We start from the raw sequence: 53,651 nt of genomic DNA on the forward strand, positions 1-53,651 counted from the left end.
GGTATGGGACCAGCCAAGCGCCCTCGGCTCATAGCAGGACGCGAGACTTCGGCCAAATTTTGTTTGAAGGGACCAAACATGAAAAAGGCGGCCTTTCAGCCGCCTTTCGCAAACCTGTGTTGCATTTTTGTCGTCGTGTTTTTCGCGCGTCGCTCGACGCGCGAAAAATGTCAGGAACCGGCGCCGCTGAGCGTGGTGACCGCGCGGCGGTTCTGCGACCAGCAGGAGATGTCGTCGCAAACCGCGACCGGCCGTTCCTTGCCGTAGGAAATGGTCTTCAGGCGGTTGGCGGAGACGCCCTTGGAGACCAGGAAGTCGCGCGTGGCGGCGGCGCGGCGGGCACCGAGCGCCAAATTGTATTCGCGCGTGCCGCGTTCGTCGGCATGGCCTTCAACGACGATCGCATACTGCTTGTACTGGTTCAGCCACTGCGCCTGGCGCGACAGCGTCGTCTGGGCGTCGGCGCGGATCGAGGAGGAGTCCGTGTCGAAGAAGATGCGGTCGCCGATATTGACGGTGAAGTCCTGCGCCGATCCGGGCGTTGCGGCACCGGCGCCGTTGAGGCCGAGATCGGCGGCGCTGTTGGGCGTCTTCTTCGAAGCGCAACCGGCAATGGCGAGCATCGCCACCAGCGCGATCATGACGGGATTTCTGGTAAGTGCTGCGATACGGCTCATGCCGCCTCTCCTTCGCATTCGAGTGATTTCGTTGATCACCCAGTAACCACGTTTGGGTTAACCGGCATTCAAGAAACACGGTTAAAATTTGGTTTAGGCCGCCCGTCCGCAGCCCTTTGATCCGGGCCACAGTTGGCGCGGACCCTAGGCGGAAATGCGGCCAAAACGCGACAAAGAGGTGGAAATGGAGAATTGAGGAATTGAAGAAATGAGGAAAAGGGTCATTTCAACTTCTTCCTGAGATTCACCAGCATTCCATAGATATGGACATAGGATTGCAGCCATTCATCGCGCTGCGCGTGGGTGATGTAGCCAAGGTCGAACGCATACGAAATCCACGTCTCTACTTCGCTGCATGATCCCATGGCCATCGAAATGAAACGCGCAAATCGGGCCTGGAATGGGTCTGTTTGGCAAATCCTTCAGCCAGATTGGCACAGATCGCCTTGCTGGATCGCCGCATTTGGTCAGCCAACGCGTATTGTTTTTCGGAAAAACAAGCGTGGCCTTGTGGACGTCGAGGGAAACCCCATAAGCGTGCCTATAGACATCCAAATCCTTCGCGCGCTTGATGTAGCCCGCTTCTCTCTCCATCCCTCAATTCTTCATTTCTTCATTTCTCCAATTCCTCTCACTCCAGCAGCGGCGACCAGGCCGGATCGGAGGCAAAGTTCGCGGTCGGGATCGACTGCTCGTTGCGGCCGGTGAGATCGACAGAAACCAGTTTCGGGCCGCCGGCGGAATCGCGGAAGAACATCAGCACGCGGCCGTTCGGCGCCCAGGTCGGTCCTTCCTGCTGGAAGCCGGATGACAGGATGCGCTCGCCCGAACCGTCGGTCTTCATAACGCCGATCTGGAATTCGCCGCCGGTCTGCTTGGTGAAGGCGATGAGATCGCCGCGCGGCGACCACACCGGCGTCGAATAGACCCCGTCGCCGAAGGAGATGCGGGTCTGGCCCGAACCGTCGGCGCCCATCACATAGATCTGCGCGCGTCCGCCGCGGTCGGAGGTGAACACCACCTTGCTGCCGTCGGGCGAATAGGAAGGCGAAGTGTCGATGGCGGTCGAGTTGGTGAGCCGGGTCGTCGAGCGGCTCCTGAGGTCCATGGCGAAGATGTTGGAATTGCCGTCGTCGCGCAGCAGGCTCATGATCACCTTCTGGCCATCCGGCGAAAAGCGCGGCGCAAACGTCATGCCCGGAAAATTGCCGACCAGTTCGCGCTGGCCGGTCTCGATCTGCAGGAGATACACCCGCGGCTGGCCGCTCTCATAGGACATGTAGGTGATTTCCTGCCGGTTCGGCGAGAAGCGCGGCGTCAAGACGATCGCCCTGCCGTCCGAGAGATAGCGCACATTGGCGCCGTCCTGGTCCATGATGGCGAGGCGCTTCTTGCGCGCATTCTTGGCGCCGGACTCGTCGATGAAAACGACGCGCGTGTCGAAATAGCCCTTCTCGCCGGTCAGCCGCTCGTAGATGGCGTCGGCGATGATGTGAGCGACGCGTCGTTGATTGGCGTCGTTGGCGAAGAATTGTTCGCCCGACATCTGCTGTCCAGCGAACGTGTCCCACAGCCGATACTGCGCGCGGATGCGCCCGTCGGCCTCCTTGCTGACGCTGCCGGTGACCAGAGCCTGGGCATTGATCACCTTCCAGTCGTCGAAGCGAGGCGCTGCGTCAGGATTGGCGATCTTCTCGATGAAGGCGCTTTTGTCGATCGGTGCGAACAGGCCCGAGCGCTTCAGGTCGGCGGTGACGATGCCGGAAATCTGCGCGCCAAGCCCATCGCCCGACTGGAAATCGGTGATAGCGATCGGCAGCGGCTCGACATTGCCCTTGTTGACGTTGATCTCGACGAGCGCCCACGCAGGCATGACGGCGCCGGCCATCGAGCCCAGCGCCATTGTCGCGACCATCAGGAGCGGCTTGAGGATGAATTTCATGTCTTCTCGCTTCTCTTCACTGATTCTGCGGAGGGCAGGCCTCAAAGGCCAAGCATTTCCCTCGGATCGAAAGTGACACGGACCTGGGCCCAGATGTCCTGTTTGCCCGCCGGAACCTGAAGGCCGGCCATGTTGCATTTCTGAACCGCACGCACGGCGCTTTCATCGAATTGGCGATTCCCGCTCGATTTCTCGACGGTGGGCCGGCCATCCAGCTTGCCCGAGGGGTCGAGGTTGAACATGACCACGGCGACGAAATTCTCCGAGCCCTCCAGCCCCGCCGGCAATGTCCAGCAACCGCCAAGTTGGTCCGACAGGGCGCCCAGTTCTGATCTCGACAGCTTCTGGCCCTGGTCCTTCTCGCCGCCGAGCGAAGCCTGCTGTGTCGAACGCTTGGCGCCGCCGCCGGAGGGCTTCTGCTTGTCCAGCAGGGCCGAGATCTCGTCGGAATTGAACTGCTTGTCCTCCGATTTCGGCTTGGATGAAGCCTCCTTGACCGGTTTGTCGGCGTCCTTGCGCTCCGGCGCCTTGGCGCTTTCGGCCTGTGCCGGCTGCGGCTTCGGCCGCGCCTGAGGCGCGGGCGCGGAGTCCGGCAGTTGGGCATCGTCAGGCTGGTCCTTGGCGATCGCCTGGGCGACCGCGTCCGGCTTCACCTCGGGTGTCGGCTCGATGGCCGCGGTCTTGTCCTGTGGCGGTGCGGGCGTCGGCTCCTTGGCCGGCGCCGGCTTCGGCTCGGTCTGCTTGACCGGCTCGGGCTTGACCTCTTCCTTGGGCTGCGGCGCGGGAGCCACTTCCGTGGCCGGCGTCGGCTTGGGCTTTTCCTGCGGCTTCGGCACGTCCTCGGTCTTCGGCTTTTCGATCGGCGTTGGCGCCGGCGGCGGGGCCGACGTCATGTCGACCGGCTTCGGCTTGGCCTCGGGCGTTATCGGCTTGTCGGTATCGACGCTGTTCTCGCCGACCTTCTGCGCATCCGGCACCACATCGGGACGCTGCGTGGGCAAGGGCGCCGGCTTTTCATGCACCACCGATTTCTTGTCGCCCTGCAGCACCTGGGCAGTGGCTTCGATCGGCACGATGTCGACAGCGACCGACTCGACGTCGGCCGACGGAAGCGCGGCCGGTGCCGACAGCGTGAACAGGCCGAAGCCAATCAGCGCCGCATGCATGATCACCGATGTGGTGAGGCCGGTCCTCATAGTGGGTCTATTGATCCTGTTCCTGCAGTGAAACCAGGCCGATATTCTTGTAGCCGGCGGCCGAAATGCGGGCCATCACCTTCATCGCCGTGCCATAGTCGGTGGACTTGTCGCCGCGGATGAAGATGCGCTCGTCATAGCCGGTCTTCGAGATCGCCTGCAGCTTCGCCACCAGTTCCTCGATCGGGATTTCGGTCTCCTGGAGATAGATCTGGCCGGCGGCATTGATCGAAACGGTGATCGGCTGCGTGTCGGCATTCATCGCCTTGGCCTGCGTATCCGGCAGATCGATCGGCACGCCGACCGTCAAAAGCGGCGCCGCGACCATGAAGATGATCAACAGCACCAGCATCACGTCGACCATCGGCGTGACGTTGATTTCGGCGATGAGGCCATGATGGCGGCCCCGCCGCCTGTGGCCGCGTCCGCCGCGTCCAGCCATGCCTACGGACATTCCCATCGGCTTACTCCTCAGGCCTTCGGCGCTACTTTTTCATCGATTTGGCGCGAGAGTATGGCGGAGAACTCGTCGGAGAACCCTTCCATGCGCACCGCGATCTTGCTCGCATCCGATGACAGCTTGTTGTAGGCGATGACGGCCGGAATGGCGGCGAGCAGGCCGATGGCGGTCGCCAGCAGCGCCTCGGCGATGCCGGGCGCGACCACCGACAGGCTGGTGTTCTTGGAGCCGGCGATCGCCTGGAACGACGTCATGATGCCAATGACGGTGCCGAACAGGCCGATGAACGGGGCCGCCGAGCCCGTGGTTGCGAGGAAGCCGAGGCGGCCTTCGAGCTTCTCCATCTCGCGGGTCAGCGCCAGGTCCATCGCCTTGTCGATGCGGGTTTGCAAGCCGAGCGGCGTCTTGGCGCCTTTTTCGAAACTCTTCTTCCACTCGCGCATGGCAGCAACGAAGATGGCGCCCATGCCCGATGTCTTGCGGTCGGCCAACGTGCGGTAAAGCTCCTCCAGCGACTGCCCCGACCAGAACACCTGCTCGAACCGGTTCAGCGCCAGCCGCATGCGGGCATAGGATACGAGCTTGTCGACGATGATCGCCCAGGTCCAGACCGAGGCGCAGAGCAGCCCGATCATGACCAGCTTGACCACCCAGCTGGCCTGCATGAACAGCGCCCAAATCGACAATTGCGCGCCCGGTTCGGCGAGTGCGATATTTTCCATCGTAACGTCCTTAAGATTTCCGGGCGAAGCTGGCGGCTGGCCCCTGGCATCCCTTGTGGTCGGTTCGCGCGAAGCTACCGGAACAACCCCAAAACGTGCCTTTCGCGGCCTTTTCGGGGCAAATGTTGGTGAAAGGAAGGCGCTGGATAGCGCCAATCTTCACCAATCTCTTCATGAACCGTTATGGTTAAGGATGGGTTAGTCGATCAGGCGCGGCGCATTGCCGCGCTTCAAGCCGGCACCGGCGATACCTACGAGGCCGACCTTTTAGCCTGCCTTGGGTATGAACGCTGCTATCCACTCCCTGGGGAAGCGGCGTGGCCGGCCATTCTCGCCGATGATCGCCGCCTCCACCCTGGCCTCGACCAGCATCTCGTCGCCGCGCCTGAGCTGCTGGGCCATGAAGATGCGCGCGCCGGAGATTTCCTCGGTCCGGGTGTCGATCGTCAGGATGTCGTCCATGCGGGCCGGCATGCGGAAGTCGATCTCCATGCGACGCACCACCCAGACTATTCTTTCGCCATGCTTGCCATCGGCAAGTTCGGTGTGGTGGACGCCGCTCAGCCTCAGATAGTCGGAGCGGCCGCGCTCGAGGAATTCGAGATAGCGGGCGTGGTAGACGACGCCGGAGAAATCGGTGTCGGCATAATAGACCCGCGCCATCAGCCGATGGCCGAACGCCGTCAGCGCACCGGAAATCCCCGCCAGCAAGGTCGCGGATTCACCATGATCGTCCATTGCGCTTCCTTTTTCAGTCGCGGCAAGGCACCTGTGCCGCGCGTGACATGGCATCGGATGGCACTGTTGACGGCGATGATCAAGACCTTGGCGACGGCGCTGTTCGTGGTGATGGCTCTGTTCGTCGTGATGGCTCTGGCCCGGCCGGGCCAAGCCGCGACCTTCTCCATGAAGCGCGGGCTCAATCTCGACCAGTGGGTGACCTGGCCGGGCGAAGACCAATGGGGCAACGCCAAGGCCATCCTGCCCTACCCGGAATGGCGCAAATTTCTCAAGGACGACGATCTCGAGGCTCTGAAGCATGCAGGCTTCGATTTCCTGCGCATGCCGGTCGATCCTTCGCCCTTCCTTTCCGAAAATACGATGGCCTTGCGCGAGGATCTCTATGCCAGCGTGCTGGACTCTGTCCGCATGATCAACCGCGCCGGCCTGAAGGTTGTCGTCGACATGCATCTGATCCCCGCCGGCAGTGGGCGTAAGATCGGCATGGCCGAGGTGATGAACAACCCGGTGACATTCGATGCCTATGTCGAGGTGGTGCGCAAGATGGCGCACACGCTCGCCGGGGAAGATCCGGGGCAAGTGGCCTTCGAACCGATGAACGAACCGATCGTCGACTGCGACGCCGACGGCACCAGCCTGTGGCCGCAACGCCAGCAGAGGTTGTTCGCCGCGGCGCGTTCTTCGGCGACGAGATTGACGCTTGTGCTGACCGGGGCCTGCTATTCCGCGGCGTCGTCGCTGGAAAAAATCGATCCGATGGCGATCCCGGACGACAACGTCATCTGGACCTTCCATTCCTACGATCCGTTCCTGCTTACCCATCAGGGCGCGACCTGGGCCGGCGATTTCATTCCCTATGTGACCGGCCTGCCCTACCCGCTGACCGCGGTGCCGCCGGCTGAGCTCGACGTCACGCTCGACGCCATCCGCGCCAGGATCAAGACCGAGGCACCTTGGGCGCGGCAGGGCGGGCTGCTTGCCTATCTCGACGAGCAGGTAGCCAGCATGGACACCGACGCCAAGCTGCTTGGTCTCATGGACGCCCCGTTCAAGGCCGTCGATGCCTGGGCGAAGGCCAACCGCATCCGGCCGGAAAAAGTCACGCTGGGCGAGTTCGGCATGATCCGCCAGGAACACGACAATCCCTATGTGATGCCGGCCGGCTATCGTGCCGCCTATGTCCGGGACATGATCGCGCGCGCCGAGGCGCATGGCTTCTCCTGGTCGGTGTGGAGTTACGGCGGCGCTTTCGGCATTGTCGATGCTTTCAACGGCGAAAAGGCCGAACCCGATGTGCTGGACGTGATCCGGTCGCTTCACTGAGCGCCGTTGCTCCACGCCGCCGCCGGGATCGATCAGCGAGATCTCCGGTCGCACGCCGCAAAGCGGTTACGGACGCTTGATCGCCGGCCCGAACGCCGCCGCCGGGGCCGCTATTCTTCCTGAAACAAATTGATCTGCTGTTGCGCCAGGTCCTTCGGCGCGTCGAGGCCGAGATGGCGCCAGGCATTGGCCGTCAGCACGCGGCCGCGCGGCGTGCGCTGGATGAAGCCCTGCTGGATCAGGTAGGGCTCGATAATGTCCTCTATGGCGTCGCGCGGCTCGGACAGGCCGGCGGCGATCGTCTCGATGCCGACCGGCCCGCCGCCGAAATTGCGCGCGATCATCGAAAGATATCGGCGGTCGAGCGCATCGAGGCCGAGCGCGTCGACCTCCAGCCGGGTCAAGGCCTCGTCCGCGATCAAGCTGTCCACATGACCATCGCCGGCGACCGAAGCGAAATCGCGCACGCGGCGCAACAGCCGGCCGGCGATGCGCGGCGTGCCTCGCGCGCGCCGCGCAATCTCCAGCGCGCCGTCGTCGCCGAGCGGCATTTGCAGGATGCGTGCGCCGCGCCGCACGATCTGCTCCAGTTCCTCGACCGTGTAGAAGTTGAGCCGCACCGGGATGCCGAAGCGGTCGCGCAGCGGATTGGTGAGCAGGCCGAGCCGCGTGGTGGCGGCGACCAGGGTGAAACGGGCAAGGTCGATCTTGACCGAGCGCGCCGCCGGCCCCTCGCCGATGATCAGGTCGAGCTGGAAATCCTCCATCGCCGGATAGAGGATCTCTTCCACCGCAGGATTCAGCCTGTGGATCTCGTCGATGAACAGGACGTCGCCTTCTTCGAGATTGGTCAAGAGTGCAGCGAGATCGCCGGCCTTTGCGATGACCGGTCCGGAGGTTGAGCGGAAGTTGACGCCGAGCTCGCGCGCCATGATTTGCGCCAGCGTCGTCTTGCCTAGACCTGGCGGCCCGACGAACAGCACATGATCGAGCGCTTCCTTGCGCCCCTTGGCGGCCTCGATGAACACTTTGAGGTTGGCCCGCACCGCCGCCTGGCCGACGAAATCGTCGAGCGTCTGCGGCCGCAAACTCTGATCGGCATCCTCGCCGCGTTTTTCCGGAGCGATCAGACGGGGGGAAAGGCTCATGCCGCCTTCCTTGCATATGGCCGGGAACCGGACAAGCGTGCGCTCACCGCGCCAGTTCCTTGAGCCCGAAGCGAATCAGCTTCGACGCGTCCGCCTCCTCGCCAGCCGTCTTCAGTGCCGCCGCCACTGCATTGGCGGCGGTGTCGCGGGAATAACCGAGATTGACTAGGGCCGAGACCGCGTCTGTGATCGGCGCGGCTGCCACGCCTTCGCCGAGCTCCTGCTTCAAGCCGATCGTGCCCGAGGCGGCACCGGCATAGGCCGGCGCCTTGTTCTTCAACTCGGTGACGATGCGCTCGGCCACCTTCTTGCCGACGCCCGGCGCCCGGGAAACCATGGCGATGTCGCGCAGCGCGATCGCGTTGGCAAGGTCGGCCGGCGCCAGTGTCGACAGGATGGCCAGTGCCACCTTGGCGCCGACGCCCTGCACATTGGTCATCAGGAGCCGGAACCATTCGCGCTCCAGCACCGATTGGAAGCCGTAGAGCCGGATCATGTCCTCGCGCACATAGGTCTCGATGAACAGCACCACCGCTTCGCCGGGCGAAGGCAGCGCGGCAAGCGTCCGCGCCGAGCAGTAGGCGACATAGCCGACGCCATGCACGTCGACGAGGCAGTGGTCCTCCTCGATCTCGTCGAGCATACCCTTGAGCTTGCCTATCATGCCAAATCTTTCATGGAAGATAGGCCCTCATGCGTGCGTTTCAGGAGAAATGATGTCAAGGTCCGGGAAATAACTGCGATAACGCGCGGCGTCGCGCGTCAAAAGACGATGTCCGGCAACGGTCGCATGAGCGCCAATAAAGAAGTCCGGCAAGGTTCGTTCGCGGATTCCACCAGCACGGCGATAACGGGAATGCGTCACACCTGCAAGGAAGGCCGCATCCCAGGGCAGAAACTCGCGATCGATCTCGAGCATGTCGACCGCTTTTCGAAGCGCTGCCTCCGAGGCGATCAGCGGCGCCAGTTCAGACCAGATGATCGTATTGACCACCAAGTCGCCGTCGCGGCGGCATGAGGCGATTGCAGACGCCGACCATTTTGTCAGCGGTCCGGCCGGCCCCCAAACGTCGATCAGGACATTTGTGTCAATCAACGTCGAGATCTTCACGCGGCCCCCTCAGCCACTCCATATACTCGTCGGTCGTCATGCCACCCAGATCCAACGTCCCCTCCATCCGGTCAAGGACATTACTGAACCTGCGCAATTTCTCCTCCTCGGGGAGATTCTCGTTGACGGCCACAAGCCGAGCACCCTCATCGGTGGCCACGAATTCCACCTCGGAGCCCGGGCGGATACCCAGGTGATCCCTTATCTGTTTGGGGATCGTGACTTGGCCTTTGGTGGTGACGCGCATGGTAATACCTCAAAGTATTACCTACGACAGACAAGGGAACAAGTCAAGAACATCGTCAACCGGCAAGTGCCATCCGATAGGCGACGCTTTGCCGGTGATGCGCGTGGCAAATGGCTATGGCGAGCGCGTCGGCGGCATGTTCGGTGTCGAAGGTCGCTTTCGGCAGCAGCACCTTCACCATCATGTGGATCTGCTTCTTGTCGCCATGGCCGACGCCGATCACCGCCTTCTTGACGGCATTGGGTGCATATTCGGCAACGACCAGGCCGGCGCGTGCCGGCACCAGCATGGCGATGCCGCGCGCCTGGCCAAGCTTCAGCGTCGCCACCGCATCCTTGTTGACGAAGGTCTGTTCGACGGCCGCCTCATGCGGCATGGCCGTATGCAGGATTTCAGCCAACCCGTCATGCAGCTGGCACAGCCGCGTCGCCAGCGCCGCCTTGTCTTCGGAACGCACCGTGCCGGACGCGACGAAGCGCAGCGAATTGCCGAGGCTTTCGACAATGCCCCAGCCGGTGCGCCTGAGCCCCGGATCGATACCGATGATGCGAATCGTGTCCCCCATCCGGTTACTCTACCTCCCGGAGACAGCGATGCCAGCGAAATGTGAACAAACCGGAAACAGCAGCCTGCCGGGGCCAGAAATGCTCCGAACCCCTTAGTTGCGGGCGAAAGCCGTGTTGAGCAGGCTGATCTGGTCCGAGACCGGATTGGGCCGGCGGCTCATGGGCTGCATGTCGACCACCGCGCCGGCGCCGTAGATCTCCTCGTCCATGCGGCGCACCAGTGCCTGCAGGCGCAGCGACCGGTTGACGAGGTCGAGGAAATCCTTGGGCAGTTCGGCCCAGCCGGCCGCCTCGTCATGGGCGGAGGCGGTGTCGAGGCGCACCTTGGACTTTTCCGATGCGACCTGGTCGCGGGTCATCTCGCCGGAATTCGCGGCGCGCTGCAGAAGCAGCCACGAGGCGACCTGCATCAGCCTGGTGGTCAGCCGCATCGATTCGGCCGCATAGAGCGTGGCCGCCAGCCGCGACAGCTTCTTGGCCTCGGCCCGGCCCTTGCCGTCGAGATACTCCGCCGCCTGTTCGACTAGCCCCATGCCTTCCTGGTAGAGCGGTTTGAAGGAGTGCGAAAAGACCCGACGTTCCGCCAGCTTGACGGTTTTCGCGCTGCCCTTCGAAGGCTCGTTCATCGATACGCCCCTGCACTTGCAACCGGCCGATTCGGCTTACTGCCGATACACCCGGAACCCTACATAACTGAAGCTTGAAAATGCGCCTCGTCCGGGGTGAAGGCAAGCACATGTTTAACAGAAGGTTAACGTGATCCGGTGCGGACCGTGTCGCTGGAAAGCGGACAAAAAAAGAGCCGCGGATAAGGCGGCTCTCAGGAGTTTAACAGGGAGGCGTCAAACAAAGTGGCTCCAACCACTCGGTAAGAATCCAGATCACTGGATGCGCATAGTAAACGCCTGTAAAGCTTAATGAACCCTTAACGGCGCCGATGTTTTTTGAGCGAACCCCGCGCCACTGTGCCGTAACAGCACAGTTCCTGAAGGATGTGCCGAGCCTCGGCTCAGGCCGTTTTCCAAACCGCCGGCAAGGCGATGAAGGCAAACAGCAGCAAGGCCGCGTAGAAACCCATCGAAGACGCCGCCACCAGCGGTTCGATCGCGGCATCGCCGCCAAGCAGGAAGTAGAGCCCGATCAAAAGGCCGATGCCGCTGATTGCGGTCAGCCAGAAGTGAACGACGGCAACCGTCTTCTGTCCGACCGCCGGAAACAGGTGATAGAAGAAGGCGAAGACCGCCGACATCAGCCAGCCAGCGACCATCGTATGGGCGTGGGTCGGCATCTGGCCATGGTCCTGGCTGATCGCCATGTACAGGCCGAGCGCCATGCCGCACAGCGCATAGATAACGGCCAGCGTGAAGAAATTCCGTGCTACCCCTTGCATATCTTTCCCCCGAGTTGCCTTTCCCGTGTTCGGGAAAGGGTTGATCGTCAGGCGATTGCTCTCGCCACCGGGCTCCCGGCGCGGGCGCACTAGCATCGGCACTGTTTCTGGACGATGTCGCGCCCCCGGACGCCCCTCATAATAGCAGAAAACCGGATGGCGCGCTCGCAATATCAGTGGCTCCTTACGTTAGCCGGCACTTGAAACAGAACTGGTTTTTTCACGACATCGTTCCGAAACAGGCGCGGCGATAAACGCTTGGCCATCGAAGCGGCAGGCGAGGATTCGCTCCTTCCGCTACATCAGGCGCCGAGGAGAAGCATGGACTGGTATTCGATCGTTAAATTGCTGCACATTCTTTCGGCGACCCTATGGGTCGGCGGCGGTTTCGCGCTGATGGTGCTGGCGACGCTCGCCGATCGGTCGGGAAACATCCAGGGAACGCTGCAGGCAATGCGGGCTACGGGCGAATTGGGAAACCGCTTCTTCGCGCCGATGTCGATGCTGACATTGGCCTTCGGGCTAATCATGTGCTGGTTCTGGGTCGGCTTCTCGCAACTGTGGATCCTGATCGGCCTTGCCGGCTACGCGACCACCTTTTCAATCGGCATGTTCGTCTTCAAGCCGAGCGCCGATCGCATGGGCGCGATGATCGCCAGGGATGGCGTGACGCCGGCCGCCCTAGCCTATGGCCAGCGCATCCTGCGGGCGGCGCGCTTCGACTATGCGGTGATGCTGGTCATCATCGCCGACATGGTGCTGAAGCCGACCATCGACGACTTCACGGTCCTTGCCGCCATGGGGCTTGTGTTGGCGGCTGGCGCCACCCTGGCGCTCGGCCGACCAAGGCGCATGGTGCCGAGCGTCGCCTGAGGCAGGCGAAAACGGTCCCGGCTACATCAGGCCGGCGATCCCGTCCCACAGAAGCTTCACCGCGACGACGGCCACCGTCGCATAGGTGAAGGGATAGAAGATCTCCGGACGCATGCGGCGCACCAGCCGGGCGCCGGCGATGGTGGATAGCGGCGCCAGCGGCATCAGCACCGCCGACGCGGTCAGATTGGTGCTGTCGAACTGGCCGAGCGCGAAATAGGGAACGAGCTTCAGCGCGTTGGTGGCGGCAAAGAAGATCGCCGCCGTGCCGGACAACACCTTCGGGTCGAGCCGGATCGGCAGCGCGTAGACCTGAAAGGGCGGGCCGCCGACATGGGCGACGAAGCTGGTGAAGCCGGCGACCGTGCCCCAGAGGGCCGCGGCGACGCGGTTGGGCTGCGCCGCATGGTCGGCGCCGTGGCGGTACTTCAGATAGAGCCAGCGCAGCACGAAAATGATGGCGACGGCGCCGACGATCAGCCGCACGGCCTCCTCGGTGACCAGTGCGGCCGTCAGCCAACCGAGACCGATACCGATCACCGCGCCGGGCATCATGTCGACCAGCATCTTCCTGTTATAGACGCCCCACCATGTCCATACCGAAACGATGTCCATCAGGCATAGGATGGGCAGCAGGATGGCCGCCGCTTGCACCGGCGGCATGGTCAGCGCCATCAGCGGCACGCCGACGAAACCGACCGCGCCGCCAAATCCGCCCTTGGACAGGCCGACCAGAATGACCGCCGGGACGGCGGCCGCATAGAACCACGGATCGGAAAGCAGGCCTGACATGGAGGAGGGACTGGTCTGGAGGGAAAGCGAGTCAACGCCTGAATAGCCCAGATTCCCGAGCGGAGCGACAGCAAATGTGGGCGTCGCCACAGCAAGGCCGGCCCATTCTGCTCTGCCTATCGCCGGGCCGAGACCAGCAGGAACATCGGCCGCTCGAGCTCTTCCGCCAGTTCGGGCTTGGCCGCGATCTGCGCGTCCGTCGGACGGAATTCCTCGACATGCTCGATGGTGAAGCCGCACCGGATCAGCGTGTTGAGCGTGGTGCCGATGGTGCGGTGATGTTTCACAACTCCCTTGGCCAGCCAGTCCGTCTTGCGCGGTCCCTCCACCAGATACCGGTCGACGGGCCATGTCTTGCGGCCTTCGGCATCGACAGACCAGCCGGGATGCGTCGGAGCCATATAGATCGGATGCTCCGTCGAAAAGACGAAATGCCCGCCGGGGACCAGGCACCGGTGCACGGTCTGGAACAGCCGCGCGGCATCGCTGACATAGTGCAGGGCAAGCGAGCTGTAGGCGAGATCGAAAGCCGTCGGCGGCAGGCTGAGTTCATCGAGATCGGCGCGTTCGTAGACGATGCCGGCGTCCGGGCCGGCGGCACGCGCCCGGGCGAGCATCTTTTCCGACAGGTCGAGACCCAGAACCTCCTTGGCCCCGTGTTCAAGAGCCCAGCGGCAGAACCAGCCGAAGCCGCAACCGAGATCGACGATTCGCAAGCCGCTGACGTCGGGAAGCATCGCGCGCAACGCCGGCCATTCGGCGGCGCCCTCCAGCCCTTCGACGGACCGGCCGAGTTGGCTGTAGCCTGCGAAGAAGTCCGGCTGATCATAGACATTCTGCGCCATGTTCTTTCCTCGTTGTTCATATGCCTGACTGGCGGAGCCGCCACGCATTTCCACCACCGCCAAGCAGAGTCAAGAAACGCGGACCGGTCATGCGCCGAGCGGTGGCGGCCGCCGCCGGATCGGCTGCGCCTTGATGATGGCGGTGCTGGTCTCGGCCTTGTCGGCGATCCGATCGAGGATGCCGTCGAGGTCGCCGATCGAACGCACGAACAGCCTGGCGACGAAGCAGTCGTCCCCCGTCACCTTGTCGCATTCGCCGAATTCGGCGATCTCCTCGATCAGCTTCTGGACGATGTGCAGCTTGCCCGGCAGCGGCTTGATGCGCACGATCGCCTGCAATGTATAGCCGAGCGCCAGCGGGTCTATCTCGACGGTGAAAGCCCTGATCACGCCGCGCTCCTCGAGCCGCCGCAGCCGCTCCGAAACGCTCGGCGATGACAGCCCGACCTGGCCGGCCAGCTCCTTCAGTGAAGTCCGCGCATCCTTCACCAGGATTTCGAGGAGACGTCGGTCGAGATCGTCAAGCATTTCACATTCTCAGGATTTCCGGGTATTTACCTATTTTTAATAGGCAAAACCAGCATGTCACCTTTCTCGCTGGATGGAAAGCCCAGGATCAGCATGAGATTATGCACGCTCAATGATCTGGAGATTTGCCGTGAGCGATACAGCACGTGGGACGATCGAAATGTCCACCGCAATGGCGATCCTGGGAACGATCGGATGGTTCGTCGTCCTGTCCGGCCAGCCTATCATGGATGTGGTGTTCTGGCGCTGCGCTTTCGGCGCGGTGACGCTGCTCTTCATCTGCGTCGGCCTCGGCCTGTTGCGCAACAGGCTGTCGCTTCGCGTTTTCGCCATCGCGGCCCTCGGTGGCGCCGCTATCGTCGTCAACTGGCTGCTGCTGTTTAGTGCATTCTCGCGCGCGTCGATCTCGATCGCCACCGCTGTCTACAATACCCAGCCTTTCATGCTGGTCGGCTTCGGCGCGCTCTTCTTCGGCGAGCGGCTGACCCTGACGAAATTGACTTGGCTGGCAATCGCCTTCGCCGGCATGGTGCTGATCGTCGAGGCCGCCCCTGACGCCGGCGATATCGGCACCAACTATTTCGCCGGCATCGTCATGGCGCTGGCCGCTGCCTTCTTCTGGGCCGTCGCCTCCATCGTCACCAAGAAGCTCAAGGGCACGCCGCCACATCTCATCGCGCTCGTCCAGGTCTGCGTCGGCGTGTTGATGCTGGCGCCCTTCGCCAATCTCTCGCATCTTCCGACCGACGCAAGGAGCTGGGCCATGCTGGCGACGCTCGGCATCGTCCACACCGGTCTGATGTACATCCTGATGTACGGCGCCATCCAGAAGCTGCCGACGCACCTGCAGGGGTCGCTGTCCTTCATCTACCCGATCGTTGCGATCCTGGTCGACGTCACGGCATTCGGCCATCGCCTGCATCTCAGCCAACTCGTCGGCGCCGCCGCCATCCTGATCGCGGCCGCCGGCATGAATCTCGGCTGGACATTGTGGAAGCCAAGGCCTGCCGCGGCAGGTGCGCAACCGATCGAGTAACGCCAATCGCCGGCGCTTCGGCGGTCAAAAATAGCGATCCCGCCTGCCCGCCTGTTCAAAGCGGGCACTTTGCTCTATGCCGCAATCCAACCATCTTCGCCCGGCATAGGCGAAACCCGGGATCGAAGACCATGAACGACGCAACGCCCCCCAATCGCTGCCGCATCGTGCTGATCGCGCCATCTGGCGTGCCGGCCGCCCGTATCGTCTCGGCCTTCGAGGGCGGCGACGTCGCCTCGCTCATCCTGCCGCAGAACGACATGGACGAAGCTTCCTTCCAGGCCTTCGCCGCCGAAATCGTACCGGCGGCACAGGCGGCCGGCATCGCGGTCGTCATTGCCGGCGATACGCGCATCGCCGGGCGTGTCCAGGCCGACGGCATTCATGTCGAGGTCTCCAAGGCCGAGCTCGCCGAGACGGTCGAGCATTTCCAGGCAAAAATGATGGTCGGCGCCGGCGGCGCCAAGACACGTGATGACGCGCTCGAACTCGGCGAAGTCAGGCCCGACTATATTTTCTTCGGCCGCTTCGGCTACGACAACAAGCCCGATCCGCATCCGCGCAACCTGGCGCTGGGACAATGGTGGGCGCAGATGATTCAGATCCCCTGCATTGTCATGGCCGGATCGGAGCTCGCTTCGATCGAAACCGTCGCAGATACGGGCGCCGAGTTCGTCGCCCTGTCGAGTGCGGTGTTCGCCGACGGCGTCGATCCCAAGGCGGCGATCGCGCGGGCCAATGCGCTGCTCGACGAAACCGCACCGCGTTTCGAGGACTGACGTGTCTTCGGCAAGGCTTCCCCTTCAGGCCCTGCTTGCTGCGGTCATGATCCAGGCCGCTGCCGCCGAAACGATTCCTTCGCCGCACCCTAAGCCGGATGCCGGCGTGCATACCGACAAGCCGATCGAAAAGCAGTTGCCGCAGCCCGCCACCACCGCCGAGCCAGCGCCATTGCCTTCGGCCGACGCGATCAATCCCGACCGCTTCGGCGCCAAGCCGGCGGATGCGGCCTACGGGGCTTTCCAGCGCGGACTCTACAAGACCGCCTACAACCTCGCGCTGGTGCGGGCGCAAAACGGCGACCCGGCGGCGCAGACGCTGGTGGCCGAGATCCTGTCGCGCGGACTGGGCGTGCCCCTCAATGCGGCCGAAGCGGCGAAATGGTACGCAGCCGCCGCCGAGCAAGGGGTGCCGGAATCGCAGTTCCAATATGCGCTGATGCTGCTCGACGGCCGCTACGTCAAAAAGGACGAAAAGGAAGCCTATGCGCTGATGCAGGCCGCCGCCGAAGCGGGCAACCGGCTGGCACAATTCAATTTCGCGCAGATGCTGGTCCAGCAGGACCCCGGCGACGCCGGCATCGCCAAGGCCGTGACCTATTACGAGCGCGCCGCGGCGACCGGCCTCGCCGACGCCCAGTATGCGATGTCACAGATCTATGCCAACGGCGTCGGCGGCAAATCGCGCGACGACGCCCAGGCCCGGCGCCTGCTGGCTCAGGCCGCGCGGCAAAACTATGACACCGCGCAACTCGACCTCGCCACCTGGATGATCGAGGGCCGCGGCGGCGGGCGTGATTTGAAATCCGCCTTCGGCTGGATGAAGCAGGCCGCCGAAGGCGGCAATGTCGCCGCCCAGAACCGCCTGGCGAAACTCTATATGCAAGGCATCGGCACCGAGCCGGACCTCGTGCTTGCCGGCGCCTGGTACATCGTCGCCCGCCGCGCCGGCCTCATCGACCCCGAGATGGACGATTTCCTGCAAGGATTGAGCGACGACCAGACCAAGCAGGCACTGCAGAAGGCAAACCGCCTGCCCTGACGCGATCAGCGGAAATCCAGCGGAAGTCATCGCGCGATGCTCGTCGAGGCAAGTGACCTCGATCTTTCCATGCAGATGGCTATCATGCGGTCGTCGCAGATCCGTCGGCTGGCAAAAGTCTTCGATATCATTACCGAAGCGGTCGCCGCGGTTTCGATGAGAGCGGTTGAGGGTTTATATCGCGGCATCGCTTCTCCAAGGAGGCAATGAAATGGCTTCGCCCGACAAACGATGCACGCATGGCAGCTTCATCCTCGAGGTAACGCCAAGCGCCGAAGGTTGCGAGGAGTGCCTGAAGACGGGTTCCTGGTGGGTGCATCTGCGGCTGTGCCGCACCTGTGGCCATGTCGGCTGCTGCGACGGTTCTCCGAACCGTCACGCCACCGGCCACTACCGGGCGACCGGCCATCCGGTCATCGAGGCCTACGACCCGCCCGAGACGTGGGGCTGGTGCTATGTCGACGAGGTCATGCTCGATTTCTCGCAGGACAAGACGCCGCAACGCGGCACCATCGTGCGCTTCGATTGAGCCGCCGCCACGGGACACCCGATCAGCGCCAGCTTGCCTCTTCGGGCGATTTGTGGTCTTGGAGGCCCGAAATCGCTGTCTTGCGAACATCTCATTCCCGGATCACATCATCATGGCCAAGATCAACGGCAACGAAATCCGTCCCGGCTACGTCATCGAGCACGATGGCGGCCTGTGGGTGGCCGTCAAGACCAACACGGTCAAGCCGGGCAAGGGCGGCGCCTATAACCAGGTCGAACTGAAGAACCTCATCAACGGCACAAAGCTGAACGAGCGCTTCCGTTCGGCAGAGACGGTCGAGCAGATCCGGCTCGATCTCAAGGATTTTTCCTTCCTCTACGAGCAGGGCGATGCCCTGGTGTTCATGGACACCGAGAGCTACGAGCAGCTCGAGCTGGCGAAGGATTTCGTCGGCGACCGCGCCGCTTTCCTGCAGGACGGCATGATGGTGACGGTCCAGCTCTACGAGGAAAGGCCGATCGGCATTTCGCTCCCCGACCAGGTGACGCTGACCATCACCGAGGCGGACCCGGTGGTAAGGGGCCAGACGGCGGCCTCTTCCTATAAGCCCGCTGTGCTGGAAAACGGCATCCGCGTGCTGGTGCCGCCCTTCATCGGCGCGGGGGAACGCATCGTCGTCGACACCAATGAAATCACTTATATGCGCCGCGCCGACTGATGCAGGTCGCCCAAAGGTGGCCCAGGTTTCGGGTCACCGACAGGCGTCCGGACAAAGGTTAAAGCGCGGGCAGCAGGAAGAGTTACGATGGCACGCTCAGCCCTTCTCAACGTCATGGTCCAGGCCGCAATGAAGGCCGGCCGCTCGCTGTCGCGCGATTTCGGCGAGGTCCAGAACCTGCAGGTCTCGATGAAGGGACCGGGCGACTATGTCAGCCAGGCAGACCGCAAGGCCGAGGATATTGTCTTTGCCGAACTGTCGAAGGCGCGGCCCGGTTACGGCTTCCTGATGGAAGAGCGCGGCACGATCGCCGGCGATGACAGCCAGCACCGCTGGATCGTCGATCCGCTCGACGGCACCACCAATTTCCTGCACGGCATTCCGCTTTTCGCTGTCTCGATCGCGCTCGAGCGCCAGGGCCAGATCGTGGCCGGCGTGATCTACAATCCGGCCATGGACGAGCTCTATACGACCGAGCGCGGCGGCGGCGCCTTCATGAACGACCGCCGCCTGCGTGTCGCCGGCCGCACCAAGCTCATCGACACCGTCATAGGCTGCGGGGTGCCGCATCTGGGGCGTGGCCAGCATGGCAATTTCCTGATCGAGTTACGCAATGTCATGGCCGAGGTTTCCGGCATCCGGCGCCTGGGTTCGGCCTCGCTCGATCTCGCTTACGTCGCCGCCGGCCGCATGGACGGATTCTGGGAGGTCGGCCTGTCGCCCTGGGACATCGCAGCCGGCCTGTTGCTGATCCGTGAAGCAGGAGGGTTCGCCTCCGACATGGACGGCGGCCAGGACATGCTCGACAACGGTTCGGTCGTCGCCGGCAACGAGATCATCCAGCGCGCCCTCCTGAAGGCCGTGAAAAAGCCGCTCGCTGCCCGCTGAAGCAATTCCGGGAGAAGTGCGGAGCGGCTTTCCGGGAACGCGCGCAGCTTTTCCCGGAGAATTGGGCAAGGACAAATCCCCGCCGCGCTGAAGCGCCGCAGTCGCAAAACCGCAAACAAAGCTTGAAATACTGTCCGGCGCTTGCCCAGATAGGGTTGACGCAGGACGATGATGATCAAGACGCCGCCGCAGATCGAGATCCCCTTTGTCGGACGATGGCACTATTCGCGTGCCGAGATGATCGCCGACGGCATCGTCCATGCCGTCGGCATCGTGCTGGCGATCGCGGCCGGTTCGGCGTTGCTGGCGCTGGCCGCCTTCCGGGTCGGACCGGGTGAATACATCGCCGCCGCTTTCTATGTCGTGTCGCTGCTCACCGTGCTCTCGATGTCGCTGACCTACAATCTATGGCCGGTGACTTCGCCGGTGAAATGGATTTTGCGGCGTTTCGACCACGCTGCGATCTATCTGCTCATCGCCGCCACCTACACGCCCTTTCTCGCGCAGCTCGACGGCTCGGCGCTGGCCGGCTGGATGATCGTCCTGGTCTGGACCGCGGCCATTATCGGCATCGCCATAAAGGTGTTTTTCCCCGGCCGCTTCGACCGGCTGGCGATCGTCTTCTATCTCGCCATCGGCTGGAGCGGCATCGTCCTGGTCGAGCCGCTCGTCGCTACCTTGCCGACGACGGCGATCGTGCTCATCGTCGCCGGCGGCGTCGTCTATTCCTGCGGCGTGATCTTCTTCGCCTGGAAGGGGCTGCGCTTCCACAACGCGCTGTGGCATGGTTTCGTGGTCACCGGCGCAGGCCTGCATCTGGCGGCGATGGTCGATTGCCTGGTCATCAACCGTCTCTGAAACTGCTGGCGGCAATATTGCCAAGCACCATTCAATTTGGTCACAATTCCGTTTAGAGTCGCCGACGACGTGATCGGCGGCAGCGGCATCGGAAACGGGGCACGGATGGCTTTTCTCAGATCCTTCGGCATGGGCAGGCGCTCCGACGTGCTGATCTACGACCCACACAAATTGTCGAGCCCGCAGGTCTTTCTCCTGACCATGGTCATCTTCCTGGCCATCGTCGCCTTCATCGCAGCGATCCTGACACGGCAGATCTCGACCGCCTTCGTCACCAATCCGGGGCTCAACGGCCTGATCATCGGCGTGCTTGCCGTCGGCATCCTTTTGGCCTTCGTCCAGGTCGGGCGGCTGTTTCGCGAAGTGCGCTGGGTCAACTCCTTCCGCGCCGGTTCCGAGATCACCGAACCGGTGCTGCTGGCGCCGATGAAGGCGATGATCGGCCGCTCGTCGAGCATGGCGTTTTCGACCAGCTCGATGCGCACCATGCTCGACTCCATCGCCACGCGGCTCGATGAAAGCCGCGACACCTCGCGCTACCTCGTCGGCCTCCTGGTGTTCCTTGGCCTGCTCGGCACCTTCTGGGGCCTGCTGAACACGATCGGCTCCATCCGCGAGACCATCGAGTCGCTCGATCCCGGCACGGGCGATGCCGCCGCTGTGCTGGATTCGCTGAAGCAAGGGCTGTCGGCGCCGCTCGCCGGCATGGGCACGGCCTTCTCGTCCTCGCTGTTCGGCCTGTCCGGCTCGCTCGTTCTCGGTTTCCTCGACCTGCAGGCCGGCCGCGCGCAGACGCGCTTCTACACCGAACTGGAGAACTGGCTGTCCTCGGTCACCGACCTGTCGTCCGACATCGTCGTCTCCGACGCGGTCCGGACCGAGCCTTCCGATGAAATCCGCCTGCTGTCGGAGCGGCTGCGCAGCATGCAGGAGAATGGCGGCGGCTCCAATCCGCGCGTCGCCACCGCCATGGCCAATCTCGCCGACGGCATTTCCGGCCTGGTCAAGAACATGCGCTCCGAGCAGCAGATCATGCGCGACTGGGTCGAAGCACAGTCGGATGAACAAAAGGCGATGCGCAACACGCTGGAAAAGATCGCCGACGCCCTGAAGAAGACCGGGGTGCACTAGCATGGCGCTCGCCAGGAGCCGGCGCGCCGACCGCCGCATCGACTATTGGCCGGGCTTCGTCGACGCGTTGTCGACGCTGCTTCTGGCCATCATGTTCCTGCTCACCGTCTTCGTGCTGGCGCAGTTCCTGCTCGGCCGTGAAATCTCTGGCAAGGACGCCGTTCTGTCGCGCCTCAATTCGCAGATCAACGAACTGACGCAGCTTCTGGCGCTGGAGCGTTCCACGACACAGGACAAGGAGGATTCGCTCGCCAATCTGCAGGCATCGCTGTCGGCGGCCGAAGCGGAGAAGAGCCGGCTCCAGCAGCTGCTGGCGCAAGGTGCGGGCGCCGGCGACGCGGCCAACCAGCGCGCGGCGGCGCTGACGGGCGAGCTCGACAGCCAGCGCCAGATCAGCCAGCAGGCGCTGAGCCAGGTCGAGATCCTCAATCAGCAGATCGCGGCGTTGCGCAAGCAGATCGGCGCGCTCGAGGACGCGCTCAACGTCTCCGAGGCCCGCGACCGGGATTCCAACACCAAGATCGCCGACCTTGGCCGTCGCCTCAACGTGGCGCTGGCGCAGCGCGTGCAGGAACTCAACCGCTACCGCTCCGACTTCTTCGGCCGCCTGCGCGAGATCCTCGCCGACCGCGAGAACATCCGCATCGTCGGCGACCGCTTCGTCTTCCAGTCGGAAGTGTTGTTTCCGACCGGCTCGGAGGTGATCAACGATGCCGGCAAGGTCGAGATGAAGAAACTTGCCGACGCCATCATCGAGTTGCAGAAGGAGATCCCGCCGGAGATCAACTGGGTGCTGCGCGTCGATGGCCATACCGACAACAAGCCGTTGTCCGGCACCGGTCGGTATCGCGACAATTGGGAGCTGTCGACGGCGCGCTCCACTTCCGTGGTGAAGTTCCTGATCGAGAACGGCGTGCCGGCCAACCGGCTGGTCGCCGCCGGCTTCGGCGAGTTCCAGCCGCTCGACCCCGCCGACACCGAAGAGGCGCGCAACAAGAACCGCCGGATCGAACTGAAGCTCACCGAACGGTGATCCATCATCACGCGATCTCACGCGAATTTGTTCACCGGCTCAACTCTAGGGCGCAGTTGTGCACCGGCAAGGCCTGAAAAGATTATCTTTTTTTAATTACACTTCGCCGCAAAGCGCTCCTAGCGTGCTGCGCAGGGCCGAGAACCGCCGGCGATGCCTCCCATCGCGACGCGACGGAACTGGACGGCCCGCATCGTCCGGAAGCGGAACGGCAGAGCCGTTCTTTTCCGCAGCAAAAGGAGGCGCCGTCATGCGCTCTTCAGCATCTCTCAAGACTGCAACCCTTGCCGTGATTCTCGTCGCCGCCCCGCTTGCCGGCGCCTACGCCGCGGGTCACCACAGGGGCGCGCTCGACGCGACCGACCCGACCGACATGACCGGCCCGCGTGTCGAGGCTCTCATTGAACAGGTTCAAGGCGTCCATCAGGGCATAATCACCGCCAGACAGGCCAACAACATCACCCCGGCCGCGGCGGAGCGCCTGGAGATGCGCACCGCCCGCATAGGTCAGGCGGCCGAGAAGATAGCCTCGTCGGATCACGGCAGGATACCGGCCGCACAATATCATGACCTGCTGCGCCGTCTCGACAATGTCGACCAGCGGCTGAGGGTCGACATCGGTAGCGGCTTCCTGATGGGCGACGGTGCCGACGGCGGGAACTATCCGAACGGCTGAGGGCATTCTGTCGGCAGTTCAAAAGGAAGGGACCACCTGGCGTCTACGGGACCCAATCCCGCAGGCGCCTCTTTTCCTCACCAGCCGAGCCAGACCGCGGCCAGGGCGGCCGCTGCCGGCACGGCCTGCACGAACAGGATCTTGCGACCGACCGTTGCGGCCCCGTACAGGCCGGCAATGGCCACGCAGAGCAGGAAGAAAACCTTGACCTGGAAACCGGCCGTGCCGAGGTAGAGGGCCCAGATCAGGCCGGCGGCGAGAAAGCCGTTATAGAGACCCTGATTGGCGGCAAGCACCTTCGAGGCGCTGGCGAATTCCGGCGTCAGCCGGAATGCCTTGTGCCCGCGCGGCGTGTCCCAGAGCACCATCTCCAGATAGACGATATAGACATGGATCAAGGCCACCAGCCCGACCAGGATGTTGCCGATCATCGTGTTCCCCCGTGATGTATCGTCGGGCAGCATTTCACGCGTCGGTTCACCAGCGCAAGGCGCATCTGCCGGGCGGCGCGTGAGGGTTGCAAACGCGCAGGCGTTGGTATCTTTTCGCCCCGTCCCCAATCACGGAAGCCGCCATGTCCTTTCAAAAACTCGATGACCTCGGCCACAAGCTCGAAGCCCTGGAGCACGCGCTGGCCATCCTCGGCGCCGATGAAGCGACCCACATGGCCGTCGGCGGCGGCGAGAAGCGCGCCGAGGCCATGGCGGCGCTTGCCGGCATGTACCACACCAGGGCGACCGCGCCGGAAATATCGGACTGGATCGCCGCCGCCGAAGGCGAGGCGCTTGACGATGAACAGCGGGCGGCGCTGGCCGAACTGCGGCGGCAATACACCAACCTGACCTGCCTGCCGGTCGAATTCGTCGAACGCCAGACGACCGCGCGCATGCGCTGCGAGCAGTTGTGGCGCGACCTGCGGGCCAAGAACGACTGGGCGGGCTTCCTGCCGGCGCTTGAAGGCGTCGTGGCGCTGGTTCGCGAAGAGGCGGCCCTGCGCGCCGACATCCTCGGCCTCGCCCCCTACGACGCGCTGATGGAGCAATACGACCCCGGCAACCGCACCGCCGACATCACCCCGGTGTTCGCCGACTTGAAGGCTTTCCTCAAGGGGTTCGTGCCGGAAGCGCTGGCGGCGCAGGAAGCGCGGCTGCGCAAGCATCCGCTGAAGCCGCTTGCGGGCAGCTACGCGATCGACAGGCAGCGTGAACTCGGCCTTGCCATGATGGCGGCGGTCGGCTTCGACCTGACGCACGGCTCGCTGTCGGTGTCGCACCATCCGTTCTGTGGCGGTGTGCCGAGCGACGTGCGCATCACCACCCGCTACAAGACTTCCGATTTCTTGTCGGCGCTGATGGGCGTGCTGCACGAGACCGGCCACGCACTCTATGAGCAGAACCTGCCGAAGGCGTGGTCGCACTGGCCGCTCGGCAAGGCGCGCGGCATGGCCGTGCATGAAAGCCAGAGTCTATTCGTTGAAAAGCAGATCGGGCGCAATCCCGCCTTCTGGCGTTGGGCATTGCCGGTCGTGGAAAAGCATCTCGGCGAAGCCTGGTCGCTCGACGACATCCTGCCGCATGTCCACCATGTCGAGCGCGGCCTGATCCGTGTCGATGCCGACGAGGTGACGTATCCGCTGCATGTCATCCTGCGCTATGAACTGGAGCAGGAGCTCGTCTCCGGCAGGCTCGAGGTGGCCGAACTGCCCGAGGCCTGGGACGCCAGGATGCGCGACTATCTCGGCCTCTCAACCATCGACAACCCCGCGGACGGGCCGATGCAGGACGTGCATTGGCCTGCTGCCGCCTTTGGCTACTTTCCCTCCTACACGCTGGGCGCGATAATGGCGGCGCAGCAATGGGCGGCGCTGACGCGGGAGCATCCGTCGGCCGATGACGATCTTGCCATGGGGAATTTCGGTGCCATCAACGATTGGCGCCGCAAGAACATATGGTCGCACGGATCGCGCTGGTCGACGCCCGACCTGCTCGAACGCGCCACCGGTGAAAAGCTCAATGCCGTCTATTTCACCGACCACCTGCGCAAACGGTATGGAGCCGCGTGAGCACGCCCAGCGTCGCCGCTACTCAGCCGCGCCCCTGAAGGCGCTGGCGCCGGTCTCGAACTGCAGCTTGGCCAGCCGGGCATAGATGCCGCCCTTGGTCACCAGGCTCTGATGCGTGCCTTCCTCGACGATGCGGCCGCCATCCATCACCAGGATGCGGTCGGCCTTCAGCACCGTCGCCAGGCGGTGCGCGATGACGATCGTGGTGCGGCCCCGCATCAGCCGCTCCAGCGCCATTTGCACCAGCGTCTCGCTTTCGGCGTCGAGTGCCGAGGTCGCCTCGTCGAGCAACAGAATCGGCGCGTCGCGCAGGATGGCGCGGGCGATCGCCACCCGCTGGCGTTGCCCGCCCGACAGCGTCACGCCGCGCTCGCCGACCTGGCTGTCATAGCCCTTCTCGAGCTTGAGGATGAATTCGTCGGCCAGCGCGTCCTTTGCCGCCGCTTCGATCTCTGACTCGCTGGCGCCCGGCCGGCCGAAGCCGATATTGTCGCGCGCGCTGGCCGCGAAGATGGTGACGTCCTGCGGCACGATGGCGATGCGCTGCCGTATCGAAAGGGGGTCGGCTTCGCGGATGTCGACGCCGTCGATCAGGATCCTGCCGGTCTCCGGATCGTAGAAGCGCAGGATCAGCGAGAACACCGTGCTCTTGCCCGCTCCCGAGGGACCGACGATCGCCACCGTCTCGCCAGGCTTGACCGAGAAGCTCAGGCCGTGGACGGCGGCGCGGTCGGGCCGGGCCGGGTAGGAGAAGGACACGGCCTCGAAGCTGATCGCTCCCTTGCTTGCCACCGGCAGCGGCCTGGGATTGGCAGGCGCCACGATCGCCGGCTCCTCGGCCAGGATTTCCGTCAGCCGTTCGGCGGCACCTGCTGCCTGGGCCAATTCGCCCCAGACCTCCGATAGCGCGCCGAGCGCACCGGCGGCGAATACCGAATAGAGCAGGAACTGGCCGAGCGTGCCCGGCGACAGATTGCCGTCGAGCACGTCGCGCGAGCCGAACCACAGCACCGCCACGACCGAGGAGAAAATCGTGAAGATGGCGAAGAAGGTGAGGAACGAGCGCGCGAAGATCGAGGCGCGCGCGGCCTCGAAGGCGGCCTCGACGGCACCCGAAAAACGCCCGGTGACCAGCGTCTCATTGGTGAAGGCCTGCAATGTGCGCACCGCGCCGATCTGCTCGCTGGCATAGGCGGTGGCATCGGCCAGCGTGTCCTGCGCCTGCCTTGACTTGCGCCGCACCGAGCGGCCGAAGGCGACCAGCGGCAGCACGATGATTGGAATGGCTGCGATGACCAGCCCGGACAGTTTCGGGCTGGTGAAAACCATCATCGCGACCGCGCCGAGGCCAAGGATGACATTGCGCAGCGCCACCGAAGCGGTCGCCCCGACCGCCGATTTGACCTGCGTGGTGTCGGCGGCGAGCCGCGACACGATCTCGCCCGACTGGGCAGTGTCGAAGAAGGCCGGCGACAGTTTCGTCACATGGGCAAAGACATCGCGCCTGATATCGGCGACGACGCGCTCGCCGAGCGTGATGACGAAATAGTAGCGGCCCGCCGATGCCGCCGCCAGCAGCGCGGCCATCGCCACCAGCGCGGCGAAATATTCGGCGATGAAGGAGGAACCGGACGGCGTGAAACCATGATCGATCATGCGCCGTACCGCCAGCGGCAGCGCCAGCGTCGTCACCGCCGCGACGATCAGCGAGATGACGGCGCCCGCCACCAATGTGCGGTAGCGGCCGATGTAGGGAAACAGGCGCCTGAGCGGCTTGAGCGAGCGCCGGCGCTCGTCTGCGCTGCTGGTTTGCGCCATCCTGGTCTTTCCTCTTGGCCGCCTTCAGCTATGCGCCTCAATATGCGCTTGCCGCGGCCTTGTGATTCAATTCCGGCTGATGTATAGGCTCGCCGACCGTTTTAGAAGCCGTGGCTCCTCAATAGCTGCGGCTTCGAGTTTTAAAAAGGGGCGCATCGACGCAGGCTTTCAGCCCGTCAGCCGCGCCCGGCAAGCCAGGAACCGAGCCATGAAGACCGATATCCATCCCGACTACCACACCATCAAGGTCGTCATGACCGACGGCACCGAGTACATGACCCGTTCGACCTGGGGCAAGGAAGGCGATACGATGAACCTCGACATCGACCCGACCACGCACCCGGCCTGGACCGGCGGCCAGCAGACCCTGCTCGACCGCGGCGGCCGCCTGTCGAAGTTCAAGAAGCGCTTCGAAGGTTTCGGCCTCTAGGCCTCATCAGCTTTTCGCAGACCAGAGAACCCGCTCCCGTGGCGGGTTTTTTGTTGGCCAATGCACGTCCCTTCACGCTGGCGCTTGCCCCCACCTCCGCCTTGTCGGTCCCGTGTGGGAGGTCGGACCGAAGGTCGGGTGGGTCGGCGCTGCCCCCACCCCGCTGCTTCGCAGCGACCCTCCCCACGAGGGGAGGGTGAGAGCATCCTATTCCGCAAGCAATTCCCTGAGCGCCATGCGCTTGTAGGCGGCGACCAGCCTGTCGCCCTCCTTCCGCTCGACCGAGATCGCCAGCCGCATGGCGGCCTCGCCCATCTGCCAGACGAGAAACGCCGTCGTCTCCAGCGCGACGGCATCGGCATCGGGCCGCAGGCGTTTGAGCGTCGCAGTGAGAAATTCGGCGTTCGCACGGCTGTCGGCGAGCTCCAGTTCGCGCAGCGCTTTGTCGGCCTGCGTGCCCGACCAGATATCGCGCATCACCGGCTCCGCCAGGAACAGGTGGTAATAAATGTCCACCAGTTCCGAGAACGCCCGCCGAAGGCCCTCGGCGTCGCCGACGTCCTTGAGCGCGGCTGAAATGCAGGCCTGGCTTTCGGCGGTGTAGCGCTCGGCCAGCGCCCAGACGATCGCCCGCTTGTCGGGGAAGAACTGGTAGAGCGAGCCGATCGACACCCCAGCCCGCTCCGCCACCTCGCCCATGCGCATGGCATCGCTGCCTTGCTCCGCAATCAGCGCCGAGGCGGCGGCGAGCATGCGCTCGACCCGTTCACGGCTGCGCTGCTGGCTCGGCGCGCGGCGTGGCGTGGCGACCTGTTCCGGTGGGGACGTGGCGGTTTTTTCCATGGCTCTTCAACAGACGCCGGGCGGCAATGCCACCCAGAAATGACTTGACTCGCAAAATACGAGGGTTTATCACGTTTTGCAAATATGAGGATTTCTCATGTTTTGAAAGAAGCAGACGGGATAATTGATTTGAAGGCGTCGAACAGGTGGTCGGCCATCCCGCAAAACTTTTCTGCCCATTGCGGCTGAAACCGCCGCAACCGGCATCTGGAGCAACTGACATGATCGCGAAACTACTTCCCAGCCTCATCTTCATCGCCGCTATCGGCTCGGGCGTTGTTGGCGGCGTGTTCTTCGCTTTTTCCAACTTCGTCATGCCGGCAATGGCTCGCCTGCCTCCGTCGGGCGGCATCGCCGCCATGAACTCGATCAACATCACCGTCATCACGCCGATGTTCATGACCGCCTTGTTCGGCACCGGCCTGATCTGCCTTGTCTTGATCGCCGGCGCCATCATCGGCTGGCAGCAGCCAGGCTCCTTCTGGCTGCTGGCCGGCGCAGTCATCTATCTCGTCGGCAACCCCATCGTGACGATGGTTTTCAACGTGCCGCTCAACGACGCGCTGGCCGCCGTCGATCCGGCGAGCAGCAACGGCGCTGCTGTATGGACCATCTATCTCAGGGACTGGGTGATGTGGAACCACGTGCGCGCCATCACCGCCATCGCCGCGCTGGCATCCTTCTGGTTCGCCGCGCGTTGACGTGTCTCGGTCCGCCGCGTTCGGCATCGCGGCGACCGAGGCGTGTTTATCGGAAGAAGCGCCGTGAACGACCCGTATTCCACCATGGCCTTGGGCATTGCCGCGGGGATCGGCCTCGGCGCTGTCTGTGGCGCAGCGATGGATGATCCTGCCGTCGGCATCGGCATGGGCATAGCAATCGGCGCCGGGATCGGCGCGATTTTCGGGCAGAGGCGAGGAAATGACGTCCGGCTTCCGCGGGAAGTCTCAGCTCTTCGCCTTGCGGTCGGCATGACCGAGATCGCGGTCCGGGTCGATGACGTCGCGCACCAGTTGCTTGAGTTTTGCCGCATCCGGAAAGCCGCCGTCACGCTTGCGGTCCCAGACCAGCACCTCGTTGCAGCTTATGGTGAAGACGCCGCCGGTGCCGGGCACCAGCGTCACCTCGCCCAGATCGACGCCGAATGTCGACAGCAGTTCCTGCGCCATCCAGCCGGCACGCAGCAACCACTGGCACTGGGTGCAATAGGTGATGCGGATGGTGGGCAGCGGGTTTTCGGTCATGTCAGGCTTTGCTCACGCAGCGCTGAGCTTGGCCATGGTCTCCTCGTCGACCTCGAAATTGGCGTAGACGCTTTGAACGTCGTCGTCGTCCTCGAGCGTGGCGACCAGCTTCATCAGCGACTGGGCGCGTTCTTCGTCGACCGGAACATTGTTCTGCGGCTTCCAGATAGGCTTCACCGATTCCGCCTCGCCGAGAGAGGCTTCCAGTGCCTTCGACACCTCGCCGAGGTTTTCGAAGGCGCAATAGATGGTGTGGCCTTCCTCATCCGACTCCACGTCATCGGCGCCGGCTTCGATTGCCGCGTCCATGACCTTGTCGGCGCTGCCGGCCGATGCCGGATAATAGATCTCGCCGACCCGATCCCACATGAACGACACCGAGCCGGTTTCGCCCATCGCCCCACCGGCCTTGGTGAAGGCGGCGCGCACATTCGAAGCCGAGCGGTTCCGATTGTCGGTCAGCGCCTCGACGATCACGGCGACGCCGCCGGGACCGTAGCCCTCGTAACGCACGGCTTCGTAATTTTCGGCGTCGCCCATCGACGCCTTGTTGATGGCGCGCTGGATGTTGTCCTTAGGCATCGACACCGCCTTGGCGTTCTGCACGGCAAGGCGCAGGCGCGGATTCATCGACGGATCGGGCGTCCCGCTCTTGGCCGCGACGGTGATTTCGCGCGCCAGCTTGGAAAACATTTTCGACCGCACCGCGTCCTGACGGCCCTTGCGGTGCATGATGTTCTTGAACTGTGAATGGCCAGCCATGGCACCCCTGTCGTATTCGGCTAGAGCATTGCGCGGCGAGATGCATGACCCGCCTTCCGCAATGCTCGAATTCAAAATGTCAGAACGTCCCTGCTGCGTCCGATGGACGTATGGCGCTCTTTGTCGGAATGGCCGGCTTATAGATAAATCGGCTCAATTCGTCCAGCCGCGCCGCGCTTTGCCACGCATAGCAAAGCCGTGACGGCCGTTCACCCCTCCAGATCGGATTTCAGCCGGTCTATGATGCTAAGCGCATGGCCGGCGTACTGGCTGATCCAGCGGTCGTGAATCTGCTTGATCGGCAGCGCGTTGAGATGGTTCCAGCGCTCGCGCCCCTCGCGCCGCGCCACGATGAGATCGGCCTCTTCCAGCACTTTGAGATGCAGCATGACGGTGCAGCGGTCGACATCGGAAAACGCCTCGCACAGCATGCCGGTCGTCTTTGGCGCGTCCTTCAGCAGATCCAGCATCTCGCGCCGGCGCGGATGCGCCAGCGCCTTGAAAACATTGTCGTCTTGCGATCGGCTTGACATGTTATTTTTTTATAACATAAGCTCCTATCAATCAAGGAAGGAACTGTGGATATGTCTCTTGGTTTCAGGGTTTCAGGACGCATCGGCAAACCGGTCGCCGACGTCTTCGACGCGGTCGTCAATCCGAAGAAGCTCAGCTCCTATTTCACCACCATCGGCGGTGCCAGCGCGCCCTTGGTGCCGGGCGCCAATGTCGTGTGGTGGGGCAAGGTGCCGGTCGAAGTAGACGAAATCGTCAGGGACAGCCGCATCGTGCTGCGCTGGGATGCCACCGACGAAGAGGGAAAGCCGGCCTACAAGACCCGCATCGAGATGAATTTCGAGCCGCTCGACGACGGCGGCACCTTCGTCACCATCGCCGAGGCCGGCTGGCACGAGGACGCGGTCGGCCTGAAGAAGTCCTATCTCAATTGCGAGGGCTGGTCGCAGATGCTGGCCTGCATGAAGGCCTATGTCGAACACGGCATCAATTTGCGCGAAGGCTACTACCGCAGCGAGATGAAGGGCGAGCCTGCCAACGAGACCAACATTTGAGCGAAGGGAGGCCTGCCGTGAAAGTAACTCCGTTCCTGATGTTCGAAGGCAAGGCCGAGGAGGCCATGGCCTTCTATTGCGAAACCATCCCGGAGAGCCGTGTCCTCGACCTCACGCGCTACGGTGCAGGCGAGGACGGACTCGAAGGGGCAGTCAAGCTGGCCCGCGCATCCATCGGCGGCACGGAGGTCATGATCTTCAACAGCCCTGTGCACCACGCCTTCACCTTCACGCCGTCGGTCTCGCTCTTCGTCGACTGTTCCACCGAAGAAGAGCTGGAACGCATCGTCGAGGCCCTGTCCAAAAACGGCACGTTTCTGATGCCGACCGGCAATTACGGCTTCAGCCGCCGTTTCGCCTGGCTGAACGACAGGTTCGGCGTTTCCTGGCAGATCAATCTGCCGTAGCAGGACCGGGCCAGGCCGAGATCCTGGCTGGGACTGTTCACCGGGGATTTCCCGGGCGCCGCCGATCATCTCGCCAAGGCCGGCGTCGAGCGATGCGACGTCATCGAGCCGCTGGGAGAGGGCTTCCGTGGTTTCTGGATCACCAGCCCCGCCAACATCGTTCACATGGTGCGGGAGCCCGACGCCTGGTGAAGGCGTGTTCGGCAGGGGAGAACGCTATGGAAATCCGCGAGACACCGACGGCCGAAGCCGCCATGCTGATCCGGCGGCCGGTCTCCGACGTTTTCGAGGCCATCGTCGACCCGGAGATCACCACGAAATTCTGGTTCACCCATTCCAGCGGCAGGCTGGACGGCGGCAAGCCGGTTCAATGGGAGTGGCGCATGTATGGCGTCTCGACGACGGTGGTCGCCAGCGAGATCGTCGTCAACGAAAAGATCGTCATGCAATGGAGCGATCCGCCGACCACGGTGATCTGGACCTTCACCGAAATGCCAGGTGACGCGACCTTCCTGGAGGTCCACAATTTCGGCTTTGCCGGCAATGGCGACGAACAGGCGAAACAGGCGGTCGATTCAACCGGCGGCTTCACGCTCGTTCTGGCCGGCGCCAAGGCCTGGCTCGAACAAGGCCTGACACTAGGCCTGATCGGCGACCGTCACCCGAAGGGCGCACCGGGGAGTTGAACCGGCTCAGGTTTTACGCTTTTCCTGCTCGATCACGTGATGGCGGAGCACACGATTGATTTCGGTCTGGTAACCACCACCCCCGACATGCTCCTTGAACCACGATAGCACGTCAGTATCGAGTCTGATTGTCACTGGCTGCTTGAGTGGTCTGTAAAGATGTCCACGACGAGCATGAATCCAATTCTCCGCCGGAACTTCTGGGATGTCGGAAGTATTAATTTCGCTGTCAGGCAAACCAGCCAGCTTGGCGAGCTGGTTGCGCTGATCCTGACTAAGGTCCTTCTTGCTCATAGCGCCTCCTTTCATGCGCTGTCGCTTTCCGGGCACCAACAATCCTAACTCGTCCTTCATCTTCGCGATCAGGATATGTGTGGACAACCAGCATGACCACTACGGCATCGATCGTCCCGATAGCGTGCCAACGCTGCTCACCATCTTCAAACCGGTCGGGCACGATGAGATAAAGCGGATCATCGAACACCTTCTGCGCGAGATCGAATCCGATGCCGAGCTTGGCAAGTTTGCGCCTGGCTCTTTCAGCATCCCATTCGAACCGCAAAGCAGCACCATCGATTACGATATTGTACGTACAATTTCGTAAGAGTCAGCCTGAACTCGGCATTGGCCATGTCGTCAGGCTCAATGCCCGCCGCCGGACTTCGCCTTCTTGCGGTTCCGCGCCAGCATGTTGAGGCCTTCGACGAGCGCCGAAAAACCCATCGCCGCGTAGATATAACCCTTGGGCACATGGTAGCCCATGCCGTCGGCGATCAGCGTCATGCCGATCATCAACAGGAAGCCCAGCGCCAGCATGACGATGCTCGGGTTCCTGGCTATGAAGTTCGCCAACGGCGTAGCCGCCAGCATCATCACCGTAACCGCCACGATGACGGCGATGTACATGATGGCGATCTCGTCGGTCATGCCGACGGCGGTAATGATGGAATCGATGGAGAAGACAAGGTCGAGAAGCAGTATCTGGAAGATGGCGCCGGCAAGGCTCATCTGCACGGTCTCGCCCAGCATCGTGTCCTGGTGGTCGTCGGGGTCGACCGTGTGATGGATCTCCTTGGTCGCCTTCCACACCAGGAACAGGCCACCGGCGATCAGGATCAGGTCGCGCCAGGAAAAGCCGTGGCCAAGGGCGGTGAAGACCGGCGCCGTCAGTTGGACGATGATCGAGATGGTGGCGAGCAGCACCAGCCGCATGACGAGCGCCGCCGAGATGCCGAGCCGGCGGGCGCGGGCTCGCTGTGCTTCCGGCAGCTTGTTGGTCAGGATCGAGATAAAGATCAGGTTGTCGATGCCGAGCACGATCTCGAGCACCACCAGGGTCAACAGCGCGACCCAGGCGGTGGGATCGAACACGAAGGCGAAGTGCGGCGCCAGGAACTCGATAAGCTGCATGGAGGTCGTCCCCTCTACGATCTAGAGCAGTGTCGCCGGCAGTTAGGTATTGAGAGCCCCTATATCAATGTCACGTCCAGAAGGACGGCGCCGTTTCCTCGAGCCGCGGCCCGCGGCGAAACGGCGCGATCTTCTCGGTCAGCCCCGTGCGGTCGGAAATATCAACGCCGACGCCGCACAAGGTCGCGGGTCCGGTCGCCGCCTCGAAACGCCCCTTCGGCACTTTCGACAGGAACCGGTTGAGCGGCTCCTCCTTGTCCATGCCGAGCGACGAATCATAATCGCCGCACATGCCCGCGTCGGAAATGTAGCCGGTGCCGCCATTGAGGATATGGTGATCGGCGGTCGGCTGGTGGGTGTGAGTGCCGACCACGAGGCTGGCGCGACCGTCGACGAAATGCGCGAAGCACATTTTTTCGGAGGTCGCCTCGGCGTGGAAGTCGATGACCACGGCATCCGCCTGCTCGCCGAGCGGACAGGCGGCAAGCTCGCGCTCGCCAGCCTGGAAGGGATCGTCGAGCTCGGGATGCATGAACACCCGGCCCATGATGTTGGCGACCAGCACGCGCGCGCCGCTCCTGGCGATGTAGACGCCCGAGCCGCGCCCTGGCGTACCCTTGGGAAAATTGGAGGGGCGCAGGAAGCGCTCTTCGCGCGGCGCGAAGGCGAGCGCATCGCGCTGGTCCCAGACATGGTTGCCGGTGGTGACGACATCGGCGCCGGCCGCGATGGTCTCGCGAAAAATCTCCTCGGTGATGCCGAAGCCGCCGGCCGCGTTTTCGCCGTTGACGATGACGAAATCGAGCTTGAAGTCCGAGATCAGGCCCGGCAATTGCTCCCACACCGCCGTGCGGCCTGTCTTGCCGACCATGTCGCCGAGGAAGAGAAGTCTCATCACGCTTGACCCCGAAAAGTGGCATGACTTTCGGCAAAGATCATGCGTTCCAAAGAACTATCTACAATTCTGGCGCGAACCGGCGCAACCCGCTCTCGGTCAGTATTTCCGGGATGATGACGTCGTGGTCCTCATTGGGAACCATCGTCACTTCCTGGCAGTCGAAAGCAATGCCGATCAGCCGGGGCGCATGCCCCTTGTCGACAAGCTTGGCGATCGCACGGTCATAATAGCCCGCGCCGTAACCGATGCGGTGGCCGCGCGCGTCGAAGCCGGCGAGCGGCACCAGCATGACGGAGGGGTCAAGAACTTCGGCTTCCTCATGCGGCCCGACGGTGCCAAATCCCATATCGATCATCGGCGCGCCGCGTACCAATTCGCGAAAGACGATGGTCGTCTTGTCGAGGATCGCCGGAAGGCAGAGCCGTGCGCCCTTTTCGCGCAAGGCGAACATCAGCGGCCGGACATCGACTTCCGAGCGCATTGGCCAGAAGCCGGACACGATTTGACCTGGCTCGATGGCAAGCTGGTCGCGCGCGGTTTCGGCCATATCGAGCGCGACTTCCACCCGCCAGAATTCATCGAGCGCGTCGCGGCGGCCAAGCGCTTCCTTGCGAAGCTGTTTTTTCAGGTCTTTTGAGGATGTCATGCGCAGACGCTAGAAAAAGCCAGACCTGAATGGACGTTTTGGGAGCGACGCTTTCCATCGCATGATCCACGAAATACGTGGATGTGGCGAATAAGTGACGATCCACACAACCGGTGGAGAAGTCGATCCCGGGTGCCTACAAAGTAGGTGGGCGCCGTGTGAGAAAACCCACGGGTCTTCCCAGGGACAGCTCCCTAAGGATCGTTAAGGCCCCGGGGAAAAGTGTCTCCTGCCGGGAAGCGCAGACCGTCAGCCCCAATATAGGCCGATGCCCTCCCAAGCGCCAGAGACTTGGCGCCAGAGAGTTGGCGCTCTTTCCCTGCCGGCTTCACATTTCGCCGCCGCCAACCCACCCTTGCATGGGCCAAGCCGTCTCCTTACGGTCGTCCGTACTGAACCAAGGAGCAAAAATGCGTTTCGAAGGCACTGCGGCCTACGTCGCCGACAAGGATCTGATGGTGGCGGTCAACGCGGCGATCGCGCTGGAACGGCCCTTGCTGGTCAAAGGTGAGCCCGGCACCGGCAAGACGGAGCTTGCCAGGCAAGTGGCGGCGGCACTCGGGCTGGAACTCATCGAATGGCACGTCAAATCGACGACGCGGGCGCAGCAAGGCCTCTACGAGTACGATGCCGTGTCGCGGCTGCGCGACAGTCAGCTTGGCGATACCAGGTTCAACGATATCAAGAACTACATCAAGCGCGGCAAATTGTGGGAAGCCTTCGCCGCCGGCAAGAAAGTCGTCCTCCTAATCGACGAGATCGACAAGGCCGATATCGAATTTCCCAACGACCTCTTGCAGGAACTCGACCGGATGGAGTTCTTCGTCTACGAGACCGGCGAGACGATCCGCGCCGCGGTGAGGCCGATCGTCATCATCACCTCCAACAACGAGAAGGAGCTGCCGGACGCCTTCCTACGCCGCTGCTTCTTCCACTACATCCGCTTTCCCGACGTCGAGACGCTGCACAGGATAGTCGATGTGCACTATCCCGGCATCAAGCAGAATCTGGTGCGGGCGGCGCTCACTCAGTTCTACGAAATCCGCGACGTGCCGGGGCTGAAGAAGAAGCCGTCGACCTCCGAGGCGCTCGACTGGATAAGGCTGCTGGTCGCCGACGACATCGCGCCCGAGGATCTGCGCGCCGACCCGAAGAACGCGCTGCCCAAGCTGCACGGCGCGTTGCTGAAGAACGAGCAGGACGTGCATCTGTTCGAGCGGCTGGCCTTCATGGCGAGGCGGCAAGGATGAACGAGCGCATCGGCGCCCAGAGGCCGAGCCGCACAAGGCATTGCTACGAGCGCACCTCGCCAGCACCCTGCGCAGGACGCCCGCTTCGCTGCTGCGGCGCGACATATTTTGGGCCGAAGATAGCAAAGCTGATGACGGCAAGAGCCAGAACGCCGATCCCGCTATAGAGCATGACCCAACCAAAACCGTTGATCAGGGCGGCACGCGCGATGGCGCCCGTCGGGTCGAGGGTCGCAAGCTTGGGCGAGTATTGCGCCAGGCCGTCGAGATTGCCGGCTGCGATCTTCTCTGCCAGGGCGCGCAGTTCGTTCGGGTCGATAGCCGTGCCGAAGGCGTTGCGCAGATAAGAAACGATCCCTTGCGTCAGCAGCAGTCCCAGCACCGCGATGTTGATGGCAAGCGTGATCAGCCGCGCACTGATATCGATGCCGGACGCCATGCCGGCACGATTGGGCGACACCGAGCCGGTCGTGGTGTTGGTGGTCGGCGAATTGGTCAGGCCGATGCCGATGCCGGCGATCAGCGTGCCGGGCAGCATGGTCAGCCAGTTGCCCTCGAGCCCGGAACCTATCCACATGGCGATGAAACCGACCCCCAATGTCAACAAGCCGAGCGGGATCGCCACCCGCGCCTGATAGCGTGCCCGCAGGCGCTCGGCGATCGACGGCATCAGCATGAAAGGGAGCGTGTAGACGAGCAGCAACAGCCCGGTCGTGGTGCTGTCGTAACCGAGGACCCCCGAAAAATAGATCGGCAGATAGATGATGAACGGCCAGTAGCTGAAATTCATGCCGATGCCGCCCATGATCGCTCCCGAGAATTGGCGGATGCGGAAAACGGAGAAATCGAACATCGGATAGGGATTGATCTTCTCGGCTACGAGGAACGCGACGAAGGCCAGCACGGCCGCGCTTGCCACGCCGATGCGCGCGCCAGCGCCCAGATCGGCCCCTTGCGTGATCAGATAGGAGAAGCCGAACACCGCGAACGACAGTGTCAGTATGCCGGCCCGGTCAAGCTTCTGCGCGTTGCGATCGCGCGATTCGGTGACACCGGCGCCGATGAAAGCCAAGGCAAGAACGGCAAGCGGCACATGGATGAGGAACACCCATTGCCAACTCGACAGCGTCACAATCAATCCGCCAATGGCGGGGCCGAAGCCAAGGCCGATGCCCGAGACGACGCTCCAGGCGACGAAGGCTTTGCCGCGTTCACTGCCGTCTTGAAACTGGTGGGACAACACCGCCACGCTGCAGGTAAACATCGCTCCGCCCGCCAGGCCCTGAAGAAACCGGGCGATGATCAGCAGCGGAGCGCTCGTTGCGAGACCGCATAGCAGGGAGGCGAGGCCAAAGGCGACGGTGGTGCCCACCATCACGCGTTTGCGGCCGAGACGGTCGGCCAATGTCCCCGTCGCCATCAACACCGTGGTGCAGGCAATGGTGTAGGCATTCATGATCCATTGCAGATCCTTGAAATCAGCGCCAAGCACGGTTTCCAGTTTCGGCAGGATCACCGGGACGCTGGAGATTTCGAGGCCGAACAGCAGCGAGGCGAGGCAGACCCCCGCAAGAGCAACGGTGTTTCGGTCGATTGGAAACGTCATGTCGGTCACTTTCAGTCGGAGCATTCGGAAGTGGCTGCGAGCGTCGCTCTTCACACAGCGGTCGACATGACTTAAATGACCCCCCATCATGAAAAAAGACTATGCGTTTCTATTTCAGAAATGACAAAATGGAATGATTAGAGATGACCAGTCTTGACGTCGATGCCGTGCGGACCTTCGTCATGGTGGCCGACCTGCAGAGCTTCACGCGTGCGGCTGCCGCGCTGGGCAGCACCCAGGCGACGATCAGCGTTAAGCTGCGTCGGCTGGAAGAGAAGCTCGGCGCGCGTCTGATCGAACGAACGCCGCGCCGCGTGGCCCTCTCGGCAAGGGGAGCGGCTTTTCTCCCGGCGGCGCGTGAATTCCTTGCCGCCCACGAACGAGCCGTTACGGAATTTTCCGACGCGCCGTGTCGGCTTGCTCTCGGCTTTGTCGATCACGTCGCCGGGCCTGAGCTGTCCATATTGATAGCCCAGTTGCATGCCCATGATCCGTCGCTCGCGCTCAACATCAGGATCGATACGAGCTCCATGCTGGAGGAGGCTTTCGATCGCGGTGAGCTCGATGCGGTGATTGTCCATCAGGAAGACGACAGCCGCCGCGGCGAAGCCTTGTCGCGCACTCAATATGGCTGGTTCGCCGCCCCGGCCTTCGAATGGCGGCCGGGAACGCCATTGCGCCTGGCGCTGCTAAGCACCGTATGCAATTGCCCTGACCGCGTGAGAGCTGTCGAGACGCTGGATAAGGCAGGCATTGCCTGGAACGAGGCTTTCGTGGGCGGCGGCGGCGCAGCCGTCAATATCGCGGTGTCGGCCGGCTTCGCCGTCGCTGCGCTCGCCTACCGTGTCGCGCCGCCCGGCCTGGTCGAGGTGGGCCGCAAACTCGGCCTGCCGCCAATTCCCCCTTCCGAGATCGTTTTGCATTCGCACAGCTTGGCGCCAAGGGCACGAGAGGCGCTGCACATGCTCGCGACCGCTTTTCGCGAGTATAATTTGCCGGCGGGATAGGCAAGGGTGTTCCTGATCCCGATTCTGTTGGTATGGATTGAGTTCCAGACCTCAGAGGGAACGAAATGGCCGAGATCACTATCCGCCCGCTCGCAGAATCCGACCACGCCGACTGGCGCAGGCTTTGGACCGCTTACCTTGCTTTCTACGAGACGAAACTGCCGCAAGAGGTCTACGAGGTCACCTGGAAGCGCCTGTTCACGCAAGGCGAGTTCGAACCTAAGGGCTTTATCGCCGTCCTCGACGGCAAGGCTGTCGGCCTCACCCATTACCTGTACCATCGCTCTTGCTGGTCCGAGAAAAACAACTGCTACTTGCAAGATCTGTTCGCCGACCCCGAAGTGCGCGGCAAGGGGATTGGCGCTGCGCTGATCGAAGCCGTGAAGCAGGAAGCCGGCAAGATCGGCGTCAGGAATGTCTACTGGATGACGCACGAAACCAACGCCACGGCGCGCAAGCTCTATGACCATGTCGCGCGCCGCACCGGCTTCATCGAGTACGACCTCTTATAGACAGAAAATGTTCATCCCTTTCTTCCTCGAACTGAAGGCTGCACGCGTTCCCGTCTCTTTGCGGGAATACCTGTTGCTGCTGGAGGGGTTGGAAGCCGGGCTGGTCGACTATGACGTCGAAGGTTTTTACTACCTCGCTCGCGCCGCGCTGGTGAAGGACGAACGCCATATCGACCGCTTCGACCAGGTGTTCGCGCATGTCTTCAAGGGTGTTGAGGCGCTCAGCGGTCCGAATGCCGTCAACGTCGCTGATATCCCCGAGGAATGGCTGCGCCGGCTGGCCGAAAAGCACCTGACCGAGGAAGAGAAAAAGCTGGTCGCGGCGCTCGGCGGTTTCGAGAAGCTGATGGAGACGCTGAAGCAGCGGCTCGAGGAGCAGAAAGGCCGCCACCAAGGCGGCTCGAAATGGATCGGCACCGGCGGCACCTCGCCTTTCGGCGCCTATGGCTACAATCCCGAAGGCGTGCGCATCGGCCAGCATGAGAGCCGCAACCGCCGGGCCGTGAAGGTCTGGGACAGGCGCGAGTTCAGGAATTTCGACGACGCCGTCGAGCTCGGCACCCGCAACATCAAGATCGCGCTCAAGCGGCTGCGCCGCTGGGTGCGTGAAGGCGCCGAGGAGGAGTTCGACCTGCCCGGCACCATCCACGCCACCGCCGAGCACGGTTATCTCGACGTCAAGACGCGGCCAGAGCGGCGCAACGCGGTGAAGCTTTTGATGTTCTTCGATGTCGGCGGCTCGATGGACGACCACATTAGAAGCGTCGAGGAATTGTTCTCGGCCGCCCGCGCCGAATTCCGCCAGCTCGAATATTTTTATTTCCACAACTGCCTCTACGAGGGTGTGTGGAAGGACAATCGCCGTCGCCATGCCGAGACGATCCCGACCTTCGATCTCCTCCACAAATATGGGCCTGACTACAAGGTGATCGTGGTCGGCGATGCCTCGATGAGCCCTTACGAGATCGCGCATCCCGGTGGCTCGGTCGAGCACTGGAACCCGGAGGCGGGCGCCGTCTGGCTCGGCCGTCTGCTGCGGCAGTGGCCGAACGCGGTATGGGTGAACCCCGAGAGCCAGAAGAACTGGGGTTTCACCCATTCGATTGCTATGATCCGCGACATGTTCGGCGGCCGCATGTTTCCGCTGACGCTGGCCGGGCTGGAAGGCGCAACGAGGCAATTGTCGCGCAAGCACTAAGCCGGGACAATGACGGGAGGTTCCATGACCTGTTTCCTCTGCCTGCAATGCGGTGTCCAGTTCGCGCAGAGCGAAGCGCCCCCACAGCACTGTCCGATCTGCGAGGACGAGCGGCAATATGTGCGCTGGGAAGGCCAGGCCTGGACCACACCGGAAGAGCTCGCGGCCGGGCATCGGCTTGTGATGAAGGGCGATGCCGGCGTTCTCGCCTTCGGCATCGAGCCGCGCTTCGCCATCGGTCAGCGGGCGCTGCTGACGCAGACGCCGCACGGCAACGTTCTGTGGGACTGCATCTCGATGGTGACCGACGAGGCGGTGGCCGAGATCAATCGCCGCGGCGGCCTTGCCGGGATCGCCATCTCGCACTGCCACTACTATTCGGTGATGGTCGAATGGAGCGAGGCGTTTGGCGGCGTGCCGATCTATCTCCATGACGACGACCGGCAGTGGATCATGCGGCCGCACCCGTCGATCGTCAGCTGGCAAGGCGAGACACTGGACCTGAACCCGGCGTTGACGCTCATCCGCTGCGGCGGCCACTTTGCCGGCGGCCAGGTGCTGCACTGGAAGCGCGAAGGCGGCAATGCTCTCCTGGCCGGCGATATCTTGCAGGTGACGCCGACCCGCCGCCACGTCAGCTTCATGTACAGCTATCCCAACTACATCCCGCTCAATGCGGCCGCCGTGCGCCGCATCGCGGCCGCGCTGGAGCCTTTCACATTCGATGACATCTACGGCGCGTGGTGGAACCAGAACATTATCGGTGGCGCGAAACAGGCGCTGGCGGCCTCCGTTGCGCGCTATCTCACGGCGATCGCGTGAGGAGCGCAGGCGGCACGCTCGAAAATGCGGGCAAATCTCGTAACAAACGCCTATCTTGTTGCGAATAGACATTGCGATCAACAACGAGCCGTCAAGGCCGAGGAGTTTTCTGCATGGACACCCACGCCTATCCCGTCACCCGCACCGACGCCGAATGGCGCGCCCGGCTGACGCCTGAGCAATATGCCGTCATGCGCAACCATGGCACCGAACGCCCGGGCAGCTGTGCGCTGCTTCACGAAAAGCGCGCCGGCACCTTCTTTTGCGTCGGCTGCGACCAGCCGCTGTTCGAATCCAAGCTGAAGTTCGAGAGCGGCACCGGCTGGCCGAGCTTCAACGACCCCGTTCCCGGTTCCATCGAGACCACGACCGACCGCAGCTACGGCATGGTCCGCACGGAATGCCATTGCGCTCGCTGCGGCAGCCATCTCGGCCACGTCTTCGAGGACGGCCCGCCGCCGACCGGGCTGCGCTACTGCATCAACGGTGTGGCGCTGAGATTCGAGCCGGCGGCCTGAGCGCGGCCTCGCCAACGCTTCCTGCGAAGGGCGGCCTCGGCCGCCCTTTTTCGTGCAGCATTGTCAGACGACGACTGTTGCGATCAGCCAGAGCGCCGAACCCAGCATAGCAAGGGAGGCCTTGGCGCCACCGGTTCGCTCCGCCGTCCGCCAGACGGCCGAAGTCAGGAAGATGTTGTAGGGCACCGGCGCGCAATGCACCGCCAGCACAAGACCGAGCGGCATCTTCAATCCCAGCAGAATGAGCGCCGCCACGGACGATGCAACGTTGATCGCCGTGCCGACGAGCACCATATCGCGCCAGAACAGCCGGTCGAGCCGCACCTGGCCGAGCCAGCGTGAGCGAAAGAAGGATCTGGCGACTCCCGGCAACACCGGATACCTATCCCTGCCCCAGAACATCGATGACGGCGCGCTCGAAACGCGAGCATTCGGTCACCAGCCAGTCGGTCATGGCCGGCCAATTGTCCTCGGCAAAGCAGTTGACCCGCCACTGTGAATTGATGCCGAGGTTTTGTGCGCTCTGCTCCGGCCTGAGCTTCAGCCGTTCCTCGATCGCCGGCTGAAACGGCTTGAGGCGCACCCAGACGTCGGTTGCGCCAAGCTTCTCGTTACGGCCGAAGAAGACGCCGACCACATTCTCGCTGGGCGCCACATACATGGAGAGCACCAGCGCGAATTCCGGCAGCCCGCGCTGCCAGAACCAGGGCCCTCGCCTCGCCAGCCGGGTTCTTTCTTCCGGGTGACGCTCGGCAAACAGCGTCCAGAAGCCGCGTTGGCGGAACTCCGAGGCCCTTCGGCCACCGAAGTCGAACTCACTCATCGCCGACCCCGGACGTCACGAGATGCCTCGCCTTACACCATGCCGAGGGCGGCCTTGTAGAGGTCCAGGATGGACTCCTCCTCCTGGCGCTCGGCCTGGTCCTTCTTGCGCAGCCGGATGATCGCGCGCATCGCCTTGGTGTCGAAGCCGGTGCCCTTGGCCTCGGCGAACACTTCCTTGATGTCGTCGGAAATGGTCTTCTTTTCCTCCTCGAGCCGCTCGATGCGCTCGATGAAGGCACGCAACTGGCCGGCGGCAACAGTCTGGCTGGTCTCTGTGATATCGTCGGCCATGTTTTTCTCCAAAAAAATCGGTGCTTCGCCGCGACTCGGGGGAACCGTGCCGCCGCAAATTTCTGCGGTTCGATGCCCGACCAGGGACCGCGGGTCAAGCGGTTATCGAACAGGCCGTCAGGGCTGCCGACAGAAGCCGACAGTCTGTGCCTCTCTCTTGCGAGCTCTCAATTGAAGGCGATCAGCAGGTCCTTGGCATCGATCTGGTCGCCGGCCTTGACCAGCACCTCGGCGACCGTGCCGTCACGCTCGGCATGCAGCGCCGTTTCCATCTTCATCGCTTCGATGGAGAGCAGCACGTCGCCGGCCTTGACGGCCTGGCCGGCGGCCACCGCGAGCGCCGAGACGACGCCCGGCATCGGCGCTCCGACATGCGCCTCGTTGCCGGGTTCGGCCTTGCGCCTTGCCTTGGCGGCGGACGCGCCATGCGCCCGGTCGGGCACCTTGACGCGGCGCGGCTGGCCGTTGAGTTCGAAGAACACGGTGACCATGCCCTTGTCGTCCACGTCGCCGATCGCTTGGCAGCGCACGACCAGCGTCTTGCCCTTCTCGATGTCCACGAACACCTCGTCTTCGGGCTTCATGCCGTAGAAATAGGTCGGCGTCGGCAGCACGCTGACGGGACCGTAGGTTTCCTGCGCGGCCGCGAAGTCCGAGAAGACCTTCGGATACATCAGCCAGGAAGCGAACTCGTATTCGCTGAGCTTGCGCTCGAGCTTCCGTTCGATCTCCTTGCGGCTGGCCTTGAGGTCTGCCGGCTTCAGCAGCGAGCCCGGCCGCGCCGTGATCGGCCTGTCGCCCTTCAGCACTTTCTTCTGCAGCGCCTGCGGCCAGCCGCCAGGCGACTGGCCGAGATCGCCGCGCAGCATCGAGACGACCGAGTCCGGGAAGGCGATGTCCCTCGCCGGGTTCTCGACGTCGGCGACGGTGAGATCCTGGCTGACCATCATCAGCGCCATGTCGCCGACCACCTTGGACGACGGGGTCACCTTGACGATGTCGCCGAACATCAGATTGACGTCGTGATAGGTCTGCGCCACCTCGTGCCAGCGCGTCTCCAGCCCAAGCGAACGCGCCTGTTCCTTGAGGTTCGTGAACTGTCCGCCCGGCATCTCGTGCAGGTAAACTTCGGACGCCGGCCCCTTGAGGTCGCTTTCGAAGGCGGCATACTGGTTGCGCACCGCTTCCCAATAGAAGGAGATCCTCCGGATCCATTGCGGGTCGAGCCCGGGATCGCGCTCGGTGCCCTTCAGCGCCTCGACGATAGAGCCGAGGCAGGGCTGCGAGGTGTTGCCGGAGAACGCATCCATCGCCGCGTCGATGGCGTCGACGCCGCTCTCTACCGCCGCCAGAACCGTTGCCGCTGAGAGCCCCGATGTATCGTGTGTGTGGAAATGGATGGGCAGGTCTGTCGCTTCGCGCAGCGCCTTGAACAGCACGCGCGCGGCGCTCGGCTTCAACAGCCCGGCCATGTCCTTGACCGCTATGATATGGGCGCCGGCCGCCTCGAGCTCTTTCGCCAGCCCGACATAATATTTCAGGTCGTACTTCGCCCGCGTGGGATCGAGAATATCGCCGGTGTAGCAGATCGCGGCCTCGATCAGCTTGCCCTCGGCGCCGACCGCGTCCATGGCGACGCGCATGTTCTCGACCCAGTTCAGGCAGTCGAACACCCGGAACAGGTCGATGCCGCCTGATGCCGCCTGTTTGACGAAATGCTGCACGACATTGTCGGGATAGTTGGTGTAGCCGACGCCGTTGGCGCCCCGCAGAAGCATCTGCAGCAGGAGGTTGGGCGCCGCCTCGCGTACCAGCGAGAGCCGCTCCCAGGGATCCTCGGTGAGAAAGCGCATGGCGACGTCGAAAGTGGCGCCGCCCCAGCATTCAAGCGAAAGCAACTGCGGCAGGGCACGCGCATAGGTGCCCGCTATGCCGGCGATGTCGTGCGTGCGCACACGCGTCGCCAGCAGGGATTGATGGCCGTCGCGCATCGTCGTGTCGGTGACCAGCACCTCTTTTTGCGTGCGCATCCAGGCGGCGAATTTTTCCGGACCGAGCACGTCAAGCTTCTGCTTGCTGCCGCCGGGCACATTGCCGTTGAGGTAGGGCACCACGGGTGCGGCGGCATCGGCTTTCGGCTGCGGCCGGCCGCGCGTCTCGGGATGGCCGTTGACGCTGACGTCGGCAAGATAGTTGAGCAGCTTCGTGGCGCGGTCCTGGCGCTTGACCTGCTCGAACAGCTCCGGCGTCGTGTCGATGAACTTGGTCGTGTAGGAATTGTCGGCGAAGTTCGGGTGATTGATGATCGCTTCGAGGAAAGTCAGGTTTGTGGCCACGCCGCGGATGCGGAATTCGCGCAGCGCCCGGTTCATGCGTGCGATGGTCTCGGCCGGCGTCGGCGCCCATGCGGTCACCTTTTCCAGCAACGGGTCATAGAAGCGGGTAATGACCGCGCCCGAATAGGCGGTGCCGCCATCGAGGCGGATACCGAAGCCGGTGGCGCCGCGATAGGCAGTGATGCGGCCATAGTCCGGGATGAAATTGTGCTCGGGATCCTCGGTGGTGATGCGGCACTGCAGCGCGTGGCCGTTCAGCCTGATGTCCTTTTGTGCCGGAACGCCCGATTCCGGCGTGCCGATGGCGAAGCCGTCGAGAATGTGGATCTGCGCCTTGACGATGTCGATGCCCGTCACCTGTTCGGTGACGGTGTGCTCGACCTGGATGCGCGGATTGACCTCGATGAAATAGAACTTGCCGGTGTCGGCGTCCTGCAGGAACTCGACCGTGCCGGCGCCGATATAGCTGGTTTCGCGCGCGATCTTCAGCGCATGGCCGCACAGCTCCTGGCGCAGCTCCTCGCTGAGATAGGGCGCGGGCGCCCGCTCGACGACCTTCTGGTTGCGGCGCTGGATCGAGCAGTCGCGCTCGAACAGATGCACCGCATTGCCACTGGTATCGCCCAGGATCTGCACTTCGACATGGCGGGCGCGCTCGATCAGCTTTTCGAGATAGACCTCGTCCTTGCCGAAGGCGGCTTTCGCCTCGCGCTTGCCCTCGGTGACCTCGCGGGCGAGATCGGCCTCGGCACGGATGGCGCGCATGCCGCGGCCGCCGCCGCCCCACGAAGCCTTCAGCATCAGGGGATAGCCGATCTCCGTGGCAAGTTTCTTGACCGCCTCCATGTCGTCCGGCAACGGATCGGTGGCGGGAATGACAGGCACGCCGACCTCGATGGCCAGATTGCGCGCCGCGACCTTGTTGCCAAGCCGGCGCATCGTCTCCGGCTTGGGTCCGATGAAGGTGATCCCGGCTTCGGCGCAGGCCTCGGCGAATTCGGGGCTTTCCGAAAGCAGCCCGTAACCGGGGTGGATCGCATCGGCGCCCGACAACCTGGCGACGCGGATCACCTCCTCGATCGAGAGATAGCTTTCGATCGGCCCCATGTCCTTGGCGAGATGGGGTCCGCGCCCGACCTGGTAGCTCTCGTCGGCCTTGAAGCGGTGCAGCGAATATTTGTCCTCCTCGGCCCAGATCGCCACCGTTTTGAGGCCGAGTTCATTGGCCGCGCGAAACACGCGGATGGCGATTTCGGACCGGTTGGCGACGAGGATCTTCGTGATGGCCAAGGACTGGGCTCCAGCAGCGGAAGGGAAGAGCAAGCAGCGCCATGATTAGCGTGAAAATGCTGCAGTGCAAACAAAATTTGACGCACGTTTAAACCGATTTAAACCCGAGTCTTCGCCTTGAGCGTGGCCCCAAACGGCTGAACATCAGCGGAAAGCCGCCGCTGTCCTCAAAACGAGGATCTTTGCCAGACAATAAACGCGCGATCGCTGCTTCCGCAAAAGAAAATGCCCGGCGCGAGGCGCCGGGCAGTCCGTGAAGTCAATGCGGACAGGCTTACATCTTCTGGACGTAGGTGTACTTGCCGTCGTCGCCCTTCTTCCACTCGTACATGACGTAGCCGGGCAGCGTCGGGTCGCCCTTGGCGTCGTAGGAGAGGTCGCCGAGCACGGTCTTGAACGGACCCTTTTCATGCAGCGCCTTGGCAACTTCCTGCGGGTCGTTGGACTTGGCAGAGGTGGCTGCCTCGGCGATCGCCTGCATGGCTGCGTAGGCGTAGAGCGTATAGGCCTCCGGCTCGAAGCCCTGCGCGCGGAACTTCTCGACCAGTTCCTTGTTGGCCGGAATCAGGCGCGGGTCCGGACCGAACGTGTTGAGCGTGCCCGCGACCGCGTCGCCAGCGATCGAGGCCAGTTCGTTCGACACGATGCCGTCGCCGGAAACCAGCGTCGCCTTGAGGCCCTGGTCGGCCGCCTGGCGGATGATCAGGCCGGCTTCAGTGTGCAGGCCGCCCCAGTAGATGATGGAGACGCCGGCTTCCTTCATCTTGGCGATCAGCGCCGAGAAGTCCTTGTCGCCGACATTGACGCCTTCATACATGACTTCCTTCACGCCCTTGGCGTTCATAGCCTTCTTGGTCTCGTCGGCAAGGCCCTGGCCGTAGGTGGTCTTGTCGTGCACGACGGCGATCTTGGCGTCCTTGAAATTGGCCGCCAGATAACCGCCGGCGATGCCGCCCTGCTGGTCATCGCGTCCGCAGGTGCGGAACACGTTCCACAGGCCGCGCTCGGTGAACTGGGGGTTGGTCGCGGCAGGCGTGATCTCGACGATGCCGTTTTCCGCGTAGACTTCCGACGCCGGAATGGAGACGCCCGAGTTGAAGTGGCCGACCACGAACTTGACGCCGTCGCCGACGAACTTGTTGGCGACCGAGATGCCTTGCTTCGGATCGGAGACGTCGTCGCCGACTTCGAGCTTGATCTGCTCCCCGTTGATGCCGCCCGCCGCATTGATGTCGGCGACCGCCTGCTCCGCGCCCTTCTGCAACTGTGCGCCGAAGGCGGCATTCGGACCCGTGATCGGGCCAGCAACGCCGACCATTAGATCAGCCCACGCATTGCCGCTGAACGCGATCAGCGCGGTCAGGGCGACGGCGGACAAAAGTGATTTTTTCATTTAAACGCTCCCATTAACGGAGTGGGCGTGGATGAAGCTTTCATGCGATGCCCACCCTTATCGCAGAAAGCATAGTTTGCCGATTTTCAGGCACTTGTCACGCCGATTCATCCCCGAAACGGCGTTAATGATGAACGTCAACCTTTCGGTTTCCAGCTCAAGATTGAAGCTCTTTCGTAGAGCCAATTATACTGTGTCACCATCTGGTTGGTTCGTGTGTATTGATAGCCGACGAAGCCGAGGATCATCAGTACGATGGTGTCGACGACATAGTAATGCAGCGAGAACATCGTGCCGTTGAACAGCGCATGATGGATGAAGCGGATGCCGATGCCGAGACCCAGCAGATAGGCGAACAGCTGGACGAAGCTGCGCCAGGTCTGGGCACTGGCCTTGCCGGTCATCCATGCCGCCCAGCCGCCGAGCAGGCAGGTGACGAAGAAGAACTGCCAGATGGACGGTTCCTCGTAGAGAATGCCTTGCATGGTAAGTTCTCCTGAACTCAGTGATGGCCGCCTTCGAGATAGGCGGCGCGCACTTCCGGGTTGGCGAGCAGTTCCTTGCCGGTGCCGCTCATGGTCACATTGCCGTTGACCATGACATAGCCGCGCGTCGCCAGCTTCAGCGCGCCGAAGGCGTTCTGCTCGACCAAGAACACGGTCAGCCCCTGCGTGCGGTTCAGCTCGCGAATGGCATCGAAGATCTGTTTGACGATCAGCGGCGCAAGACCGAGCGACGGCTCGTCGAGCAGAAGCAGCTTCGGCCGCGCCATCAGCGCGCGCCCGATCGACAGCATCTGCTGCTCGCCGCCCGACAGCGTGCCGCCGCGCTGGGCGATGCGCTCCTTCAGGCGCGGGAACAGTGCGAACACCTTCTCGACGTCCTCGTCATAGTGCTTGAGGTTGTCGAGGCTGGCGCCCATCTGCAGATTTTCCATCACCGTCATGCGCGGGAAGATGCGCCGGCCTTCCGGCGACTGGGCAATGCGCAAGCGCGCGATCTCGTGCGTCGGCAATTGGGTGATGTCGGCGCCGGCGAAGGTGATGGTGCCCGCGCGGGCGCGCGGCGCTCCAAAAATGGTCATCATCAGCGTCGATTTGCCGGCGCCGTTGGCGCCGATCAGCGCCACGATCTCGCCCTCGTTGACGGTGACGTCGACGCCGTTCAGCGCACGGATGTTGCCGTAATAGGTCTGCACGCCCTTGATATCGAGCAGCGTCTTCCCGGCCATCACTTGCCCCCTCCGCGCTTGGCCCGAACGGGCTTGCCCGCTCCTGTCGCGGGCTTTGCTGCCTGCTTACCGGAAGCATGGCTCGTCGCCACCTTGCCGGCGTCGACGCGGCGCGAGAATTCCGTGTCCTTGCCCTGGCTAAGCAGCCTGGCCTGCTTGACCCATTCTTCGCGGGCGATGCGTCCGTCAAAGGCGAGATACGCTTCGACGGCCTCGACATCGGCCTTCTTCCAGGCGCCGATCTGGTCGAAGTGGAAGATGCCGTGTTCGTTGAGCTTCTTCTCGTTGACCGCGCCGATCCCCTTGATGCGGGTGAGATTGTCGGCTTTGCCGCCGCGGGGCGCCGTGAGGCGGTTCGAGATGCCCGCGGCCTTCGCGGCCGGCGTCTTGGCCCCTGTCTTGACACTCGCCTTGGTGGCCGGCTTCGCCGCCGGCTTGGTCCGCGAAGCAGGTGCTGGCGCGACAGCCTTGGCCGCAACGCTCGCCGCCCGCGCATCGACCTGCGCCGCCTTCGAGGCGCCCTTCGACACCGTGATGCGCTCGCCTTCGCTGTGGCCGACCGTGTCGCTCACCGGGCCGGCGAGATAGGACGACGATGTTCCCGGACCATGCGCGGCATCGGGACCGGTATCGAGTTGCTCGATGACGTCCTCGTCGCCGACTTCGGTCAGCACGGTCTCGACCTCCTCGTCGTCGACGCCGAGATAGGCGGCGATGACGCGCGGATCGGTGCGCACCGACTGCGGATTGCCGTCGGAGATCTTGCGGCCGTATTCCAGAACCACGACGTGATCGGAGATCTGCATGACCACCGACATGTCGTGCTCGATCAGCAGGATCGAGGTGCCGGTGTTATTCTTGATGTCCATCAGCAGGTCGTTGAGCGCGGCCGATTCCTTTGGATTGAGACCGGCGGCGGGCTCGTCGAGGCACAGAAGCTCGGGGCCGGTGCACATGGCGCGCGCGATCTCGAGGCGCCGCTGCGCGCCATAGGGCAGGTCGCCGGCCGGATCGTCGGCGCGGTCGACCAGATCGGCTTTCTCAAGCCAGTGCTTGGCAAGTTCGACGGATTCGGCCGAGGCCTTGCGGTAACCGCTGAAGCCGAACAGGCCGAGCACCGTATAGCCCGAAGCCTTCATCAGCTTGTTGTGCTGGGCAACGAGCAGGTTCTCGAGCACCGTCATGCCCGAGAACAGGCGGATGTTCTGGAAGGTGCGCGCCACCTTGGCGCGCGCCGGGATCTCATGGTTGGGCAGCCGTTCGAGCAAGTAGATCGAGCCGTCCTGCCGGGTGAGAGTGATCATGCCTTCCGACGGCTTGTAGAAGCCGGTGATGCAGTTGAACACGGTGGTCTTGCCGGCGCCGTTGGGCCCGATCAGCGCGGTGATCTCGCCGCGCCTGGCGGTGAAGGACAGGTCGCCGATCGCGACCAGGCCGCCGAACTTCATCGACAGGTGTTCGACGTTCAGGATGGCGTCGTTCATGGAGGGGTTCGCGTTCATCAGCCGTGCCCCTCCTTGGTGAAGGAACTGGAGACAGCCCTTCGCACCTTGAGGAAGGCGGTCGGCTCACGGCTGCCGACGAAGCCGCGCGGCTTCCACAGCATGACGATCACCATGGCCATGCCGAACAGCAGCATACGGTAGAGTTCCGGCGTGAAGTCGGGTCCGAAGACCTGCTTGAGGAAGTCGAGTTCGCGCAGCACCTCGGTGCCGCCGATCATGACCAGAGCCGCGACGGCAATGCCGACCAGTGATCCCATGCCGCCAAGCACGACGATGGCCAGGATGATGGCCGATTCCAGGAAGACGAAGGATTCGGGGCTGACGAAGCCTTGCCGGGCGGCGAAGAACGAGCCGGCAAAACCGCCGAACATGGCACCGGTGGCAAAGGCGGTCAGCTTGGTGGTCGTGGTGTTGATGCCGAGCGAGCGGCAGGCGATCTCGTCCTCGCGCAAGGCTTCCCAGGCGCGGCCGACCGGCATGCGCCTCAGCCTGACCGTGACGAAGGCGGTGAGCAGCGCCAGCCCCAGGATGAGGTAATAGAGGAAGATCTTGTAATAGGCGCTCGATGTGGCGATGTTCAGCACCTTGCCGATGTAGTTCGGATCCGAGACGTTGAAGCTCATCAGGCCGAAGAAGGTGACCTTCGGGATGCCGGAAATGCCGGCCGAGCCATTGGTCACCTCGCGCCAGTTGATGATCACCAGCCGGATGATCTCGCCGAAGGCAAGCGTCACGATGGCCAGGTAGTCGCCGCGCAGGCGCAGCACCGGAAAGCCGAGCAGCACGCCCCAGAAGGCGGCCATGGCGCCTGCGGCCGGCAGGAGGATCCAGAAGGAGAGGCCGTAATGCGTGCCGAGCAGCGCATAGGCATAGGCGCCGACGGCATAGAAGGCGACATAGCCGAGGTCGAGCAGGCCGGCCAGGCCGACGACGATGTTCAGCCCCCAGGCCAGCATGACATAGATCAGGATCTGGATGCCGAAATTATCGACCCATTTCAGCGACCCTTGCAGCCCGCCGACGAGCGACCACGACATCAGCGACAGCATGCCCACGACAATGATCGGATAGAGCACCAGTGCGGCGATGCCGAGTTTTGTGAAGTTGGCATGGATGAAGCCGCGGAAATAGTAGATCACGCAAGCCAGCGCGTAGATGAGCGCAAGGGCGCGCAGGAATTGCAGATAGCCGGCCGGCTCCGCCCCTACCCAGCCGGCGAGAGACCTGCTGAAGACGAACAGCAGCGCCGCGACGATGACGGCCACGATGAAGGCTGGAAAGAGGAAGAAGCGCGACGCCACGCTGGCCGGCAGCAAGCCGGTGGCGACGTCGGCGATCTTCTGGTTGGCCAAAAAGGGCTGGCCGTAGGCGACATAGAGGAAGCGGCCGACGGCCGTGGCGATGACCACTGCGGCGAGCAGGCCCCAGCGCTGCACCAGGATCAGCTCGTTTGAGATGTTCTGGTCGGTCTTGAGCCCGATGAACAGCACGAACAGGCCGAGCGCGATGGCACCGGCATAGAAGGCCTCGCGCAAGGCGCGCTGCATGGGCGTGGCTGCGACGGTGTCGCGCTCGGGAGATACGGTGACGGCCATGATCTCAGACCTTTTCGACTTCTGGCCGGCCGAGAATGCCGGAAGGCAGGAAGATCAGCACGATGGCCAGGATCGAGAAGGCGGCGACATCCTTGTAGTCGATCGAGAAATAGGCCGACCACATGCTCTCGATGAAGCCGATCAAAAGGCCGCCCAGCACCGCGCCCGGCAACGAACCGATGCCGCCCAGCACCGCTGCGGTGAATGCCTTCACGCCGGGCACGAAGCCGTCCGAGAAGGCGATGACGCCGTAATACATCAGGAACAGCGTGCCGGCGACGGCGGCAAGTGCCGCGCCCATGATGAAGGTGATCGAGATGGTGCGGTCGACATCGATGCCGAGCAGCGCCGCCATCTTGCGGTCCTGCTCGCAGGCGCGCTGCGCCCGGCCAAGCGAGGTCTTGTTGACCAGGTACCAGAACAACACCAAGAGCAACGCGGTGACGACGACGATGATGATCTGCTTCAGCGACACGCTGATGCCTTCGATGTTGTAGACCTTCGACACCATCGGCGGGATCGGCTTGTTGCGCGGGCCTTGCGTCACCTGCACGAAATTGGACAGCGCGATCGACATGCCGATGGCGGTGATCAGCGGCGCCAGCCGGAACGAGCCGCGCAGCGGCCGGTAGGCCACCTTCTCGATCGTCCAGTTGTAGAGGCTGGTCAGCAGCATCGCCACGATCATCATCACCAACAGCGCGATGACCACGGGAACCGAATAGAACAGGGCACCCAGGATGAGGAAAACGATCAGCGCCGTGAAAGCGCCCACCATGAAGATATC

Annotated in this window: 65 protein-coding genes and 1 other RNA gene (1 of these 66 running past the window's edge); 25 read left to right on the top strand and 41 right to left on the bottom strand. The window is 63.2% G+C overall.

Annotated elements, in window-relative coordinates:
* Positions 1-170: 170 nt before the first annotated feature.
* From pal to ybgC, 8 genes are all read right to left on the bottom strand, one after another.
* Positions 171-677: a peptidoglycan-associated lipoprotein Pal gene (gene pal, locus FJ940_RS00255; RefSeq protein ID WP_140493251.1), complete on the bottom strand. Its 507-nt coding sequence runs from the start codon at positions 675-677 to the stop codon at positions 171-173.
* Positions 678-898: 221 nt separating this feature from the next.
* Positions 899-1,048, bottom strand: a complete 150-nt coding sequence (locus tag FJ940_RS28645) for a four helix bundle protein (protein WP_318012522.1) — start codon at positions 1,046-1,048, stop codon at positions 899-901.
* Positions 1,021-1,140: a hypothetical protein gene (locus tag FJ940_RS28650; RefSeq protein ID WP_246672549.1), complete on the bottom strand. Its 120-nt coding sequence runs from the start codon at positions 1,138-1,140 to the stop codon at positions 1,021-1,023. Before FJ940_RS28650 ends, FJ940_RS28645 begins: the two co-directional genes overlap by 28 nt.
* Positions 1,141-1,308: 168 nt before the next feature.
* On the bottom strand, positions 1,309-2,619 hold the full coding sequence (gene tolB, locus FJ940_RS00265; RefSeq protein ID WP_140493245.1) for a Tol-Pal system beta propeller repeat protein TolB: 1,311 nt from the start codon (positions 2,617-2,619) through the stop codon (positions 1,309-1,311).
* A gap of 41 nt (positions 2,620-2,660) precedes the next feature.
* Positions 2,661-3,815 carry an energy transducer TonB gene (locus tag FJ940_RS00270; RefSeq protein WP_140493242.1) on the bottom strand — a complete coding sequence of 385 codons (1,155 nt, stop codon included), beginning with the start codon at positions 3,813-3,815 and terminating at the stop codon, positions 2,661-2,663.
* Between the two features lie 7 nt (positions 3,816-3,822).
* The gene (gene tolR / locus FJ940_RS00275; RefSeq protein ID WP_140493239.1) at positions 3,823-4,275 is read right to left on the bottom strand and encodes a protein TolR; all 453 of its coding nucleotides are present in this window, start codon (positions 4,273-4,275) and stop codon (positions 3,823-3,825) included.
* 11 nt (positions 4,276-4,286) lie between these two features.
* Positions 4,287-4,997, bottom strand: a complete 711-nt coding sequence (gene tolQ / locus FJ940_RS00280; RefSeq protein ID WP_140493236.1) for a protein TolQ — start codon at positions 4,995-4,997, stop codon at positions 4,287-4,289.
* Between the two features lie 267 nt (positions 4,998-5,264).
* Positions 5,265-5,735, bottom strand: a complete 471-nt coding sequence (gene ybgC / locus FJ940_RS00285) for a tol-pal system-associated acyl-CoA thioesterase (RefSeq protein ID WP_140517557.1) — start codon at positions 5,733-5,735, stop codon at positions 5,265-5,267.
* A 57-nt stretch (positions 5,736-5,792) separates the two neighbouring features.
* Here ybgC and FJ940_RS00290 point away from each other — a divergent pair, with 57 nt between their 5' ends.
* Entirely contained in the window at positions 5,793-7,061 is a 1,269-nt protein-coding gene (locus FJ940_RS00290; RefSeq protein WP_140654793.1) for a cellulase family glycosylhydrolase, read from the top strand.
* Between the two features lie 110 nt (positions 7,062-7,171).
* Here FJ940_RS00290 and ruvB read toward each other — a convergent pair whose 3' ends face one another.
* From ruvB to FJ940_RS00325, 7 genes are all read right to left on the bottom strand, one after another.
* Positions 7,172-8,209, bottom strand: a complete 1,038-nt coding sequence (ruvB, locus tag FJ940_RS00295; RefSeq protein ID WP_140654796.1) for a Holliday junction branch migration DNA helicase RuvB — start codon at positions 8,207-8,209, stop codon at positions 7,172-7,174.
* Positions 8,210-8,252: 43 nt separating this feature from the next.
* A complete protein-coding gene (gene ruvA / locus FJ940_RS00300) occupies positions 8,253-8,873 on the bottom strand; it encodes a Holliday junction branch migration protein RuvA (RefSeq protein WP_140654800.1) in 621 nt (206 codons plus the stop codon).
* Between the two features lie 27 nt (positions 8,874-8,900).
* A complete protein-coding gene (locus FJ940_RS00305) occupies positions 8,901-9,320 on the bottom strand; it encodes a type II toxin-antitoxin system VapC family toxin (RefSeq protein WP_140654802.1) in 420 nt (139 codons plus the stop codon).
* Positions 9,298-9,567 carry an AbrB/MazE/SpoVT family DNA-binding domain-containing protein gene (locus tag FJ940_RS00310; RefSeq protein ID WP_140493211.1) on the bottom strand — a complete coding sequence of 90 codons (270 nt, stop codon included), beginning with the start codon at positions 9,565-9,567 and terminating at the stop codon, positions 9,298-9,300. Before FJ940_RS00310 ends, FJ940_RS00305 begins: the two co-directional genes overlap by 23 nt.
* Positions 9,568-9,622: 55 nt before the next feature.
* Positions 9,623-10,132, bottom strand: a complete 510-nt coding sequence (gene ruvC, locus FJ940_RS00315; protein WP_140525048.1) for a crossover junction endodeoxyribonuclease RuvC — start codon at positions 10,130-10,132, stop codon at positions 9,623-9,625.
* Between the two features lie 93 nt (positions 10,133-10,225).
* Positions 10,226-10,759 carry a DUF1465 family protein gene (locus FJ940_RS00320; RefSeq protein WP_140493205.1) on the bottom strand — a complete coding sequence of 178 codons (534 nt, stop codon included), beginning with the start codon at positions 10,757-10,759 and terminating at the stop codon, positions 10,226-10,228.
* Between the two features lie 383 nt (positions 10,760-11,142).
* Positions 11,143-11,523, bottom strand: coding sequence for a cbb3-type cytochrome c oxidase subunit I (locus FJ940_RS00325; RefSeq protein WP_140493202.1), 381 nt, complete (start codon positions 11,521-11,523; stop codon positions 11,143-11,145).
* A 321-nt stretch (positions 11,524-11,844) separates the two neighbouring features.
* Between FJ940_RS00325 and FJ940_RS00330 the strand changes: the two genes are divergently transcribed.
* On the top strand, positions 11,845-12,396 hold the full coding sequence (locus FJ940_RS00330; RefSeq protein WP_140493199.1) for a DUF2269 family protein: 552 nt from the start codon (positions 11,845-11,847) through the stop codon (positions 12,394-12,396).
* 21 nt (positions 12,397-12,417) lie between these two features.
* On the opposite strand, the gene FJ940_RS00335 is transcribed toward FJ940_RS00330, so the two are convergent.
* The 3 genes from FJ940_RS00335 to FJ940_RS00345 all read right to left on the bottom strand — a co-directional run bounded on the left by FJ940_RS00335 (position 12,418) and on the right by FJ940_RS00345 (position 14,561).
* Entirely contained in the window at positions 12,418-13,188 is a 771-nt protein-coding gene (locus FJ940_RS00335) for a sulfite exporter TauE/SafE family protein (RefSeq protein WP_140554914.1), read from the bottom strand.
* Between the two features lie 116 nt (positions 13,189-13,304).
* Entirely contained in the window at positions 13,305-14,033 is a 729-nt protein-coding gene (locus FJ940_RS00340) for a class I SAM-dependent methyltransferase (RefSeq protein ID WP_140517552.1), read from the bottom strand.
* 87 nt (positions 14,034-14,120) lie between these two features.
* Positions 14,121-14,561, bottom strand: a complete 441-nt coding sequence (locus tag FJ940_RS00345; RefSeq protein WP_140517551.1) for an Lrp/AsnC family transcriptional regulator — start codon at positions 14,559-14,561, stop codon at positions 14,121-14,123.
* Positions 14,562-14,691: 130 nt separating this feature from the next.
* On the opposite strand from FJ940_RS00345, the gene FJ940_RS00350 reads away from it, so the two are divergent.
* From FJ940_RS00350 to FJ940_RS00395, 11 genes are all read left to right on the top strand, one after another.
* Entirely contained in the window at positions 14,692-15,597 is a 906-nt protein-coding gene (locus FJ940_RS00350) for a DMT family transporter (RefSeq protein ID WP_140624976.1), read from the top strand.
* A 131-nt stretch (positions 15,598-15,728) separates the two neighbouring features.
* Positions 15,729-16,376, top strand: coding sequence for a thiamine phosphate synthase (locus tag FJ940_RS00355; RefSeq protein ID WP_140566831.1), 648 nt, complete (start codon positions 15,729-15,731; stop codon positions 16,374-16,376).
* A gap of 1 nt (position 16,377) precedes the next feature.
* Positions 16,378-17,418: a tetratricopeptide repeat protein gene (locus FJ940_RS00360; RefSeq protein ID WP_140517548.1), complete on the top strand. Its 1,041-nt coding sequence runs from the start codon at positions 16,378-16,380 to the stop codon at positions 17,416-17,418.
* 36 nt (positions 17,419-17,454) lie between these two features.
* Positions 17,455-17,628, top strand: coding sequence for a hypothetical protein (locus FJ940_RS28345; RefSeq protein ID WP_181165380.1), 174 nt, complete (start codon positions 17,455-17,457; stop codon positions 17,626-17,628).
* A 1-nt stretch (position 17,629) separates the two neighbouring features.
* A complete protein-coding gene (locus FJ940_RS00365; RefSeq protein ID WP_140654805.1) occupies positions 17,630-17,947 on the top strand; it encodes a UBP-type zinc finger domain-containing protein in 318 nt (105 codons plus the stop codon).
* A gap of 112 nt (positions 17,948-18,059) precedes the next feature.
* The gene (efp, locus tag FJ940_RS00370) at positions 18,060-18,626 is read left to right on the top strand and encodes an elongation factor P (RefSeq protein ID WP_140493174.1); all 567 of its coding nucleotides are present in this window, start codon (positions 18,060-18,062) and stop codon (positions 18,624-18,626) included.
* An 87-nt stretch (positions 18,627-18,713) separates the two neighbouring features.
* Positions 18,714-19,514, top strand: coding sequence for an inositol monophosphatase family protein (locus tag FJ940_RS00375; RefSeq protein WP_140654808.1), 801 nt, complete (start codon positions 18,714-18,716; stop codon positions 19,512-19,514).
* Positions 19,515-19,685: 171 nt separating this feature from the next.
* Positions 19,686-20,372: a hemolysin III family protein gene (locus FJ940_RS00380; protein WP_140655370.1), complete on the top strand. Its 687-nt coding sequence runs from the start codon at positions 19,686-19,688 to the stop codon at positions 20,370-20,372.
* 105 nt (positions 20,373-20,477) lie between these two features.
* Entirely contained in the window at positions 20,478-21,503 is a 1,026-nt protein-coding gene (locus tag FJ940_RS00385) for a MotA/TolQ/ExbB proton channel family protein (RefSeq protein WP_140493167.1), read from the top strand.
* A 1-nt stretch (position 21,504) separates the two neighbouring features.
* Complete coding sequence (locus tag FJ940_RS00390; RefSeq protein WP_140493164.1) at positions 21,505-22,536, top strand: peptidoglycan -binding protein; 1,032 nt, start codon at positions 21,505-21,507, stop codon at positions 22,534-22,536.
* 250 nt (positions 22,537-22,786) lie between these two features.
* Positions 22,787-23,212, top strand: coding sequence for a hypothetical protein (locus FJ940_RS00395; RefSeq protein ID WP_140554911.1), 426 nt, complete (start codon positions 22,787-22,789; stop codon positions 23,210-23,212).
* A gap of 77 nt (positions 23,213-23,289) precedes the next feature.
* On the opposite strand, the gene FJ940_RS00400 is transcribed toward FJ940_RS00395, so the two are convergent.
* Complete coding sequence (locus FJ940_RS00400; RefSeq protein ID WP_140624974.1) at positions 23,290-23,643, bottom strand: DUF1304 domain-containing protein; 354 nt, start codon at positions 23,641-23,643, stop codon at positions 23,290-23,292.
* A gap of 143 nt (positions 23,644-23,786) precedes the next feature.
* Here FJ940_RS00400 and FJ940_RS00405 point away from each other — a divergent pair, with 143 nt between their 5' ends.
* Positions 23,787-25,274: a carboxypeptidase M32 gene (locus FJ940_RS00405; protein WP_140654810.1), complete on the top strand. Its 1,488-nt coding sequence runs from the start codon at positions 23,787-23,789 to the stop codon at positions 25,272-25,274.
* Positions 25,275-25,292: 18 nt separating this feature from the next.
* On the opposite strand, the gene FJ940_RS00410 is transcribed toward FJ940_RS00405, so the two are convergent.
* A complete protein-coding gene (locus tag FJ940_RS00410) occupies positions 25,293-27,092 on the bottom strand; it encodes an ABC transporter transmembrane domain-containing protein (protein ID WP_140493152.1) in 1,800 nt (599 codons plus the stop codon).
* Between the two features lie 208 nt (positions 27,093-27,300).
* On the opposite strand from FJ940_RS00410, the gene rpmE reads away from it, so the two are divergent.
* Positions 27,301-27,522, top strand: a complete 222-nt coding sequence (rpmE, locus tag FJ940_RS00415) for a 50S ribosomal protein L31 (RefSeq protein WP_006327661.1) — start codon at positions 27,301-27,303, stop codon at positions 27,520-27,522.
* 207 nt (positions 27,523-27,729) lie between these two features.
* Here the strand turns inward: rpmE and FJ940_RS00420 are convergent, their stop codons facing one another.
* Complete coding sequence (locus FJ940_RS00420; protein ID WP_140554909.1) at positions 27,730-28,365, bottom strand: TetR/AcrR family transcriptional regulator; 636 nt, start codon at positions 28,363-28,365, stop codon at positions 27,730-27,732.
* A gap of 221 nt (positions 28,366-28,586) precedes the next feature.
* Between FJ940_RS00420 and FJ940_RS00425 the strand changes: the two genes are divergently transcribed.
* Positions 28,587-29,066 (top strand): DUF1772 domain-containing protein, encoded by a 480-nt coding sequence (locus FJ940_RS00425; protein WP_181171729.1) that lies wholly within the window; start codon positions 28,587-28,589, stop codon positions 29,064-29,066.
* A 246-nt stretch (positions 29,067-29,312) separates the two neighbouring features.
* On the opposite strand, the gene FJ940_RS00430 is transcribed toward FJ940_RS00425, so the two are convergent.
* From FJ940_RS00430 to FJ940_RS00440, 3 genes are all read right to left on the bottom strand, one after another.
* Positions 29,313-29,609, bottom strand: a complete 297-nt coding sequence (locus tag FJ940_RS00430) for a SelT/SelW/SelH family protein (RefSeq protein WP_140654813.1) — start codon at positions 29,607-29,609, stop codon at positions 29,313-29,315.
* A 12-nt stretch (positions 29,610-29,621) separates the two neighbouring features.
* Positions 29,622-30,371 (bottom strand): YebC/PmpR family DNA-binding transcriptional regulator, encoded by a 750-nt coding sequence (locus tag FJ940_RS00435; RefSeq protein WP_140493143.1) that lies wholly within the window; start codon positions 30,369-30,371, stop codon positions 29,622-29,624.
* A 209-nt stretch (positions 30,372-30,580) separates the two neighbouring features.
* Positions 30,581-30,904 (bottom strand): helix-turn-helix domain-containing protein, encoded by a 324-nt coding sequence (locus tag FJ940_RS00440; protein ID WP_140493140.1) that lies wholly within the window; start codon positions 30,902-30,904, stop codon positions 30,581-30,583.
* 51 nt (positions 30,905-30,955) lie between these two features.
* Between FJ940_RS00440 and FJ940_RS00445 the strand changes: the two genes are divergently transcribed.
* The 3 genes from FJ940_RS00445 (at position 30,956) to FJ940_RS00455 (ending at position 32,531) form a co-directional block, all read left to right on the top strand.
* Positions 30,956-31,438 carry an SRPBCC domain-containing protein gene (locus FJ940_RS00445; protein ID WP_140493137.1) on the top strand — a complete coding sequence of 161 codons (483 nt, stop codon included), beginning with the start codon at positions 30,956-30,958 and terminating at the stop codon, positions 31,436-31,438.
* A gap of 17 nt (positions 31,439-31,455) precedes the next feature.
* Entirely contained in the window at positions 31,456-31,845 is a 390-nt protein-coding gene (locus FJ940_RS00450; RefSeq protein WP_224618075.1) for a VOC family protein, read from the top strand.
* Between the two features lie 218 nt (positions 31,846-32,063).
* Positions 32,064-32,531, top strand: a complete 468-nt coding sequence (locus FJ940_RS00455) for an SRPBCC family protein (RefSeq protein WP_140554908.1) — start codon at positions 32,064-32,066, stop codon at positions 32,529-32,531.
* A 6-nt stretch (positions 32,532-32,537) separates the two neighbouring features.
* Here the strand turns inward: FJ940_RS00455 and FJ940_RS00460 are convergent, their stop codons facing one another.
* The 6 genes from FJ940_RS00460 to ssrS form a co-directional block, all read right to left on the bottom strand.
* Positions 32,538-32,825 (bottom strand): BrnA antitoxin family protein, encoded by a 288-nt coding sequence (locus FJ940_RS00460; protein WP_140525036.1) that lies wholly within the window; start codon positions 32,823-32,825, stop codon positions 32,538-32,540.
* The gene (locus tag FJ940_RS00465) at positions 32,806-33,093 is read right to left on the bottom strand and encodes a BrnT family toxin (protein WP_140525035.1); all 288 of its coding nucleotides are present in this window, start codon (positions 33,091-33,093) and stop codon (positions 32,806-32,808) included. Before FJ940_RS00465 ends, FJ940_RS00460 begins: the two co-directional genes overlap by 20 nt.
* 80 nt (positions 33,094-33,173) lie before the next feature.
* Positions 33,174-33,941, bottom strand: coding sequence for a TerC family protein (locus FJ940_RS00470; protein WP_140525034.1), 768 nt, complete (start codon positions 33,939-33,941; stop codon positions 33,174-33,176).
* Positions 33,942-34,011: 70 nt separating this feature from the next.
* Positions 34,012-34,836 carry a YmdB family metallophosphoesterase gene (locus FJ940_RS00475; protein WP_140493122.1) on the bottom strand — a complete coding sequence of 275 codons (825 nt, stop codon included), beginning with the start codon at positions 34,834-34,836 and terminating at the stop codon, positions 34,012-34,014.
* Positions 34,837-34,897: 61 nt separating this feature from the next.
* The gene (locus FJ940_RS00480) at positions 34,898-35,485 is read right to left on the bottom strand and encodes a 5-formyltetrahydrofolate cyclo-ligase (protein ID WP_140654816.1); all 588 of its coding nucleotides are present in this window, start codon (positions 35,483-35,485) and stop codon (positions 34,898-34,900) included.
* Positions 35,486-35,580: 95 nt separating this feature from the next.
* Positions 35,581-35,736: non-coding RNA, 6S RNA (gene ssrS, locus FJ940_RS00485), on the bottom strand.
* Between the two features lie 159 nt (positions 35,737-35,895).
* Here ssrS and FJ940_RS00490 point away from each other — a divergent pair.
* Positions 35,896-36,735, top strand: a complete 840-nt coding sequence (locus tag FJ940_RS00490; RefSeq protein WP_140493116.1) for a MoxR family ATPase — start codon at positions 35,896-35,898, stop codon at positions 36,733-36,735.
* Between the two features lie 43 nt (positions 36,736-36,778).
* Here the strand turns inward: FJ940_RS00490 and FJ940_RS00495 are convergent, their stop codons facing one another.
* Positions 36,779-38,341: an MFS transporter gene (locus tag FJ940_RS00495; protein ID WP_140654819.1), complete on the bottom strand. Its 1,563-nt coding sequence runs from the start codon at positions 38,339-38,341 to the stop codon at positions 36,779-36,781.
* 143 nt (positions 38,342-38,484) lie between these two features.
* Here FJ940_RS00495 and FJ940_RS00500 point away from each other — a divergent pair, with 143 nt between their 5' ends.
* The 5 genes from FJ940_RS00500 to msrB all read left to right on the top strand — a co-directional run bounded on the left by FJ940_RS00500 (position 38,485) and on the right by msrB (position 42,398).
* Positions 38,485-39,348: a LysR family transcriptional regulator gene (locus tag FJ940_RS00500; protein ID WP_140566807.1), complete on the top strand. Its 864-nt coding sequence runs from the start codon at positions 38,485-38,487 to the stop codon at positions 39,346-39,348.
* A 65-nt stretch (positions 39,349-39,413) separates the two neighbouring features.
* Complete coding sequence (locus FJ940_RS00505) at positions 39,414-39,860, top strand: GNAT family N-acetyltransferase (protein WP_140525030.1); 447 nt, start codon at positions 39,414-39,416, stop codon at positions 39,858-39,860.
* A 7-nt stretch (positions 39,861-39,867) separates the two neighbouring features.
* Positions 39,868-41,058, top strand: a complete 1,191-nt coding sequence (locus FJ940_RS00510; RefSeq protein WP_140654822.1) for a VWA domain-containing protein — start codon at positions 39,868-39,870, stop codon at positions 41,056-41,058.
* A 24-nt stretch (positions 41,059-41,082) separates the two neighbouring features.
* Complete coding sequence (locus FJ940_RS00515; RefSeq protein ID WP_140493101.1) at positions 41,083-41,880, top strand: MBL fold metallo-hydrolase; 798 nt, start codon at positions 41,083-41,085, stop codon at positions 41,878-41,880.
* 113 nt (positions 41,881-41,993) lie between these two features.
* Complete coding sequence (msrB, locus tag FJ940_RS00520) at positions 41,994-42,398, top strand: peptide-methionine (R)-S-oxide reductase MsrB (protein ID WP_140493098.1); 405 nt, start codon at positions 41,994-41,996, stop codon at positions 42,396-42,398.
* 63 nt (positions 42,399-42,461) lie between these two features.
* On the opposite strand, the gene FJ940_RS00525 is transcribed toward msrB, so the two are convergent.
* The 10 genes from FJ940_RS00525 to FJ940_RS00570 form a co-directional block, all read right to left on the bottom strand.
* On the bottom strand, positions 42,462-42,773 hold the full coding sequence (locus FJ940_RS00525) for a hypothetical protein (RefSeq protein WP_246670971.1): 312 nt from the start codon (positions 42,771-42,773) through the stop codon (positions 42,462-42,464).
* A gap of 7 nt (positions 42,774-42,780) precedes the next feature.
* The gene (locus FJ940_RS00530) at positions 42,781-43,221 is read right to left on the bottom strand and encodes a hypothetical protein (RefSeq protein WP_140493092.1); all 441 of its coding nucleotides are present in this window, start codon (positions 43,219-43,221) and stop codon (positions 42,781-42,783) included.
* A 32-nt stretch (positions 43,222-43,253) separates the two neighbouring features.
* The gene (locus tag FJ940_RS00535) at positions 43,254-43,514 is read right to left on the bottom strand and encodes a DUF2312 domain-containing protein (protein WP_140493089.1); all 261 of its coding nucleotides are present in this window, start codon (positions 43,512-43,514) and stop codon (positions 43,254-43,256) included.
* 167 nt (positions 43,515-43,681) lie between these two features.
* Positions 43,682-47,140 (bottom strand): pyruvate carboxylase, encoded by a 3,459-nt coding sequence (gene pyc / locus FJ940_RS00540; protein ID WP_140493086.1) that lies wholly within the window; start codon positions 47,138-47,140, stop codon positions 43,682-43,684.
* Positions 47,141-47,414: 274 nt separating this feature from the next.
* Positions 47,415-48,533: a branched-chain amino acid ABC transporter substrate-binding protein gene (locus tag FJ940_RS00545; protein WP_140493083.1), complete on the bottom strand. Its 1,119-nt coding sequence runs from the start codon at positions 48,531-48,533 to the stop codon at positions 47,415-47,417.
* Between the two features lie 137 nt (positions 48,534-48,670).
* Positions 48,671-49,018 carry a DUF6867 family protein gene (locus FJ940_RS00550; RefSeq protein ID WP_140493080.1) on the bottom strand — a complete coding sequence of 116 codons (348 nt, stop codon included), beginning with the start codon at positions 49,016-49,018 and terminating at the stop codon, positions 48,671-48,673.
* Between the two features lie 17 nt (positions 49,019-49,035).
* Entirely contained in the window at positions 49,036-49,764 is a 729-nt protein-coding gene (locus FJ940_RS00555) for an ABC transporter ATP-binding protein (protein ID WP_140493077.1), read from the bottom strand.
* Complete coding sequence (locus tag FJ940_RS00560) at positions 49,764-51,266, bottom strand: ATP-binding cassette domain-containing protein (protein WP_140493073.1); 1,503 nt, start codon at positions 51,264-51,266, stop codon at positions 49,764-49,766. Before FJ940_RS00560 ends, FJ940_RS00555 begins: the two co-directional genes overlap by 1 nt.
* Complete coding sequence (gene livM / locus FJ940_RS00565; RefSeq protein WP_140654827.1) at positions 51,266-52,864, bottom strand: high-affinity branched-chain amino acid ABC transporter permease LivM; 1,599 nt, start codon at positions 52,862-52,864, stop codon at positions 51,266-51,268. The genes FJ940_RS00560 and livM overlap by 1 nt, the downstream gene beginning before the upstream one ends.
* Before the next feature lie 4 nt (positions 52,865-52,868).
* On the bottom strand, positions 52,869-53,651 hold the 3' portion of the coding sequence (locus FJ940_RS00570) for a branched-chain amino acid ABC transporter permease LivH (protein ID WP_140493067.1). It continues 120 nt past the right edge of the window; only the last 783 of its 903 coding nucleotides appear in the window; the start codon falls outside the window, past its right edge; the stop codon is at positions 52,869-52,871.

It is taken from the genome of Mesorhizobium sp. B2-3-7 (assembly GCF_006442695.1).
GTDB lineage: Bacteria > Pseudomonadota > Alphaproteobacteria > Rhizobiales > Rhizobiaceae > Mesorhizobium.

Excerpts from the sequence above, each read along its gene's own strand:
- FJ940_RS00325 (WP_140493202.1), bottom strand. The coding sequence starts at position 11,523 with ATGCAAGGGGTAGCACGGAATTTCTTCACGCTGGCCGTTATCTATGCG.
- tolQ (WP_140493236.1), bottom strand. The coding sequence starts at position 4,997 with ATGGAAAATATCGCACTCGCCGAACCGGGCGCGCAATTGTCGATTTGG.
- FJ940_RS00470 (WP_140525034.1), bottom strand. The coding sequence starts at position 33,941 with ATGCAGCTTATCGAGTTCCTGGCGCCGCACTTCGCCTTCGTGTTCGAT.
- ruvA (WP_140654800.1), bottom strand. The coding sequence starts at position 8,873 with ATGATAGGCAAGCTCAAGGGTATGCTCGACGAGATCGAGGAGGACCAC.
- ruvC (WP_140525048.1), bottom strand. The coding sequence starts at position 10,132 with ATGGGGGACACGATTCGCATCATCGGTATCGATCCGGGGCTCAGGCGC.
- pal (WP_140493251.1), bottom strand. The coding sequence starts at position 677 with ATGAGCCGTATCGCAGCACTTACCAGAAATCCCGTCATGATCGCGCTG.
- FJ940_RS00430 (WP_140654813.1), bottom strand. The coding sequence starts at position 29,609 with ATGACCGAAAACCCGCTGCCCACCATCCGCATCACCTATTGCACCCAG.
- FJ940_RS00310 (WP_140493211.1), bottom strand. The coding sequence starts at position 9,567 with ATGCGCGTCACCACCAAAGGCCAAGTCACGATCCCCAAACAGATAAGG.
- FJ940_RS00395 (WP_140554911.1), top strand. The coding sequence starts at position 22,787 with ATGCGCTCTTCAGCATCTCTCAAGACTGCAACCCTTGCCGTGATTCTC.
- FJ940_RS00500 (WP_140566807.1), top strand. The coding sequence starts at position 38,485 with ATGACCAGTCTTGACGTCGATGCCGTGCGGACCTTCGTCATGGTGGCC.
- FJ940_RS00405 (WP_140654810.1), top strand. The coding sequence starts at position 23,787 with ATGTCCTTTCAAAAACTCGATGACCTCGGCCACAAGCTCGAAGCCCTG.
- FJ940_RS00515 (WP_140493101.1), top strand. The coding sequence starts at position 41,083 with ATGACCTGTTTCCTCTGCCTGCAATGCGGTGTCCAGTTCGCGCAGAGC.
- FJ940_RS00290 (WP_140654793.1), top strand. The coding sequence starts at position 5,793 with ATGGCACTGTTGACGGCGATGATCAAGACCTTGGCGACGGCGCTGTTC.
- FJ940_RS00510 (WP_140654822.1), top strand. The coding sequence starts at position 39,868 with ATGTTCATCCCTTTCTTCCTCGAACTGAAGGCTGCACGCGTTCCCGTC.
- FJ940_RS00475 (WP_140493122.1), bottom strand. The coding sequence starts at position 34,836 with ATGAGACTTCTCTTCCTCGGCGACATGGTCGGCAAGACAGGCCGCACG.
- ybgC (WP_140517557.1), bottom strand. The coding sequence starts at position 5,735 with ATGGACGATCATGGTGAATCCGCGACCTTGCTGGCGGGGATTTCCGGT.
- FJ940_RS00355 (WP_140566831.1), top strand. The coding sequence starts at position 15,729 with ATGAACGACGCAACGCCCCCCAATCGCTGCCGCATCGTGCTGATCGCG.
- FJ940_RS00505 (WP_140525030.1), top strand. The coding sequence starts at position 39,414 with ATGGCCGAGATCACTATCCGCCCGCTCGCAGAATCCGACCACGCCGAC.
- FJ940_RS00270 (WP_140493242.1), bottom strand. The coding sequence starts at position 3,815 with ATGAGGACCGGCCTCACCACATCGGTGATCATGCATGCGGCGCTGATT.
- FJ940_RS28650 (WP_246672549.1), bottom strand. The coding sequence starts at position 1,140 with ATGCGGCGATCCAGCAAGGCGATCTGTGCCAATCTGGCTGAAGGATTT.
- rpmE (WP_006327661.1), top strand. The coding sequence starts at position 27,301 with ATGAAGACCGATATCCATCCCGACTACCACACCATCAAGGTCGTCATG.
- msrB (WP_140493098.1), top strand. The coding sequence starts at position 41,994 with ATGGACACCCACGCCTATCCCGTCACCCGCACCGACGCCGAATGGCGC.
- FJ940_RS00400 (WP_140624974.1), bottom strand. The coding sequence starts at position 23,643 with ATGATCGGCAACATCCTGGTCGGGCTGGTGGCCTTGATCCATGTCTAT.
- FJ940_RS00445 (WP_140493137.1), top strand. The coding sequence starts at position 30,956 with ATGTCTCTTGGTTTCAGGGTTTCAGGACGCATCGGCAAACCGGTCGCC.
- tolB (WP_140493245.1), bottom strand. The coding sequence starts at position 2,619 with ATGAAATTCATCCTCAAGCCGCTCCTGATGGTCGCGACAATGGCGCTG.
- FJ940_RS00550 (WP_140493080.1), bottom strand. The coding sequence starts at position 49,018 with ATGCAAGGCATTCTCTACGAGGAACCGTCCATCTGGCAGTTCTTCTTC.
- FJ940_RS00555 (WP_140493077.1), bottom strand. The coding sequence starts at position 49,764 with ATGGCCGGGAAGACGCTGCTCGATATCAAGGGCGTGCAGACCTATTAC.
- FJ940_RS00535 (WP_140493089.1), bottom strand. The coding sequence starts at position 43,514 with ATGGCCGACGATATCACAGAGACCAGCCAGACTGTTGCCGCCGGCCAG.
- FJ940_RS00375 (WP_140654808.1), top strand. The coding sequence starts at position 18,714 with ATGGCACGCTCAGCCCTTCTCAACGTCATGGTCCAGGCCGCAATGAAG.
- FJ940_RS00410 (WP_140493152.1), bottom strand. The coding sequence starts at position 27,092 with ATGGCGCAAACCAGCAGCGCAGACGAGCGCCGGCGCTCGCTCAAGCCG.
- FJ940_RS00495 (WP_140654819.1), bottom strand. The coding sequence starts at position 38,341 with ATGACGTTTCCAATCGACCGAAACACCGTTGCTCTTGCGGGGGTCTGC.
- ruvB (WP_140654796.1), bottom strand. The coding sequence starts at position 8,209 with ATGAGCCTTTCCCCCCGTCTGATCGCTCCGGAAAAACGCGGCGAGGAT.
- FJ940_RS00560 (WP_140493073.1), bottom strand. The coding sequence starts at position 51,266 with ATGAACGCGAACCCCTCCATGAACGACGCCATCCTGAACGTCGAACAC.
- FJ940_RS00420 (WP_140554909.1), bottom strand. The coding sequence starts at position 28,365 with ATGGAAAAAACCGCCACGTCCCCACCGGAACAGGTCGCCACGCCACGC.
- FJ940_RS00385 (WP_140493167.1), top strand. The coding sequence starts at position 20,478 with ATGGCTTTTCTCAGATCCTTCGGCATGGGCAGGCGCTCCGACGTGCTG.
- livM (WP_140654827.1), bottom strand. The coding sequence starts at position 52,864 with ATGGCCGTCACCGTATCTCCCGAGCGCGACACCGTCGCAGCCACGCCC.
- FJ940_RS00330 (WP_140493199.1), top strand. The coding sequence starts at position 11,845 with ATGGACTGGTATTCGATCGTTAAATTGCTGCACATTCTTTCGGCGACC.
- FJ940_RS00490 (WP_140493116.1), top strand. The coding sequence starts at position 35,896 with ATGCGTTTCGAAGGCACTGCGGCCTACGTCGCCGACAAGGATCTGATG.
- FJ940_RS00365 (WP_140654805.1), top strand. The coding sequence starts at position 17,630 with ATGGCTTCGCCCGACAAACGATGCACGCATGGCAGCTTCATCCTCGAG.
- FJ940_RS00425 (WP_181171729.1), top strand. The coding sequence starts at position 28,587 with ATGATCGCGAAACTACTTCCCAGCCTCATCTTCATCGCCGCTATCGGC.
- efp (WP_140493174.1), top strand. The coding sequence starts at position 18,060 with ATGGCCAAGATCAACGGCAACGAAATCCGTCCCGGCTACGTCATCGAG.
- FJ940_RS00390 (WP_140493164.1), top strand. The coding sequence starts at position 21,505 with ATGGCGCTCGCCAGGAGCCGGCGCGCCGACCGCCGCATCGACTATTGG.
- FJ940_RS28345 (WP_181165380.1), top strand. The coding sequence starts at position 17,455 with ATGCTCGTCGAGGCAAGTGACCTCGATCTTTCCATGCAGATGGCTATC.
- FJ940_RS00320 (WP_140493205.1), bottom strand. The coding sequence starts at position 10,759 with ATGAACGAGCCTTCGAAGGGCAGCGCGAAAACCGTCAAGCTGGCGGAA.
- FJ940_RS00530 (WP_140493092.1), bottom strand. The coding sequence starts at position 43,221 with ATGAGTGAGTTCGACTTCGGTGGCCGAAGGGCCTCGGAGTTCCGCCAA.
- tolR (WP_140493239.1), bottom strand. The coding sequence starts at position 4,275 with ATGGGAATGTCCGTAGGCATGGCTGGACGCGGCGGACGCGGCCACAGG.
- FJ940_RS00455 (WP_140554908.1), top strand. The coding sequence starts at position 32,064 with ATGGAAATCCGCGAGACACCGACGGCCGAAGCCGCCATGCTGATCCGG.
- FJ940_RS00480 (WP_140654816.1), bottom strand. The coding sequence starts at position 35,485 with ATGACATCCTCAAAAGACCTGAAAAAACAGCTTCGCAAGGAAGCGCTT.
- FJ940_RS00335 (WP_140554914.1), bottom strand. The coding sequence starts at position 13,188 with ATGTCAGGCCTGCTTTCCGATCCGTGGTTCTATGCGGCCGCCGTCCCG.
- FJ940_RS00545 (WP_140493083.1), bottom strand. The coding sequence starts at position 48,533 with ATGAAAAAATCACTTTTGTCCGCCGTCGCCCTGACCGCGCTGATCGCG.
- FJ940_RS00340 (WP_140517552.1), bottom strand. The coding sequence starts at position 14,033 with ATGGCGCAGAATGTCTATGATCAGCCGGACTTCTTCGCAGGCTACAGC.
- FJ940_RS00460 (WP_140525036.1), bottom strand. The coding sequence starts at position 32,825 with ATGAGCAAGAAGGACCTTAGTCAGGATCAGCGCAACCAGCTCGCCAAG.
- FJ940_RS00435 (WP_140493143.1), bottom strand. The coding sequence starts at position 30,371 with ATGGCTGGCCATTCACAGTTCAAGAACATCATGCACCGCAAGGGCCGT.
- FJ940_RS28645 (WP_318012522.1), bottom strand. The coding sequence starts at position 1,048 with ATGGCCATGGGATCATGCAGCGAAGTAGAGACGTGGATTTCGTATGCG.
- FJ940_RS00380 (WP_140655370.1), top strand. The coding sequence starts at position 19,686 with ATGATCAAGACGCCGCCGCAGATCGAGATCCCCTTTGTCGGACGATGG.
- FJ940_RS00345 (WP_140517551.1), bottom strand. The coding sequence starts at position 14,561 with ATGCTTGACGATCTCGACCGACGTCTCCTCGAAATCCTGGTGAAGGAT.
- FJ940_RS00440 (WP_140493140.1), bottom strand. The coding sequence starts at position 30,904 with ATGTCAAGCCGATCGCAAGACGACAATGTTTTCAAGGCGCTGGCGCAT.